Source organism: Methylorubrum sp. Q1 (genome assembly GCF_004683995.1).
In the GTDB taxonomy this organism is placed as follows: domain Bacteria; phylum Pseudomonadota; class Alphaproteobacteria; order Rhizobiales; family Beijerinckiaceae; genus Methylobacterium.
This window is the reverse complement of record NZ_SRHQ01000025.1, coordinates 1-55009: the sequence shown is the minus strand read 5'-3', so window position 1 is coordinate 55009 and position 55009 is coordinate 1. Positions and strand designations below refer to the sequence as shown.

54 protein-coding genes, 3 tRNA genes and 3 pseudogenes (1 of these 60 cut by a window edge) are annotated in these 55009 nt (G+C 66.9%); 20 read left to right on the top strand and 40 right to left on the bottom strand.

Annotated features, from left to right (window positions below; translation table 11 throughout):
* From cyoC to E4V01_RS20730, 7 genes are all read right to left on the bottom strand, one after another.
* Nucleotides 1–417, bottom strand: partial view of a cytochrome o ubiquinol oxidase subunit III gene (gene cyoC / locus E4V01_RS20760; RefSeq protein ID WP_371688535.1) — the 5' portion only. 192 nt of this gene lie to the left of the window's left edge; only the first 417 of its 609 coding nucleotides appear in the window; its start codon is at nt 415–417; the stop codon falls past the left edge of the window.
* Between the two features lie 47 nt (nt 418–464).
* The gene (gene cyoB / locus E4V01_RS20755; RefSeq protein ID WP_135299654.1) at nt 465–2468 is read right to left on the bottom strand and encodes a cytochrome o ubiquinol oxidase subunit I; all 2004 of its coding nucleotides are present in this window, start codon (nt 2466–2468) and stop codon (nt 465–467) included.
* A gap of 39 nt (nt 2469–2507) precedes the next feature.
* Nucleotides 2508–3650 carry a ubiquinol oxidase subunit II gene (cyoA, locus tag E4V01_RS20750; RefSeq protein ID WP_245517625.1) on the bottom strand — a complete coding sequence of 381 codons (1143 nt, stop codon included), beginning with the start codon at nt 3648–3650 and terminating at the stop codon, nt 2508–2510.
* A gap of 216 nt (nt 3651–3866) precedes the next feature.
* Nucleotides 3867–5201, bottom strand: a complete 1335-nt coding sequence (locus tag E4V01_RS20745; protein ID WP_135299653.1) for an MFS transporter — start codon at nt 5199–5201, stop codon at nt 3867–3869.
* Nucleotides 5202–5488: 287 nt separating this feature from the next.
* Entirely contained in the window at nt 5489–8551 is a 3063-nt protein-coding gene (locus tag E4V01_RS20740) for an efflux RND transporter permease subunit (protein ID WP_135299652.1), read from the bottom strand.
* Nucleotides 8552–8641: 90 nt separating this feature from the next.
* Entirely contained in the window at nt 8642–9781 is a 1140-nt protein-coding gene (locus E4V01_RS20735; protein WP_135299651.1) for an efflux RND transporter periplasmic adaptor subunit, read from the bottom strand.
* The gene (locus E4V01_RS20730) at nt 9778–10941 is read right to left on the bottom strand and encodes an efflux RND transporter periplasmic adaptor subunit (RefSeq protein WP_135299650.1); all 1164 of its coding nucleotides are present in this window, start codon (nt 10939–10941) and stop codon (nt 9778–9780) included. The genes E4V01_RS20735 and E4V01_RS20730 overlap by 4 nt, the downstream gene beginning before the upstream one ends.
* 219 nt (nt 10942–11160) lie before the next feature.
* Between E4V01_RS20730 and E4V01_RS20725 the strand changes: the two genes are divergently transcribed.
* Nucleotides 11161–11721 carry a TetR/AcrR family transcriptional regulator gene (locus tag E4V01_RS20725; RefSeq protein ID WP_135299649.1) on the top strand — a complete coding sequence of 187 codons (561 nt, stop codon included), beginning with the start codon at nt 11161–11163 and terminating at the stop codon, nt 11719–11721.
* Between the two features lie 448 nt (nt 11722–12169).
* Here the strand turns inward: E4V01_RS20725 and E4V01_RS20720 are convergent, their stop codons facing one another.
* Together E4V01_RS20720 and E4V01_RS20715 are read right to left on the bottom strand one after the other, a co-directional pair.
* Entirely contained in the window at nt 12170–12880 is a 711-nt protein-coding gene (locus E4V01_RS20720) for a response regulator transcription factor (protein ID WP_060771557.1), read from the bottom strand.
* A gap of 1 nt (nt 12881) precedes the next feature.
* Entirely contained in the window at nt 12882–14096 is a 1215-nt protein-coding gene (locus E4V01_RS20715) for a sensor histidine kinase (RefSeq protein ID WP_135299648.1), read from the bottom strand.
* Nucleotides 14097–14778: 682 nt separating this feature from the next.
* Between E4V01_RS20715 and E4V01_RS20710 the strand changes: the two genes are divergently transcribed.
* The 5 genes from E4V01_RS20710 to E4V01_RS20690 all read left to right on the top strand — a co-directional run bounded on the left by E4V01_RS20710 (nt 14779) and on the right by E4V01_RS20690 (nt 18957).
* A complete protein-coding gene (locus tag E4V01_RS20710; protein WP_135299647.1) occupies nt 14779–15429 on the top strand; it encodes a response regulator transcription factor in 651 nt (216 codons plus the stop codon).
* Nucleotides 15430–15622: 193 nt separating this feature from the next.
* Nucleotides 15623–16384, top strand: a complete 762-nt coding sequence (locus E4V01_RS20705) for a response regulator transcription factor (RefSeq protein WP_060771560.1) — start codon at nt 15623–15625, stop codon at nt 16382–16384.
* A gap of 93 nt (nt 16385–16477) precedes the next feature.
* Nucleotides 16478–17296 (top strand): glycosyltransferase family 2 protein, encoded by an 819-nt coding sequence (locus E4V01_RS20700; protein ID WP_003600127.1) that lies wholly within the window; start codon nt 16478–16480, stop codon nt 17294–17296.
* 181 nt (nt 17297–17477) lie between these two features.
* Complete coding sequence (locus tag E4V01_RS20695; protein WP_135299646.1) at nt 17478–18665, top strand: hypothetical protein; 1188 nt, start codon at nt 17478–17480, stop codon at nt 18663–18665.
* A gap of 218 nt (nt 18666–18883) precedes the next feature.
* Nucleotides 18884–18957 (top strand) — tRNA-Gln (locus tag E4V01_RS20690).
* Nucleotides 18958–19117: 160 nt separating this feature from the next.
* Here the strand turns inward: E4V01_RS20690 and E4V01_RS20685 are convergent.
* The 17 genes from E4V01_RS20685 to E4V01_RS20595 form a co-directional block, all read right to left on the bottom strand.
* Nucleotides 19118–19420 carry a hypothetical protein gene (locus E4V01_RS20685; RefSeq protein WP_135299645.1) on the bottom strand — a complete coding sequence of 101 codons (303 nt, stop codon included), beginning with the start codon at nt 19418–19420 and terminating at the stop codon, nt 19118–19120.
* A gap of 101 nt (nt 19421–19521) precedes the next feature.
* Nucleotides 19522–20073 (bottom strand): hypothetical protein, encoded by a 552-nt coding sequence (locus tag E4V01_RS20680; protein WP_135299644.1) that lies wholly within the window; start codon nt 20071–20073, stop codon nt 19522–19524.
* Between the two features lie 373 nt (nt 20074–20446).
* Complete coding sequence (locus E4V01_RS20670; RefSeq protein ID WP_135299642.1) at nt 20447–21484, bottom strand: hypothetical protein; 1038 nt, start codon at nt 21482–21484, stop codon at nt 20447–20449.
* Between the two features lie 207 nt (nt 21485–21691).
* A complete protein-coding gene (locus E4V01_RS20665) occupies nt 21692–22171 on the bottom strand; it encodes a hypothetical protein (protein ID WP_135299641.1) in 480 nt (159 codons plus the stop codon).
* A 684-nt stretch (nt 22172–22855) separates the two neighbouring features.
* The gene (locus E4V01_RS20660; RefSeq protein ID WP_135299640.1) at nt 22856–24919 is read right to left on the bottom strand and encodes a hypothetical protein; all 2064 of its coding nucleotides are present in this window, start codon (nt 24917–24919) and stop codon (nt 22856–22858) included.
* A 59-nt stretch (nt 24920–24978) separates the two neighbouring features.
* A complete protein-coding gene (locus E4V01_RS20655) occupies nt 24979–25371 on the bottom strand; it encodes an HK97 gp10 family phage protein (protein ID WP_135299639.1) in 393 nt (130 codons plus the stop codon).
* Nucleotides 25368–27020 (bottom strand): terminase large subunit, encoded by a 1653-nt coding sequence (locus E4V01_RS20650; protein WP_135299638.1) that lies wholly within the window; start codon nt 27018–27020, stop codon nt 25368–25370. Before E4V01_RS20650 ends, E4V01_RS20655 begins: the two co-directional genes overlap by 4 nt.
* A complete protein-coding gene (locus E4V01_RS20645) occupies nt 26992–27393 on the bottom strand; it encodes a phage terminase small subunit P27 family (protein WP_135299637.1) in 402 nt (133 codons plus the stop codon). The genes E4V01_RS20650 and E4V01_RS20645 overlap by 29 nt, the downstream gene beginning before the upstream one ends.
* A complete protein-coding gene (locus tag E4V01_RS20640) occupies nt 27390–27707 on the bottom strand; it encodes a head-tail adaptor protein (protein WP_135299636.1) in 318 nt (105 codons plus the stop codon). Before E4V01_RS20640 ends, E4V01_RS20645 begins: the two co-directional genes overlap by 4 nt.
* Nucleotides 27707–28123 carry a DUF3168 domain-containing protein gene (locus E4V01_RS20635; RefSeq protein ID WP_135299635.1) on the bottom strand — a complete coding sequence of 139 codons (417 nt, stop codon included), beginning with the start codon at nt 28121–28123 and terminating at the stop codon, nt 27707–27709. Before E4V01_RS20635 ends, E4V01_RS20640 begins: the two co-directional genes overlap by 1 nt.
* Before the next feature lie 2 nt (nt 28124–28125).
* Complete coding sequence (locus E4V01_RS20630) at nt 28126–28398, bottom strand: head-tail connector protein (protein WP_135299634.1); 273 nt, start codon at nt 28396–28398, stop codon at nt 28126–28128.
* 689 nt (nt 28399–29087) lie between these two features.
* The gene (locus E4V01_RS20620) at nt 29088–29519 is read right to left on the bottom strand and encodes a hypothetical protein (RefSeq protein WP_153227056.1); all 432 of its coding nucleotides are present in this window, start codon (nt 29517–29519) and stop codon (nt 29088–29090) included.
* 147 nt (nt 29520–29666) lie between these two features.
* Nucleotides 29667–30839 carry a phage major capsid protein gene (locus tag E4V01_RS20615; protein ID WP_135299631.1) on the bottom strand — a complete coding sequence of 391 codons (1173 nt, stop codon included), beginning with the start codon at nt 30837–30839 and terminating at the stop codon, nt 29667–29669.
* 31 nt (nt 30840–30870) lie between these two features.
* A complete protein-coding gene (locus E4V01_RS20610) occupies nt 30871–31386 on the bottom strand; it encodes an HK97 family phage prohead protease (RefSeq protein WP_135299630.1) in 516 nt (171 codons plus the stop codon).
* Nucleotides 31386–31790: a gene transfer agent family protein gene (locus E4V01_RS20605; protein WP_135299629.1), complete on the bottom strand. Its 405-nt coding sequence runs from the start codon at nt 31788–31790 to the stop codon at nt 31386–31388. Before E4V01_RS20605 ends, E4V01_RS20610 begins: the two co-directional genes overlap by 1 nt.
* Entirely contained in the window at nt 31783–33015 is a 1233-nt protein-coding gene (locus E4V01_RS20600; protein WP_135299628.1) for a phage portal protein, read from the bottom strand. Before E4V01_RS20600 ends, E4V01_RS20605 begins: the two co-directional genes overlap by 8 nt.
* A gap of 138 nt (nt 33016–33153) precedes the next feature.
* Nucleotides 33154–34983, bottom strand: a complete 1830-nt coding sequence (locus E4V01_RS20595) for a site-specific integrase (RefSeq protein WP_135299627.1) — start codon at nt 34981–34983, stop codon at nt 33154–33156.
* 258 nt (nt 34984–35241) lie between these two features.
* Here E4V01_RS20595 and E4V01_RS26715 point away from each other — a divergent pair.
* A pseudogene (locus tag E4V01_RS26715) lies at nt 35242–35373 on the top strand (DUF6538 domain-containing protein); the annotation flags it as partial.
* Nucleotides 35374–35394: 21 nt separating this feature from the next.
* Here the strand turns inward: E4V01_RS26715 and E4V01_RS25780 are convergent.
* Nucleotides 35395–35640 carry a hypothetical protein gene (locus E4V01_RS25780; RefSeq protein WP_193763255.1) on the bottom strand — a complete coding sequence of 82 codons (246 nt, stop codon included), beginning with the start codon at nt 35638–35640 and terminating at the stop codon, nt 35395–35397.
* Here E4V01_RS25780 and E4V01_RS26710 point away from each other — a divergent pair.
* The 3 genes and pseudogenes from E4V01_RS26710 to E4V01_RS20580 form a co-directional block, all read left to right on the top strand.
* A pseudogene (locus E4V01_RS26710) lies at nt 35590–35790 on the top strand (transposase); the annotation flags it as partial. The gene E4V01_RS25780 and the pseudogene E4V01_RS26710 overlap by 51 nt on opposite strands.
* Nucleotides 35756–36520 carry a transposase gene (locus tag E4V01_RS26605; RefSeq protein WP_256371272.1) on the top strand — a complete coding sequence of 255 codons (765 nt, stop codon included), beginning with the start codon at nt 35756–35758 and terminating at the stop codon, nt 36518–36520. The pseudogene E4V01_RS26710 and the gene E4V01_RS26605, both read left to right, overlap by 35 nt.
* A pseudogene (locus tag E4V01_RS20580) lies at nt 36478–36795 on the top strand (NAD(P)-dependent oxidoreductase); the annotation flags it as partial. The gene E4V01_RS26605 and the pseudogene E4V01_RS20580, both read left to right, overlap by 43 nt.
* 28 nt (nt 36796–36823) lie before the next feature.
* On the opposite strand, the gene E4V01_RS20575 reads toward E4V01_RS20580, so the two are convergent.
* Nucleotides 36824–37777 (bottom strand): LysR family transcriptional regulator, encoded by a 954-nt coding sequence (locus tag E4V01_RS20575; RefSeq protein ID WP_135299625.1) that lies wholly within the window; start codon nt 37775–37777, stop codon nt 36824–36826.
* Nucleotides 37778–37950: 173 nt separating this feature from the next.
* On the opposite strand from E4V01_RS20575, the gene E4V01_RS20570 reads away from it, so the two are divergent.
* Both E4V01_RS20570 and E4V01_RS20565 read left to right on the top strand, forming a co-directional pair.
* A complete protein-coding gene (locus E4V01_RS20570) occupies nt 37951–38199 on the top strand; it encodes a hypothetical protein (RefSeq protein ID WP_135299624.1) in 249 nt (82 codons plus the stop codon).
* Between the two features lie 44 nt (nt 38200–38243).
* The gene (locus E4V01_RS20565) at nt 38244–38996 is read left to right on the top strand and encodes a sulfite exporter TauE/SafE family protein (protein ID WP_135299623.1); all 753 of its coding nucleotides are present in this window, start codon (nt 38244–38246) and stop codon (nt 38994–38996) included.
* A gap of 69 nt (nt 38997–39065) precedes the next feature.
* Here the strand turns inward: E4V01_RS20565 and E4V01_RS20560 are convergent, their stop codons facing one another.
* Nucleotides 39066–39941 carry an AprI/Inh family metalloprotease inhibitor gene (locus E4V01_RS20560; protein WP_135299622.1) on the bottom strand — a complete coding sequence of 292 codons (876 nt, stop codon included), beginning with the start codon at nt 39939–39941 and terminating at the stop codon, nt 39066–39068.
* The gene (locus tag E4V01_RS20555) at nt 39938–40912 is read right to left on the bottom strand and encodes a 2-hydroxyacid dehydrogenase (RefSeq protein WP_135299621.1); all 975 of its coding nucleotides are present in this window, start codon (nt 40910–40912) and stop codon (nt 39938–39940) included. Before E4V01_RS20555 ends, E4V01_RS20560 begins: the two co-directional genes overlap by 4 nt.
* Before the next feature lie 275 nt (nt 40913–41187).
* Here E4V01_RS20555 and leuC point away from each other — a divergent pair, with 275 nt between their 5' ends.
* Entirely contained in the window at nt 41188–42597 is a 1410-nt protein-coding gene (gene leuC / locus E4V01_RS20550; RefSeq protein ID WP_060771593.1) for a 3-isopropylmalate dehydratase large subunit, read from the top strand.
* 151 nt (nt 42598–42748) lie between these two features.
* Nucleotides 42749–42833, top strand: a tRNA-Leu gene (locus tag E4V01_RS20545).
* 446 nt (nt 42834–43279) lie between these two features.
* Here E4V01_RS20545 and E4V01_RS20540 read toward each other — a convergent pair.
* Nucleotides 43280–43708 carry a DUF3597 domain-containing protein gene (locus tag E4V01_RS20540; RefSeq protein WP_135299620.1) on the bottom strand — a complete coding sequence of 143 codons (429 nt, stop codon included), beginning with the start codon at nt 43706–43708 and terminating at the stop codon, nt 43280–43282.
* Nucleotides 43709–43932: 224 nt separating this feature from the next.
* Here E4V01_RS20540 and E4V01_RS20535 point away from each other — a divergent pair, with 224 nt between their 5' ends.
* The 5 genes from E4V01_RS20535 (at nt 43933) to E4V01_RS20515 (ending at nt 47317) form a co-directional block, all read left to right on the top strand.
* A complete protein-coding gene (locus tag E4V01_RS20535; protein ID WP_135299619.1) occupies nt 43933–44958 on the top strand; it encodes an ABC transporter substrate-binding protein in 1026 nt (341 codons plus the stop codon).
* Between the two features lie 19 nt (nt 44959–44977).
* Entirely contained in the window at nt 44978–45730 is a 753-nt protein-coding gene (locus tag E4V01_RS20530; protein ID WP_135299618.1) for an ABC transporter permease, read from the top strand.
* Nucleotides 45727–46488, top strand: coding sequence for an ABC transporter ATP-binding protein (locus tag E4V01_RS20525; RefSeq protein WP_135299617.1), 762 nt, complete (start codon nt 45727–45729; stop codon nt 46486–46488). The genes E4V01_RS20530 and E4V01_RS20525 overlap by 4 nt, the downstream gene beginning before the upstream one ends.
* 113 nt (nt 46489–46601) lie before the next feature.
* Nucleotides 46602–47036, top strand: a complete 435-nt coding sequence (locus tag E4V01_RS20520) for a tellurite resistance TerB family protein (protein WP_060771597.1) — start codon at nt 46602–46604, stop codon at nt 47034–47036.
* An 89-nt stretch (nt 47037–47125) separates the two neighbouring features.
* Entirely contained in the window at nt 47126–47317 is a 192-nt protein-coding gene (locus tag E4V01_RS20515) for a hypothetical protein (protein WP_060771598.1), read from the top strand.
* 58 nt (nt 47318–47375) lie between these two features.
* On the opposite strand, the gene E4V01_RS20510 is transcribed toward E4V01_RS20515, so the two are convergent.
* Nucleotides 47376–48995, bottom strand: coding sequence for a peptide chain release factor 3 (locus tag E4V01_RS20510; RefSeq protein WP_135299616.1), 1620 nt, complete (start codon nt 48993–48995; stop codon nt 47376–47378).
* A gap of 106 nt (nt 48996–49101) precedes the next feature.
* The gene (locus tag E4V01_RS20505) at nt 49102–49851 is read right to left on the bottom strand and encodes an SDR family oxidoreductase (RefSeq protein ID WP_135299615.1); all 750 of its coding nucleotides are present in this window, start codon (nt 49849–49851) and stop codon (nt 49102–49104) included.
* A 200-nt stretch (nt 49852–50051) separates the two neighbouring features.
* On the opposite strand from E4V01_RS20505, the gene E4V01_RS20500 reads away from it, so the two are divergent.
* A tRNA-Gln gene (locus tag E4V01_RS20500) sits at nt 50052–50126 on the top strand.
* Between the two features lie 247 nt (nt 50127–50373).
* On the opposite strand, the gene E4V01_RS20495 is transcribed toward E4V01_RS20500, so the two are convergent.
* From E4V01_RS20495 to E4V01_RS20465, 7 genes are all read right to left on the bottom strand, one after another.
* Nucleotides 50374–50637 carry a hypothetical protein gene (locus E4V01_RS20495; protein WP_135299614.1) on the bottom strand — a complete coding sequence of 88 codons (264 nt, stop codon included), beginning with the start codon at nt 50635–50637 and terminating at the stop codon, nt 50374–50376.
* Nucleotides 50638–50823: 186 nt separating this feature from the next.
* The gene (locus E4V01_RS20490; protein ID WP_135299613.1) at nt 50824–51372 is read right to left on the bottom strand and encodes a hypothetical protein; all 549 of its coding nucleotides are present in this window, start codon (nt 51370–51372) and stop codon (nt 50824–50826) included.
* Nucleotides 51372–51668 carry a hypothetical protein gene (locus E4V01_RS20485; RefSeq protein ID WP_135299612.1) on the bottom strand — a complete coding sequence of 99 codons (297 nt, stop codon included), beginning with the start codon at nt 51666–51668 and terminating at the stop codon, nt 51372–51374. Before E4V01_RS20485 ends, E4V01_RS20490 begins: the two co-directional genes overlap by 1 nt.
* A 17-nt stretch (nt 51669–51685) precedes the next feature.
* The gene (locus E4V01_RS20480; protein WP_135299611.1) at nt 51686–52045 is read right to left on the bottom strand and encodes a hypothetical protein; all 360 of its coding nucleotides are present in this window, start codon (nt 52043–52045) and stop codon (nt 51686–51688) included.
* 3 nt (nt 52046–52048) lie between these two features.
* A complete protein-coding gene (locus tag E4V01_RS20475; protein ID WP_135299610.1) occupies nt 52049–52606 on the bottom strand; it encodes a hypothetical protein in 558 nt (185 codons plus the stop codon).
* A 3-nt stretch (nt 52607–52609) separates the two neighbouring features.
* On the bottom strand, nt 52610–53257 hold the full coding sequence (locus tag E4V01_RS20470) for a glycoside hydrolase family 108 protein (RefSeq protein ID WP_135299609.1): 648 nt from the start codon (nt 53255–53257) through the stop codon (nt 52610–52612).
* 64 nt (nt 53258–53321) lie between these two features.
* A complete protein-coding gene (locus E4V01_RS20465) occupies nt 53322–54965 on the bottom strand; it encodes a hypothetical protein (protein ID WP_135299608.1) in 1644 nt (547 codons plus the stop codon).
* Nucleotides 54966–55009: the final 44 nt, after the last annotated feature.

Genomic DNA, 55009 nt, shown 5'->3' with positions numbered 1-55009 from the left:
CAGGGTGAAGAACGCGGACAGGAAGCCGCTGCGCTGGGGCGTGGCGCCTTCGTGGATCAGGTGGGCGAACTCGTAGAGTTCGAGCCCGACGAAGGCCGCGCCGAACAGGCCGGTGATTGCGAGCCAGATCTGGGTTTTGGCGAGGTCGTCCTTCTCCATCGCCAGCATGGCGAAGCCATAGGTGATGGAGGAGAACAGCAGCATCGATGTGTTCACCGCCACGATGGGCAGGTCGAACAGATCCTTGGGCGAGGGCCCGGCCGCGTAGCTGCGGCCGAGCACGGCGTAGGTGGCGAACAGGACCGCGAAGATGAGGCAGTCGCTCATCAGATAGATCCAGAAGCCGAGCATCGTGCCCCCTTCCGGGTGATGCTCGCCCTCGAGATCGAGGAAGTCCGGCACGTCGGCGCCGGACATCCGGTCGCCGACGAGGGTGTGGGTCGCGTGCGTTGCCATGATGCTGCTCAGACCCGCGCCGCCAGCGCTTCCGTCCGCCGCTGCTCGGTCAGGCGGACCGTCTCGGCGGGGATGTAGAAGTCGCGGTTGTAGTTGAAGGTATGGGCGATCGTGATCGCCAGCATCGCCACGAAGGTGAGGGCTGCAAGCCACCAGATGTACCAGATCATCGCGAAGGAGAAGGCGATGCTGACCACGCCCAGGATCACGCCGGTGGCGGTGTTCTTGGGCATGTGGATCGGCTTGTAGCCCGAGAGCGGCCGCTGGAAGCCGCGAGCCTTCATGTCCCACCACGCGTCGAGGCTGTGCACCACGGGCGTGAAGGCGAAGTTGTAGTCCGGCGGCGGCGAGGAGGTGGCCCATTCGAGGGTCCGGCCGTTCCACGGATCGCCGGTCACGTCGCGCAACGCCTCGCGGTTTTTGATCGAGACCGCGAACTGGACGATCATCGCACCGATGCCCAGCGCGATCAGACCGGCGCCGATGGCGGCGATCACGAACCAGATCTGCAGCGACGGGTCGTCGAAGTGCTGGGCACGGCGGGTCACGCCCATGAGTCCCAGAACGTAGAGCGGCATGAAGGCGACGTAGAAGCCGATGGTCCAGAACCAGAAGCTGACCTTGCCCCAGAACTCGTCGAGCTTGAAGCCGAAGGCCTTCGGGAACCAGTAGTTCACGCCGGCGAACATGCCGAACAGCACGCCGCCGATGATCACGTTGTGGAAGTGCGCGATCAGGAACAGCGAGTTGTGCAGCACGAAGTCGGCCGGGGGCACAGCGAGCAGCACGCCGGTCATGCCTCCGATGGTGAAGGTGACCATGAAGCTCACCGTCCAGAGCATCGGCACGTCGAAGCGGATCCGGCCGCGATACATCGTGAACAGCCAGTTGAAGATCTTCGCGCCCGTCGGGATCGAGATGATCATCGTCGTGAGGCCGAAGAACGAGTTCACGTTGGCGCCCGAACCCATCGTGAAGAAGTGGTGCAGCCACACGAGGTAGGACAGGATCGTGATGACGACGGTCGCGTAGACCATCGAGGTGTAGCCGAACAGGCGCTTGCCGCTGAAGGCCGAGGTGACCTCGGAGAACACGCCGAAGGCCGGCAGGATGAGGATGTAGACCTCCGGGTGCCCCCAGATCCAGATGAGGTTGAAGTACATCATCGGGTTGCCGCCGAGGTCGTTCGTGAAGAAGTGCGTGCCGACGTAGCGGTCGAGGCTCAGCAGCGCGAGAACGGCGGCGAGGATCGGGAAGGCGGCCACGATGAGCACGTTCGTGCACAGCGAGGTCCAGGTGAAGATCGGCAGCCTCATCATCGACATGCCGGGCGCGCGCATCTTCACGATGGTCGCGACCAGATTGATGCCGGACAACGTCGTGCCGATGCCCGCGATCTGCAGGCCCCAGATGTAGTAGTCGACGCCGACCCCCGGACTCATGTCCGCGCCCGAGAGCGGCGGGTAGGCGAGCCAGCCGGTGCGGGCGAACTCACCGACGAACAGCGAGATCATGATCGTGACCGCGCCGGACACCGTCATCCAGAACGAGAAGTTGTTCAGGAACGGGAAGGCGACGTCGCGCGCGCCGATCTGCAGCGGCACGACGTAGTTCATCAGGCCGGTGACGAACGGCATCGCCACGAAGAAGATCATGATCACGCCGTGGGCGGTGAAGATCTGATCGTAGTGGTGCGGCGGCAGGTAGCCCTCGTTGGCGCCGAACGCGATCGCCTGCTGCGAGCGCATCAGCAGCGCGTCGGCAAAGCCGCGCAGCAGCATCACGAGCGCCAGGATGACGTACATGATGCCGATCTTCTTGTGATCGACCGAGGTCAACCAGTCGCGCCAGAGCGGACCCCAGAAGCGGAAATAGGTGATGGCGGCGAGCACCGCGATCCCGGCCACGGCGACGCCTGCGAAGGTCACTTGCAGGATCGGTTCGTGGAACGGGATGTCCTCCAGGGAGAGGCGCCCGAACAGCAGCTGCTGCAGGTCCGTGTTTGCGAACATGGGTTGAAACTCGTCCGTAAATCCTGAGGCGGCGACGGATCAGTTGTTGGTCTGGTCGGGAGCGGAGTGGCCTTGGCCGCTCCCCTCGTGATTCTTCCCGCCGTCGGGCGACTCGCTCTTGGGCCCGCGGTGCGAGGCCGGGGTCGTCGCCCCCGGGGCTTCGTCGCCACGCTGCGTGTGGCGGTTGTCGTACTGAAGCCGCTCGGCGTTCTCTCGGCTCTCTTTGCCGGCGCCGCCCTTGGCGTCGATGGTCATCATCTCGTGCATGCACATCTTGCCGGGCACGGCGCACATGCCGACGATCTTGCCGAAGAGTCCGTCGGCGAACGAGGCGTAGTAGATGACGGGAACGCGCTCGCTCGGGCGCTCGAGTTCGAGATAGGCATCACGGCTCAATTCCGAACCCTGCTGCTTCACTTTGGCAATCCACTGGTCGAAGCCGTCGCCGTCGAGCCCGTGGAACTTGAACGTCATGCGCGAGAAGCCGGTGCCGCTGTAGTGCGACGACAGCCCGTCATAGGCGCCCGGCTTGTTGATCACGGCGTGAAGCTGCGTCTGCATGCCGGGCATGGCGTAGATCATGCCGGCGAGCGCGGGGATGTAGAAGGCGTTCATCACCGAGGAGGCGGTGATCTTGAAGCTGATCGGCCGGTTCACCGGCGCGGCCAGCTCGTTGACCGTCGCGACATTGTATTCGGGATAGAAGAACAGCCACTTCCAATCGAGGGCGACGACCTGCACCTCCAGCGGCTTCACCTCCGCCGCGATCGGCTTGCCGGGCTCGATGCGCGAGAGCGGCCGGAACGGGTCGAGGGTGTGGGTGCTGATCCAGGTCAGCGCGCCGAGCGCGATGATGATCATCAGCGGTGCGGTCCAGATCACCACTTCGAGCCCGGTCGAGTGGTCCCAGTCGGGGTCGTGGCGGGCCGCCGTGTTCGACGCGCGGTAGCGCCACGCGAACAGCAGGGTCAGCACGATCACCGGGATGATGATGAGCAGCATCAGCCCCGTGGAGGCGAGGACGAGGTTGCGCTGCTGCATGGCGATGTCGCCGGAGGGCTGCATCACCACGAGGTTGCAGCCGGCGAGCAGGCCGAACAGCGGCAGGAGGACGAGACCCCGCAGGATCCGGCCCGCGGAGCCGGCCCCGGCACGGGCTCTCAATGAACGGTCGGCGGTCATGGCCACGAATCTTCGTTCCATCGCAAGGGCCGCGCGGGTGACTTCCCGCGTGGCGGCGGTTCGTTTCTCTCCGGAGATGCCGAGCCGGCGGTGTCGGCTCGGCATCTCCGGGACCTTGTTGTGACGCGCTTTGTCTCGCCGAACCGGCAGCCATCGTTCGTCGAAAAGCACTCCCGGTCCCGCGGCGAGACGGACGCCTCGCCCGCGGGGCCAAACTCACATCTGGCGCATCTCGGAGCGGTCGAGCGCGAGCGCGAGCAGCGTCGCCAGGGCGCCCGACAGCAGGTACACGCCGACCATCGCGAGCCCGTACTCGGTGGAGAGGTAGAGCACCACGAGGGGAGCGAAGCCCGCGCCGAACAGCCAGGCGAGGTCGGAGGTGAGCGCCGCTCCGGTGTAGCGGTAGCGCGCCCCGAGCCGCGAGGTCACGGCGCCGGCGGTCTGGCCGTAGGACAGACCGAGCAGCATGAAGCCGATATTGACGTAGATCGTCTGGCCAATGGCGTTCTCGCCGAAGATCAGCGGCGCCAGGATGCTGCCGCAGGCGAATACGGCGATGAGCCCGGCGCTGATGAGCAGCATGTTCCGGCGCCCGATCTGGTCGGCAATCAGCCCGGAGGCCGCGATCGCGCCGGCGCAAACCATGGCGCCGGAGAACTGCACCATCAGGAAGTCGCCGGCCGAGCGCTCGCTCGACAGGGCGAGCCAAGCGATCGGGAAGATCGTGACGAGGTGGAACAGGGCAAAGCTCGCCAGCGGCACGAAGGCGCCGATCCAGACGTCGAGGGCGTGGTGGCGGGCGAGATCGATGACGCTGACGGGCTCCAGCCGACCCTTGTCGAGAAGCCGGGTGAACTCGGGGGTGGCGACGAGCCGGAGCCGCGCGAAAAGGGCCACGACGTTGATGGTGAAGGCGCAGAAGAACGGGAAGCGCCAGCCCCAATCGGTGAAATCCTCAGGGGTCAGGTTGATGGAAAAGAACGCGAACAGCGCGCTCGCCACCATGAAGCCGAACGGCGCGCCGAGCTGCGGGATCATCGCGTACCAGCCGCGGCGCTCCCGCGGCGCGTTGAGGGCGAGCAGCGAGGCCATCCCGTCCCAGGCGCCGCCGAGCGCGAAGCCCTGCGCGATCCGGAGCACCGCGAGCAGCTCGATGGCGACGACGCCGATCGAATTGTAGCTCGGCAGGAAGCTGATCGCCGCGGTCGAGCCGCCGAGCAGGAACAGGGCGATGGTGAGCTTCACCCCGCGTCCGTGCCGCTTGTGGACCCACATGAAGAAGATCGACCCGAGCGGGCGGGCGATGAAGGCCAGCGCGAAGATGGCGAACGAGTAGAGCGTGCCCTTGAGCGGGTCGGCGAAGGGGAAGAACACCTTCGGGAACACCAGCACCGAGGCGATGCCGAACACGAAGAAGTCGAAATATTCCGAGGCCCGCCCGATCACCACGCCGAGCGCGATGTCGTTGGGGCTGACGTGGTGGTGGCTCATGGCCGCCTGCGCGTCGCGCTCGAGCGGGTGAGAATTGGCCGTGGCGTGGTCGGTGGTCATCGCGGGCAGCCGGCTCGCCTGAAGGTGATCGGAGCCGCCGCCTTGGCGGGGCGTTCGGGAAGTGCCTAGCGGATGGCTTGACATCCGCAAAGAGGTTTTGGCGACGCGCGATGCCGCACAGGACGGCTATGCAGCGAAGGCAGAGATCATGCGCTCAAGCGCAGAAATCGCCAATCGAAGCGCGTGAGATGCATAATAGAACTGGTTTCATCGGTCCGCGATCGTCTCCGATCCGCGGGATGCGATCGGCACCGGCGCGAGGATCGCCCCTGCCGGCCTGCCCGGCTTCAAGGGCCGGGCGCTGCCGCGTCGCGCGAGGGCGGCCTGATCCTGTACCAGCCGACATAGAGCGCGGGCAGGAACAGCAGGGTCAGGGCGGTCGCCGCCAGAATGCCGCCGATCATGGCGTAGGCCATCGGCCCCCAGAACACCTCACGGGCGATCGGGATCAGCCCGAGACTCGCCGCCGCCGCCGTGAGCAGGATCGGCCGCATCCGGTGGCGGGTGGCCTCGACCACGGCATCCCACGGCGCCATCCCCTCCGCCTCGCATTCCTCGATCTGGCTCACCAGGATCACGGCGTTGCGCACGATGATGCCGATCAGCGCCAGGATGCCGAGGATGGCGACGAAGCCCATCGGCTTGTCGAACAGCAGCAGGGCCGGGACGACGCCGATCAAGCCGAGCGGCGCGACGGAAAAGACCAGGAAGAGCTTCTGGAAGCTCTGGAGCTGGATCATCAGGAAGAAGGCCATGGCCAGCAGCATCACCGGCACGACCGCTGCGATCGGACCCTGACCCTTGCCGGCCTCCTCCACCGCGCCGCCGATCGCCAGCGTGTAGCCCTCCGGCAGCGCCTTGACGTAGGCGTCGATGGCGGGCTGCAACGCGGCGACGACGGTGGGCGGCTGGGTCGCATCGGTAATGGTGGCGCGCACCGTCAGCGTCGGCACCCGGTCGCGGCGCCAGACGATCGGCTGTTCGAGGTCGTAGTCGATCCTGGCGAAGGCCAGGATCGGCACGACCGAGCCGTTGGAGAGGGCGACCTGAAGGCTCTGAAGCGTGTCGAGCGAGGTGCGCTCCACCGTGCGCGCCCGGCCCACCACGTTCACGAGGTAGATCGAATCGCGCACCTGCGTGATCGCCTGTCCGCCGACGACGCCGTTGAGGATGCCGGCGATGTCCTGGCTGGTGACGCCGAGCTGGCGCGCCTTGTCCTGCAGGATCTCGACGCGCAGCACCTTGCCGGGCTCGTTCCAGTCGAAGGTCGGGGCCGCGAGGCGCTTGTCGGTGGCCACCACGTCGGCGAGCTTGAGAGCGAGGCGGCGCACCTCCTGCACGTCGGGCCCGGAGAGGCGGTACTGGATCGGGCGCCCGACGGGGGGGCCGAGATTGAGCGGCTGCACCAGAATGTCGGTGCCGACGAAGTCATGCCGGCCGATCTTCTGTAGCCGCGTGATGACCCGATCCCGGATCTCCAGCGACTTCGTGACGATCACGATCTGCCCGAAGAAGGCGTTGGCGAGCTGCTGGTCCAGCGGCAGGTAGAAGCGCACCGCGCCCTGGCCGACATAGGAAGACCAGCGCTCGATGTCGGGGTCGTCTTTCAGGTGCGCCTCGAAGCGGTCCATCTGCGCCCGCGTCTCGGTGATGGTGGCGTTCTGTGGCAGCGTCAGATCGACCAGCACCTCGGAGCGGTCGGAGGACGGGAAGAACTGCTGCTGCACATGGCCCATCCCGACCACGGCGAGGCCCATCAGCGCGACGCACAGGATCACCGTGATCCAGCGCAGCCGCATCGCGACCCGGAGGACCGCCATGAAGGCGCGGGTGAACAGGCCCTGCCGCTCGGAATGGTGCTTCATGGTCTTGGGCAGCATGGTGACCCCGAGAAGCGGTGCGAACAGCACCGCGACCACCCACGAGACCAGCAGCGAGGCGGCGATCACCACGAACAGCGAGTAGGTGTACTCGCCCGCCGACGAGCCGTTGAAGCCGATCGGCAGGAAGCCCGCCACCGTCACCAGCGTGCCGGTGAGCATCGGGAAGGCGGTGGAGGTGTAGGCGAAGGTCGCCGCCTTCTTCAGGTTGTCGCCGAGTTCGAGGCGGGCCACCATCATCTCGACGGTGATCATCGCGTCGTCGACGAGCAGGCCGAGCGCGATGATGAGGGCGCCGAGCGAGATGCGCTGCAGCGTCACGCCCATGATCTGCATGACCACGAAGACGATGGCGAGCACGAGCGGGATCGAGACCGCGACCACGAGCCCGGCGCGAAGCCCCAGGCTGACGAAGCTCACCACCAGCACGATGACGACCGCCTCGACCAAGGCCTTGGTGAAGCCGCCGACCGCTTCCTCGACGATCTTGGGCTGATCGGAGACGAGGTGGATGCCGACGCCGATGGGCAGCTTGCCCTCGACGACGTGCATGCGTTCCTTCAGATCCTCGCCGAACTTGAGCAGGTTGGCGTTGGGGCGCATGGCGATGGCCAGCCCGATCGCCGGCTTGCCGCCGACGCGGAACAGGGCGGCCGGCGGGTCCTCGTAGCCGCGGGAGATCTCGGCGACGTCCGCGAGGCGGAAGAAGCGGTCGTTGAAGCGGAGATTCACGTTGCGCAGCGAGGCTTCGGAGGAGAACTGTCCGCTCACGCGCAGGGAGACCCGCTCCGGTCCCGCCTGAACCACGCCGGAGGCGGCCACGGCGTTCTGCGATTGCAGGGCCTTGATCAGCGCCTGGATGTCGATGCCGTAGCCCGCGAGCTTGCGGGTGGAGAAGTCGAGATAGATCGTCTCGCCCTGCACGCCCATCAGCAGCGTCTTGCCGATATTGGGCACCTTGAGGATCTCGGTGCGCACGCCCTCGACGTAGTCACGCAATTGCCGGTGGGTCAGCCCGTCGGCGGTGAAGGCGTAGACGTTGCCGTAGACGTCGCCGAACTCGTCGTTGAAGCTCGGCCCCTGCACGCCTTGCGGGAAGGTGTGCTGGATGTCGCCCAGCCGCTTGCGCACCTGGTAGAAGGCGGGCTGGATCTCTTCCTTCTTCGTCGTGTCGCGGAACTGCACGAACACCGTCGCCTGACCCGGCGTGGTGTAGCTGCGGACGTAATCGAGCGCGTTGATCTGCTGGAGTTCCTTCTCGATCCGGTCCGTGACCTGATCGAGGGTGTCCTTGATCGTGGCGCCGGGCCAGCTCGCCTGGACCACCATGGTCTTGATGGCGAAGGGCGGGTCCTCCTCCCGGCCGAGGCGCGAATAGGCCATCACGCCCGCCACGAGGCAGACGAGCATCAGGAACCAGACCAGCGAACGGTGGCCGAGCGCCCAATCCGAAAGGTTGAAGTCCTTCACGCGCGGAAACCTTTGCAGAATTTCTTGCCGGGTCGAATCCCTTGCCGGGTCGAATCCCTTGCCTGGTCGAATCCCTTGCCGGGGTCCGGCTCAGTTCCGGTCGTCGGCCAGCCGGACGGCCTGGCCGTCCCGCAGGGAATGGGCGCCCGCGACCACCACCCGCTCGCCGGGCTTCAGCCCCGTGCGCACGGCGATGCGCCCGTTTCCGTCCGGCCGGTCTCCGTCGAGGGTCACGTCTCGGCGTTCGACGTGCCGGTCGCCTGATTCGCCACCTTGCCCGCCCGCCTTATCGTCTCCGCGCTTGTCGGCTTCCGGCACGATCCAGACCGAGCGGCGCCCATCGGCGTCGAGGAGCGCGGTGGCCGGCAGGACGAAGCGGCGCTCGATGCGGCGCTCCAGTGCGACGGTGATGGTCGCGCCGAGCCGGAAGGCGGGGCCGGGCTCCTCCAGGGTCAGGCGGACGCGGCGGGTGCGGGTGCCGGATTCGGCAAAGGGGGCGACCTCGCGCACCCGGCCGCGGGCGGTGATCTCCGGCGCGCTCTGGAGCACCACCGTGAACAGCTCGTCCTTCGGCATGGCGCCGGCCAGCGTCTCGGGGATGTCGACCACGGCCTCGCGGGTCTCGGGCCGGGCCAGCGTCACGATCCCCTGCCCCGGGCTCACGACCTGCCCGATCTCGGCGAGCCGCTGGGTGACGACGCCGTCGAAATCGGCATGCAGTTCGGTGTAGCCGATCTGGTCGCGGGCCTTCTGAAGGCTGGCCCCGGCCTGGGCGAGGCGGGCCTGGGCGGTGTCGCGCCGGGCCACCGCCGCGTCGAGCTGGGCCTGGGTGACGTTTCCGCCCTCCATCAGGCGCCGCGTGCGCGCCTCGGTGGCCGTCGCGTTCTCGGCCTGGGCCTTGGCATCGGACAGTTCCGCCTCGGCGCGGCTGAGGTCGAACCGCGAGACGATCGGGTCGAGGGCCGCGAGGCGCTGGCCCTTCTTCACGACGTCGCCGACGGTGACGTCGCGCGCCACCACCCGGCCGCCGATCTGGAAACCGAGTTGCGACTGGTAGCGCGGCTCGACCGTGCCGGCGAAGGGGCCGAAGATCACGCTGTCGGTGGGCTGTGCCAGGGTGGTCAGAACCGGCCGCACGGGCGGCGGCGCGGGCGCCTCCTGCGACGGCTGGCAGGCGGTGAGCGGAACGGCGCCGGCAATGACGGCGCAGACCAGGAGCCTACGCCTCATCGTCCGCCCTCCCCCGCCGCGGATTTCGTGGAGTCCTGCGCGGCGTCCTGCGTCGCCACCGCGACGTGCTGGCCGGGGCGCAGGAACGGGATGCCGGCGACCACCACCGTTTCGCCGGGCCTGACGCCGCCCTTCAGGACGATGTCGTCGAAGCCGTAGCGGTCGATCTCGACGCCGCGGATCGAGACCGTGCGGGCGGTGGAATCGTAGATCCACACCGCCGGCCGGTCGTCGGAGCGGTAGAGCGCCGACCAGGGCAGCACCACGGCCTCGCGCGAGGCGAAGCGGCCCCGGCCGATCACCACGGAGCCGAGCGACATCGCGGGCGGGGTCGAGTCCAGCCCGACCTTGACGCGGACCGTACCGCTCGCCGCATCCACCGTCGGCGAGATTTCGCGCACGTGACCCGTCGCCGCCGCCTTGGGATCGGACTGGAGCGTGACGTGGATCGTCTTGTCGCTGGGCGGGTTGGCCGTCAGCGCCTCGTAGACGTTGAACACCGCGTCGCGCGGGCCGTCCTGGGCCAGCACCATCACGGCTTGGCCCGCCTGCACCACCTGCCCGACCTCGAAGGTACGGCTCAGGACGATGCCGGATACGCCTGCGCGCAGTTCGGTGTAGGAGAGCTGTTCCTCGGCGGTGCCGAGCGCCGCCCTGGCCGAATCGACCGCGGCTTGGGACGTGCGCAACTGCTGCTCGGCGTTGTCGTAGGACGGGCGCGTGGTGTAGCCGCCGCTGATGAGCTGCTTCTGACGCTCGAAGGTCACCTTGGCCTGGGTGAACTGTGCCTCCGCCGAGACCAGGGCGGCGCGGGCGTTGTCGAGGTTCGCCCTCTGCGTCAGCGGCTCCAGCACCGCGAGCACCTGATCGGCGGTGACGTGATCGCCGACCTCGACACGGCGTTCGGCGACCTTGCCGTTGGTGCGGAAGGCGACGTTGGTCTGGGCCTGGGCCTGGATGTCGCCGGTGAGCACCACATCCGAAGTGACAGGACCCATTTTCGCCGTCACGACCCGCACCAGCACGACGGACGGGTTCTCCGCGTCCGGGATGGCGGAGGTCGCGGGCGCATCCGCCGGAAAGGCCGCCGTCACGAGGAGGGCCGACAAGGCCGCCGTGCGGGCGGTGGCGGTCAGGAGGGGGAGGAGCCGGGGGGACATCGGCCGAGTTTCCGGACGGCGGGGACGGGGCATACGGCCGATTCGTGGGAGGACGGCTTTCGCGGCGCAGGCTTATCGCCTATCTTACCGACCGTCCAGACGGTTTTTAAGCGGACCGGTTCGGGGGACGCCCGCGGCTTCTCTCGAAACATCAGCGACGGCAGTGGTTTCGTCTGGCACGCTGGATGTCGCGTGCAGGGGCGGGGATCGGGGGCGATCATGTCGCAGAAGACGCGCAGCCGGCGCGACGACCGTGCCGGAGTGATTCTCGACGCGGCAGGCGCGGTGCTGCGCCGGGGCGGCGCGCGAGCGCTCACCATCGACGCCGTGGCGACCGAGGCGGGCCTCAGCAAGGGCGGCGTGCTGCACCATTACGCCTCCAAGGATGCGCTGATCCTTGCCCTCGTCGGCCGCAAACTGGAGGAGCTGCGCACTGGCATCGCCGCCTGCGAGGCCGAGCGGATCCCGGGTGCGACGGGGCTCGCGCTCGGCATGATCGAGCATCTGCGCCGCAGCTACTGTGAGGAGGACGAGTTCAGTCGCGCCCTGCTCCTCGCCTCTGTCGAGAATCCGGATGCGCTCGCCGGCTACCGCGCGTTCGTGGCCGAGCGGCTCGCCCGGTTCGAGGTTGCTGAGGGGCCGACCGGTGTCGGGGCCGCCCTGTTCTTCGCGCTGCTCGGCGTCGTGATGGGCCGCACCCTCGGCTTCCACGATCTGAGCGCCGCGCAGATCGAACCGCTTCTGGGCGCGCTGGAACGCGCGGCGCAGGAACTTGGCTGAGCAGAACTTGGGTGAGCAGGAACTTGGCTGAGCCGGCTCCGTGAGACGGGGGCGGGCTTGTCGCGGGCCGTTCGGCTGGATGGGATGATCGGAAGGCTCCAGCCTCAGCCGCCCCTTTCGCCTGAACCCTGATGCGTGTCGCTCGTCGAGGAATGTCCGCTGAGGCGATGCATCGCCTTCGATCAAACAGGCGGCTTGGGCCGATGGGCCCTGCCTGCAAGAAGAATAGCCCTGACAATAAGCAAGTGGGCGCCATGCAGGAAAGCGCCCGCCCCGTTCATGCGGAGCAGCAGGATCTCGATGATCAATGACCCATCGGGTGCATTCCGTCGCCGGCCGAATTTCGGCTGCCCGCTTCGGGCCGAGTGAGACGCACAGGACGATCGGGTGTGCCGGTCATGAAATGGTCTCAACGCCACTCAATCGAAATGCTGGTTCTCGAGAAGACTCACATCAGTGACGGTGGCCGATCCGACGACAATCGCCTGTTCTCGGTCTCGAGCCAGCCTTGCCCGAGCGCGAAGCGGACGATGCTGGCGCGCGACCGGAGGCCGAGCTTCTTGCAGCCGCGGATCTTGTAGGTGTCGACCGAGGCCGCCGAGATCGACATGGCGAGACTGACCTCCTTCATCGTCATGCCGAGGGCGATGAGCCGGAGCACCTCGCGCTCCCGTGCGGTGAGGCCGCCCTCCTGGCCGGGATGCGGAGCGGGCGGGCCGGCTTCCGTACGGTCGGGCGGCGCTGGCGGCGCGCGCATTTCGGCATCGACGTACTGGCCGCCCAACACGACCGCTTCGATGGCCTCCAGCAGGCTGGTGCCGGCGGAACGCTTCAGGACATAGCCCTGGGCCCCCGCGGTCAGCGCCTCGTCGACGAAGGCGAGGTCTTCGTTGACCGTCAGGAAGACGATGTGCACCGCGGAGCCCACTTCCCGGAGCGCACGCGCCACCGCGAGGCCGCTCATGCCGGTCATGGTGATATCCATGATGACGACGTCGGGCTTGGTTCTGCCGACAAGATCCAGGGCGTGCCGGCCGTCGCTCGCCTCTCCGACGACCTCGATGCCGGCCGTCTCACCGAGCAGGCCGCGGACGCCGCTTCTGAAGATCGGGTGGTCGTCGATCAGGGCGACCCTGACCCGTTCTTTCGCCGTTCGCATATCATCCCCCTGTCAGCGGCAATCGCGCCAGAATCGTCGTCCCACCGCCGGGAGGCGATTCGATCATGAGAGTTCCTCCGAGCAGGGTCAGCCGCTCGCGCATGCCCGCAAGGCCGAAGCCGCCCCCCGCCCGCCGCGCCTCGGGCGCCTGCTCGCAGGCGAGCCCGGGCCCGTCGTCCTCGATCGCCAGGGTGACGCCCGTGCTGGCGTATTGCAGGGTCACGGAGACGTGGCGCGCGCCCGGCGCGTGCTTGACGACGTTGGTGAGAGCTTCCTGCACCAGCCGAAAGATCGTCACCTCGATCTCCGGCGTGAGGCGGACCGCGGCTCCCGAAAGCTGGAAGTCGATGGGGATCGCGCTTTGGTCGGACCATTCGCGCACGAGGCCGCCCAGGGCGAGGATGAGGCCGAGTTCGATCAGGGTGACCGGGCGCAGCTCGCGAACGACCTGCCGCAGGCTGGCCGAGATCGCATCGACCTGCTTCAGCATCGCCTCGACATGCGTCGGCGAGGGCGCGCGCCGCAGGCGGTCGAGCTGAAGCTTCAGCCATGCGAGCTGCTGGCCGGCCTCGTCGTGGAGTTCCCGGGCGAGCCGCTCCCGCTCGGCCTGATGCGCTCGGTAGAGTTGGGCGAGGACCGCGTCCCGGTCGCGTTCGGCGCGCAGACGCGCCTGCACGGTGCTGCGCAAGTCGGCCAGCAGGAGGTCACGCTCGTGCAGCAGCGCCTGCTGGCTGCGCTGATGGCGCTCGCGCGCGGCGAGTTCACGCCGCAGCATCGCCGCCTCGGTCGCCTGCAGGCTGAAGCGCATCTCCGGCGTCGGCAGGAGCCGCAGGAGGACCAGGGGGTCGATCCCCTCCCGGTTCAGGCGGAAGCCGTGGCAGCGGTAGCGGCGTATCCCGCTTCCCCGCTTGATCGCGATCACACCGGGAAGCGGTGTCCGAGTCGCCCTGGCCCGGGCCAGAAACACCGTCGAGACCCTGCCTATGAGCGAGGTCTTGCCGGTCGGCGATGACGTGCTGTTGCGTGAGGTTTTGCCGCTCCCAGGGTTCCGGGGCGGATCGTCCCGCGTCAGCAGCCAGCGGGCGGGATCGTTGGCGTAGGCGATGCGGCCTGAACGGGCGACGATCAGGACGGGGTCATCGATCGAATCGAGGACGCGCGCCGCTTCCGCGCCGAGCGGCTCCGAGCCGGACGCCGTCGCCACACACGGATCCATCGACGAGGCCCCCCTCGACACGTCACCGACTCCGTGCATCCACGCGTGTTGTTCCGTGGTGCCGGCGAGGGCGCGATAAAGGTGTCGAGAACGTTCGGCATCGACACTCGTACATCAGCGGCGTGATCGAGCCGCCATCACCCGCCGCGATTACTGACATCGCCGGAATCCCCCGTTACCCACCGTTGCCATGATCCATCCGGGTTATGATCGACACACCGGATTAAGTCTGCCCAGGCGACCGTGAGGTTGTACGATATGATTCTGCTGCGGCGCGGTATATAACAAAAGTGTTTCTCGGATACCTCATTGTTGATAGCTCGAAAGGCGTATTCAATTCACAATTGATGTCGCGTCGCGGATTTTCTGGATTGAACTCACGATAGAATCGGTGATTCAAAATAATATTTGCCAATATCGGGTAATCTCTTGAGAGAAACTTGCTGGTTGCGGCCTGCATGCTAAGCATTGGAATGGAAAAGCTCTGCTGCGAGGCGGGAGAGTCTGTAAATTCGTCTATAATTCAGAATTTTTTTCGAGTTGACGTTGCCATGATTGCGGCGCAATCGAAAACTGTAATTTTTAATGCATGTAAATAAATTCACGCGTTCAGAGCGAATTCATTGCAAATATAACAATTTTCTTAGTGATGATCGACAATCTAAGGAGTCAACTCTCAGTTATGTTGCGGATCATCATCGCAGATGACCAAAGAAATTTCCGCATCGCCTTGCGGAGAAGTCTGGAATTGAATTTGAGCGGTATCATCGTCGTCGATGTTTCCAATTCATCAGAATTGATCAATAGCCTCCGGTCGCCGCTGAAGACGGACCTCGTGATCGTCGGATCGCGCCTCCTGCCGGCCGGTGATCCGACCTATCTCGGAGCCCTGAAGCGAGCGGCCGGCACCGCACGCCTCCTGCTCGTCGTCCCCCATGCCTCGGCCGACCTGTTCCAGGATGCCCTGAGCCTCGGCTTTCATGGATTGATCGTTCGGCGCCAGCGCCACGAGGAAATGCTCGAGGCGGTCCGAACCACCCTCGACGGCCGGCTCTACGCCCCCAGTGCCATCCTGGCCGTGAAGCCGCCGGATGCCGGGGCGGCGCTGCGGCAACCGGAGCGCAGCGTGCGAACGTTCGGGTTGACCCTGCGCCAGCGCGAAGTTCTGGCGCTGATCGGCAAGGGGTTATCCAATCGAGAGATCGCGATCGCGCTGAGTATCGCCGAGGCGACCGTAAAAATTCACGTTTCCGCCGTGATCAGGATGCTCGGCGTCAGAAATCGAACCGAGGCTGCGCTGCTCGCGCCGACCATTCTCAAGGGAAAAGCCTAGTACGAACTGGATACGCCTTGTTGAGATGTCCAAGTTTTTTCCGACATGACAGGACACCTCCCATTCGGTCTAGTTAATTTGTGCCTAACCATTCTGCGACGCACAATAAGTGCGTTTGAACGGTCGGAACAGAATCTGACGGTCAGGGTGATCCGGCGCGGGAGGTTTTCAGGAGATCAGGGGAGTAGCTCCGATGGAACACATCGATACGCTCATTGTCAGTGACAACCGCATGGTCCGGGAAAGTTTGATTGCGCTTCTCTCCGGCACCCGCTTCATGGTGCGGCAGGTCGCGGCCAGCCCGGCGCTTCACCTGTCCGGCCTCAAGGCGGCGCATCTGGCGCTCGTCGTCATCGATGAGGAGGCCGCGGGCATTGTCGGGCAGGTCGCCGAGGCGCTGCCCGAGGTCAAGATCGTGGCGCTCGCGCTGCGCGATACCGAAGGGCTGATGCTGCGCAGCCTTCAACTCGGCGCTTCGGCCTATCTGACCGAGGACGTCTCTCCAGCCGACCTCCTCAAGACCCTGGAAGTGGTGATCGCCGATTGCGCGGTGCTGCCGGTGAGTTTCCTCGGGCGTTTGTGCCTGGCCTTCGAACCGGTGCGCGCACCCGGCCCGGTCGCCGCCCTGACCGGCCTGCAGCGGGCAGACGGCACCTCGCTCTCCAGCCTCTCGAGCCGGGAGGTCAACATCCTCGAAGGGCTGGCTCTGGGAGAGTCCAACAAGGTCATCGCCCGCAACCTCGATATCGCGGAGGCGACCGTCAAGGTTCACGTCAAGGCGATCCTGCGCAAGGTCCGGGTGAAGAATCGGACGCAGGCGGCGGTCTGGGCGATGAACAAGGGTATCGTCACCAACGGCTGTGCCCCTACCGAGCGGTTCGGCAGCCTCGTACCAGCCCTCCCCCTCGTCGCCGGCCGTGACGGCTTCTCCAGCGCCCTGGCGGCCGTCGCCTGACGATCGTGCGGCGCCGCGAGGGTCCGGCGCCGCCCCTCCCCGACGCGCGTGATCCCGAACGCGATCGCCAGCCAAAAGACGAGGAAGTCGGCCATGAAAGTGTCCGTGGTCACCCCGACGCTGAACGGTGTCGAATACTTACGTGAATGCATCGAATCCTCGCGGGCCAGCGCCCGCAACGGTATCGAAGTCGAGCACGTGATCGTCGATGCGGGCAGCACCGACGGTACCGTCGAACTGGCGCAAAGCCTTGGCGCCACCGTGCTCCAGGGCAAGGATCGCGGCATCTTCGACGCGATCAACAAGGGGTCCTTCGCTGCCTCGGGCGAGCTGCTCGGCTTCCTGGGCGCCGACGACGTGCTGCTCGAAGGCGGCCTGGAGGCCGTGGTCGAGGCCTACAAGGGCAGTCATCGGCGCTGGGTCGTCGGCGGGATCCGCTGGATCGACGGGCGCGGCCGGGGCCTGGGCGGGTTGGCCGCCCCACCCAACTGGATGACGCCGCGCATGCTCGTGTGCCTCGGGTGGAACCCGGTCATGCACATGGCGACCTATATCGCGCGGGACTTCTACGCCGAACTCGGCGGGTTCAACTACGCGTTCAGGGATTGCGGCGACTACGAGATGTTCTGCCGTGCCCTGGCGCAGGAGCCCTATGCCCGCGTCGGCCGGCCGGTCGCCTGCTTCCGCCGCACGGGGCAGAACAACAGCGCCAACCTCGCTCACAAGGCCCGGGCGCTGGGCGAGGTCGCCCAGGTGAAGGGGGTGCACGGGCCGTCCTCCCGCGCGGAAGAGCTGTTCTGGCGCTACGCGCTGAAGGGTTACTTCAACGCCCGCAACCCGGACTGGCTCGTCAGCAAGCAGCTCGATCTCGGACGCAGCCGGCTGAAGCTTCAGCCCCACGCCCATTTCTGATGTCCGAGGCGATGCCCTCGCGATCCCGTCGCTATGACGGAGTGCGCCGGCTCGGACATCGCCCGGGCGTCATGAGGTGGAGGCCGCTCGGTTCGCGCGGATCCGGTGGCACGGTCCCGGCGCGGGGCGGGCGCCGCAATGCCGACCCCGAAGCCGCCATGGAGCCGCCCAGGGAATCGCCATGGAGACGCTGATCGACTGCGCCCGCCTAGCGGCGTCGGATGGCCTCCCCGGCCCTCCGCGGATTCTCGAATTCGGGCTGATGCCGCTCGTGACCGCCGCCTTCCCCGAGCGCACGACCTTCCTCGACACGCGTCTGCGCTGGGCCGACGTGCGGACCCGCGCGCCGCGTTCCGGCAGCTTGCCGCTGCGCCTGGTGAAGCTGGCGCAGCGGGTGGCCGGCATCGGCCGGGCCTGCCTCGTCCAGGACTACGACATCGTCGTCGCCCGTTGTGTCGGCCCGGTCAACAGCGCCGGGCACGCCTACCCCGTCCATGCAGCCCTGAGCCTGATCGGGCTCGCCTTCCGCGGGCTCGTCCTGTTCGCCGCCCGCGGCCCCCGCGTCCGGCTCGCGGTCCTCGACGTGACCGACCATCTCACGATCCACCCGCGCGACCGCGCCTTCCTCCGGCGTTGCGACCTGTTCTTCAAGCGCGAGTTGGCCGCCAATCCGTGGAACACCCTCGAAACGGTGCTGCCCCGCGGGGCCTGCGCCGGCCATGCCCGCCAGGATCCCGCCTGCCTCGCCCTGCGGGCCAAGCTGCGCCCCTTCGCCCTCGGGATCGAGGCGTCGGCGCTGAAAGCCCCGATCCCGGCCTCCGCGCGCAGCTACGATCTGTTCTACGCCGGCTCGGCGCAGGGGATCGCCTTCCGCGAGGCCGTCGGCGGCGTCCTGCCGCGATTGGCGGCCCGCGGCTGGCGCATCCACGCGCCGACGCACCGCCTGAGCCCGGAAGCCTTCGCCGAGGCGATCACCCGGAGCCGGTTCTGTCTGTCGCCGGGCGGCGTCGGCTGGGATTGCTACCGGCACTACGAGGTCGCGTCGCTGGGCAGCGTGCCGATTTTCGATACCCGCCCGCTGACGGGCATCGAACCCTTCCTGCACGGCCGCGAGGGGTTCTATCTCGACCCGCAAGAGGATCTGGAACGCGCCCTCGACCACCTGCTGCGCACGGACGACGCGGGGGTCGATCGGATGACGTCGGCCGCTCAGGCTCTGGTCGAACGGGTCTACACCTTCGACGCGCTGGCCCGCTACGTGATCGCCGAGACGCTGGCGCTGGGCCCGTCTCCTCGAACGGCGGCGCCGTCGCCGAAGAAGGCGCTCGTCGCGGCGAAGGCCGGTCACCGGCAGCCCTCCCTGAACTGAGCGGGGGGGGCTTCTGAGCGCGCTGGCACCGCCACCGCCCGAGACCCGGCAGCCTCCGACACCGTGGCCGTCGAGCCTTACCCACATGATCACGCCTGCATCCATGTTGACGCGACGCTCGTCACAGCCTATCTGACCCGAGCACCGAGCGCGGGATGGCGGCCAACGCGATCCTCCCTGCATCCGGCCTCCCTCGACGGGGCCGGAGACGGCTCCGGTGGGGGATAGTTTAACGGTAGAACCGCGGACTCTGACTCCGCTAGTCCTGGTTCGAATCCAGGTCCCCCAGCCATCCATCTCCAATCCCTGCAAATTCAACGACTTAGCCCGATATCGGGTCGTCCGCATCGCTTCCAGACGTAACAGTTCGCAGGGTGCCACGGCCGGACATGGAATCGCCCCAGCGATGGGCTGCTGGGGCGATGCGAGTCACTCTGATTCGCGGAAGGCGTTCATGCGGGTTCGCTTCCGTCTTCGAGGAAGTAGGCTTCAGGCTGCTCCTGTTCGGCAGTTAACAGGTCGGCCTGCGACGCATCGGTGTTGAAATCCGCGATCCTTTCGAGATGGTCCCTCAACGGCAGCGGTAAGCTGTCGCGACCATGAGTGCGGTCGAGGGCTTCGAGGTCGCCCTGAAGTTCGCACAGGTCGCACAGAGCCTGCTCTGCAAGGTTGGTCGCAGTGACCCACCGTGCAGTAAGCGCGCGATAGGATGCTTCCCGCTCAGCGAGAGACGGGTTGTTGGGGTTCGTGGTCACACTGTATCCTTTAGGTCTGTCGGCAGCGTTGCAGCGCTGCCGGTGGGTTGAGGTCGTGATGGGCTTCCGAGCGGCGCGGCATTGGTCGCGCCGTTCGTCGTTCAAACGGTCGCGACGTCCCCGCTCGTGATGACGGTGGGCGGCAGTGACCGGCGAACCTCTTTGCGGAGGAACTTCTTCATCTCCTCCAGTGCGACCGCTTCCTTCAGCGCCTTGGCCTTGGCTTCGGCGTCCTGATGGTTGGCCTGCGCGATCCGGTCGAGGGCCTGTTCGATCTCGGCGAGCTTGAACCGGTTGATGATGCCCGCAAGCGCGGTCGCGCTGTCGAGCAAGGCGGCGACCGCCCTCTCCGCTCGTCCGAGCGAGCCACGGTTCGCGGCAGAGCCCGCGAGACCGTCGTCGCACTCCGGGTCTTCGTCCTTCGAGAAATCGAGGCTGAGACCGATGCTGGCGAGAGTTTCGTTGAGGAACGCTACCTCCTGCCGCTCGGCCGCGCCGGACCAATGCGGCGAGAAGGACGACGTGACGACGGCGGAAAGCTTGTCGTCGCCTGCCTTCGCAGCCTCGCGGGTCCGCTCCTTCTGCCGTTCTCGATATGCTCGCTGCTTCTCGGCCGGTGACAAGGCCATGACTACCTCCTTGGTAACGGTCACGGTGTATACCGTTACCAAGCCGGGCGTCAAGCGAGCTGTTGCGACAGGGCTTCTGGGATCGGTCGCGCCGTCCACCACTCGACGCGATCCTCAAAGCCGTAATGGCTGACGATGGCGAGGCCGTAGTCAACGTGTTCGCCCACGCTGACATCTTCCCGGCCGTCTACATGCCGGTTGTGAATGGTGAATCCCGCCCATAGGTCGGCGTGAAGGTCGCCAGCCTCAGTCACTCGCAAGTGCATGGTAAAACCCCGACAGCCCGACTGTTCGCTTCATGCGACTGCTTCGCCGGACAGCGGTTTAATGACGAATCCACCTGCTATCGTCAATATGAATTTCGTGAACGACAAGTAATGGCTAAGTCAGTGCTGACTTATCTTCTGCCAATCGCCTTCCGCTCTTCCGCCAGCAAGCGCTTCGCATCCGCTACAAGGGACCGTGACCAGCACGCGAGGCGCACCGGAGCGTCTTCCTCCAGCCCCGACGCCTCGCGGACATGCTGTCGCGTGCGGGCCTCTCGCTTGAACGGATAGGACGCCCAGGCGTCCGGGTGCCGCTGCGGCTCAAGGTCGAGCTGGTATTCCCGGCCGGGACCAATCCAGAGCCCTCCCGCCTTCACAAGCGCCTCGTAGATCGCCGGAAGCAGCGCGGCGTCGGTGATGGTGATCGCACCGTGAAGGTGCTGCCGGCCCTCATCCGTCGTCTCCAGCACGATCCAGCGCGGCAGGTCGCAGTCCGGCAAGGCGCGATCCAGATGCCGGCCGATGGTGCGCCAGTAGTCGTCCAGGGGACCGCGCGCGTTGTCGTTCGCGGTCTGGATGGTCTCCGGCGCGAGATTGAGCGTGAAGGCGTAGCGCTCGCCCCGAAGCGTGATGGCGTCGTTGACGTAGGCGAGCCGTCCAAGGTCGCCCGCTTCGTCCCAGCTCGCCACGTATCGCGCCCGTGAGATCTTCGGTCGCCCGCGCTTCTTCGTCCCCTTGGGCTTCTTCGTAGCGTTCTCTGACGGGGAAGGCGTGGATGCGGTGGTAGAGTGGTTAGGGCTTGTAGGAGGGATTAGGTGTTCTGCTGAAGGGGAAGCGGCAGGGTAGGCGTTCGGGCCATGCTGCGCGCGTCGATAAGCCCTTCGTGCGGCGGCGTCTTTTCGGTCGCGGCTCACTGACTTTCGCAGGCGCCCGCGCGGCTTCGGCGTGACCAAATCGTGCGATAAGGGATCGGTCGGCGGCGCGCTGTTGTCGTTCGCCGGGGCGGGTGCAGGCTCATCATCGGGGCCGGCGTCGAGCCAGTCGAGCGGACGGCCGCGCACCATCACGGGCTCATCCGATGGGATCGCGTCGTCCAGGCTATCAAGCAGGGCGTCGAGTTCCGGGTCGGCCGGAAGCTCCTCGCGCAGATCGCGCAGAAGCGCGCTCAAGCCGTAGGGGTCAGGTAAGCGCGGGCGAACACTAGCGAAGTTAACGATGGGCGCTGAGCATCCCATCTCACAAGGAAACTTGAGATTTCGCGTGTCTATATATTGCGCCGCAAGCGGCATTGGCCTAAATATCCTTTGTGACGTCGTTAGTAGCGGTTGTCATTTCTCGTTCTCCAAAAGACCGCCCGTGCCATCGGGCGGTCTTTTTTATGCGAGCTGCGCCCTGGCAGCCGCCTTGCCGATCTGCCGCGAGAGATCGCGAGCCATGCCGGTAGTCATGCTGAAGGAATGGCTGATCTTCAGCGCCTCGCATGAAACGCGACCGACGATGCCGCGCCCCTTGCGGCCTACGGTGAGCTGATAGGGAGCATCGTCCCCAAGCGTCAGGGCGTTGCCCCTGCCGGCAGGCATGCCGCTCGCAGCGTGCTGGAAGAGGCTGGCGACGACACGGGCGTGAGCCGGGTGCATCGGGGGAAGGTCAACCTCGCCGATCCCGAAGCGGACGCTTCCGCCAATGGTGCTGACTTCGAAACCGGGGAGCACGTCGGCAAGGCGTCCCGCCCTAACCTCTTCACGGAGCAGATGCTCGACGGCTTCGCAGATGGTGCATTCGCGCGCGTCGGCAATCGACTTGAGCTGGAGCGCGCGGGCGACGGGGAGCTTAACGAGGGTAGTGGCAGCGGACACGATGGATGGCCTCACGAAACGGGATTCGTGAAGGGTATACCCTAACCGCCTATGAGGAACAATATGGAAACATGAAGGGTGGCGTCTCCTTTTGCACGGCTATCAGTCCTAGCCTATTGCTGGCAAGCAGCTTAAGATAAATTCGTAAGGCGATTCCCGAATTTTCGGAGAATAAAGTGATTAGGAAGAGATATTCTGACAAGGAATCGGCAGAAAAGGCAAATGATGCTATTCAAAGACGTGTTAGAAAGATTTGGATACTTTTTTTCATTGCTCTCATTACAGAGGCGCTTCAAGTTCGACCCAGCAAGATAACAGTTTCATCCGTAGAAATAGATTTACAAAACGCAGCTCAAATACCTGGGCTATTTTATTTCGCGACAGTTGTTTATTCATTTTATGTCATAAGCCAGCTTGTATTTATTGGTATACAGCCTCCCGCTAGTCGTATCGAATCGCTAAGAAACCTAATTTTCATATTCAGCGGAAAGAAAAAGTCTCTGCATCACAATAAGCGCCATGATGTGTTGGCAATCAAGATGCAAATCAAATTCATACTCACATTGTTATATAGTTATCTATTTCTAGTTTTATTGTTTCCAATCTCAACTACAATATTATTCAAGATGCCTCAAGTGATAAAGGCGTTTAAGCTTGTAGTGTGGGGCACGTAGACTTAGTGTCTTACGTGCCCAGCATGTTGCCGGGCCTACGCTGTGTCATAATCTCATCAACGATGATCGCGCGAATCGCGCCCTCTGCCGCCTTCGCAGTCTGAGCGGCCAAATCGGCATTCTGAGCAGGATTTCCACCGTTCGCATTGACCGTGATGGCCGGCGCGATGGTGAAGACCTGAGACCCGCCCGGCGAGCTGGCGCCCTTCGGCATCGCCACGCCGGAGCCGACGATGCCGCCTTCCGCGAAGGCCGGGAGCTTGCCCGCGTTGATGGCCTCCAGCCACGGCCGAAACTGCGCCGTCGAGGCGGCGTTCACGACGAACTCGCCCGTGGAGACCGCCGCGAGGATGCTGTCGGACGTGCCGGTGCCCGGCCCCTGGATAACGCCGCCTTCGGCGAAGCCGCCCGCGAAGCCCTTCATCAGCATCCCGACGATGCCGCCGACTGCGCTCGATCCCTCGCTTGCGGCTGGAGCCATCCCGAACAGGCCGGCGAGCGGTCCCTGTCCGGTGAAGGCGGCCTGAAGCGCCATCCGGGCAATCTGCTTCGCCAAGTTGCTGAGCACGTCGCTCAGGCTCTCGCCTTCGAGGATGGCGTCGGCGAACGAATCGGACAGGGCATTGCCGAGCGTCCGCGCCAGCTCGGCCGTCTGGTTCTGCTGCTGCTGGAGGTTGGCGAGCTTATCCTTGTAGTCCGATGCCGCCGTGGCCGCCTCGCGGATGCGACGGGTCTCCTCCTCGGTAAGCGTCTTATTGTTCTGCTTCGCCAACTCATGCGCACGGGCGAGCTGGAGCGCGACGGCCTGCTCTGAGTTCGACAGGTGGAAGGCGTCCACCTGCGCCTTCAGGCTGACGGTGCTCTTGTCGAGCGTGTTGATGAAGCGCTCGATCTCGTCCAGCTCGCTCGCCGAACTGCCGCTACCGCCGCCGGACTTCGCCGGGCTGGCAACGGCGGCACGTTCCGCGAGCACCATGTCGAGCGGCCGGCGCGGCGGCAGCGGCACGTTTTCGATGAAGCCCTTCGCGGGTGCCGGCCCGGCCGGGCTGTCATAGATCGTCCGGCCCCGTGCGCCCCGCCCCGCATCCGCGCCGAGATCGGCCGCGATGTTGCCGCGCCCCTCGCTCGGCACCTTGTTCGCCAGCGGCGACTGGAGCGCGGACGGCGGCTGGGCGTCGCGTGCGGCCTTCGCCGCTGCGAGCATCTTGTCGAGGTAGCTGCCGGCAACCGTGGATGCCTTGGCCGTGGCTTCCGCGATGCTGAGCCAGATGTCGTTGATGGCTCGGCCGGCTTCAGCCAGGGCGAGGGAGACGTGCAGCGCCTCGTCAATCGTCGCATACGCCTCCGCGAGGCGTTCCTTGAACTCGGCGGCCCGATCAACCTCTTCCTGCTTCACGAGGTCGTCGCGCTGCCGGTTCAGGCTGTCGATGATGGACTCGATCTCCAGCCGCCCGGAACGGATGCGCTCGGCGACATCCGCGCCGAACAGCCGTTCGGCAAGATCGATGGCGGCCAAGCCTTCACCGAGGTTGCGCAGCTCGCGCATCGCCTGAACGGCGGCACGGATGCGGTCCTCGTTGTTGCCGGCGGCGCGGTAGCTCGCCATCGCCTGCGACTGGTAGTTGCCGAGATAGCCGCTCTCAAACAGGTCGCGCATCCGCTCGCGGATGCCGTCTACCTGTTCGAACTTCGGCGTGACGGCATCGCCCGCCCGCTTCAAGGCGGCCTCGATCCCGGCGACTTCGATCTTGGCTTCCTTCGCGGCCTCGGAGAAGCGCTGGAAGAAGCCGACGCCAACGCCCGCCCGCTCGGCGTTCTCGCCGATCTTCACGAAGCGGTCGATCTGCTCGTTCGCCTGCTTGATCGACCCAGACATTAGGGCGAATGCCGCGACGATGCCGGCGCCGGTTGCCGCCAAGCCGAGCGCGGCTGAGCGTGCCGCACTGAACTGACCGGGCAGATTTGCCAGTCCGCGCGCGCCGCTGAAGGCGGTGTTGATGTTGGCCGCCGCGTTGACGAAGTTCTTCGAGATATCCATCGCCTGCCGCGCGGCGATCTCGCCCGCGCGTGACATCGCCTTCTCATAGGCGGTGATGTCTGCGCCAACGCTTACAGCAAGGGGACCGGCCACAACTATTCCTCCAGCGCGCCTTCCATGGCGCCGTCAATGTTCGCCTTGATTGTATCACGCATGTTCTCGACTGTGGGCCAGAAGAACGGCTGGGCCGCGCTGCGAGACGTGCCATATTCGCTCATCAATGCTTCATCGAACTGCACGCCGTCCGCGTTTGTCTCAATGGTTCCGGGCGTGCCGCCGGCCGTCACGATGACGCGAAGCGGGTCGTCGGTCGGCTCGACGCGCACGGACTCCTTCAGGTCGCCCTTGTCGGACGGTGCCGCCTCGCGGATCGCGTCGGCGAGCTGTTCGGCCTGCTCTGCGACGGCGTGATGAGCCGCCGCCTTCAGGCGTTCGGGGCGCGACAGCGCGGCGAACACGTCGAGGCCGGTGAACTTCACCGAGATCATGCGGCAATCCCCAGGTGGAAGCTGGCAGGGTCGAAGTTCGGATCGGCGTAGACTGACCGGCCGCTCTCGCCCGTCTGGGCGCAGGCGACGGCCATCCCAGCGGCTACGGCGCCATCGATAGAAAGCTTGCGCTTGCCCTTCTTCAGCCGGACGCTGTGACCGTGGCTGTTCGTCTCGACTTCGGCGTGCTCGAAACACATACGCAGGATCGGATGCGCCCCGTGCTGGAAGCGGCGGCCGGTGATGGAGCGCTCAAGCTCGTGGAGCGCCGGCATCATGTTCGACATGATCTGCCGGAACTCGGTCACGGGCAGGCCCTCATCGCCCAGTGTGTTCAGGCTGTTCCGGGCAAGGAAGGGGTCGAACGCGATCTGCTGAACATCGAACTCGGCGCACAGCTCGCGGATTTTCTGCTCCACTGCCCGGAAGTCCACCACATTGCCGGTCGTGGCGGTGATGAGGCCGGCATCCTTCCAGGCGACGTAGGGCTGGCCTGTTCGGTTCTGCCGCTCGCCCAGGTTCTCTTCCGGGCAAAAGAACCACGGGTGGACGATGTAGCCTTCACCGATGCGCCAGCACGCCACGATGACGGTTAGGTCGAAGTTCGATGAGAGGTCCACCGCGAGCCAGCACGGCTCGCGCTTCAGCGCTTCGAGGTCGAGCGGTGCCCTCCCCTCATCGTAGACTTCGAGGTCCACGAAGGGATCGGCGGCGCCCTCGGTCCAGATATTCAGGTGGAGCTGCTTGAACGAGGTCCGATCCGCCGGCCGGGTCTCGGCCTCGCGGGCGAGCTGGCGCAGGCCGCCCAGCGCCGGATAGCCGTAGATGAGACCGGGGTTCACGCGGCGCCACGCGGCCTCATCGCGCCAATCGACGGTCTTCTCCATCTCGAACAGCACGGGGAGGCAAGCCGGGTCGTCCTTCTCGCCGAGCGCCACGCTGCGAGCATACTCATACTGCTCGGCGGCGATGCCGTCCGTGCCGCGTCCGGCCGTGGTGATGATGATGCGGAGGGAGGCCGGCACCTTGGCGAGGCCCGTGACCATGGCTTCCCAAAGCGAACGCCCCTTCCAGGCGTGAAGCTCGTCCATCAGCACGAAGTCGGGCGTGCGCCCGTGCTGCGTGGCGCCGTCCGCGCTGATGGCCTCGATCCACGTTCCGCCGCGCCCGTCGCGCCGGATGTTCGTGATGCGGTTCTTGTGCGGCTCGATCTTCACCGTGCGCTCAAGAGGCCGGTCTGCGCGCAGGATGTTGGCCGCTTCGTCCAGGGCGATGCGCGCCTGCTTCTGGTCCGCTGCCGCGCAGATCACCTGTCCGTGCGGCCGGCGCTCCGGGCCGATGGTATGCAAGAGCGTGAGCGCGGCGCCCAGCGAGGTCTTCCGATTCCCACGCGGGATCATGATGAAGGCATTGGTGACGATGCGGTCGCCGCGCCGAATCTGGTTCGCGGGATCGTCGGTCAGGTGCCGGGGACCATAGATGCGCATGATGATGCGCTCCATCCACGGGTCGAGCTGGAAGGCGCGGCCGGGTAGGTCGGACTTCGGGTGCTTCAGTTTACGCAGGAAGTTGATGTTGCGTGCGCCGTAGCCGAGCGGATCGGGGATCGGCGAGGCGTCATCAATCCAGGTGGGAAAGGTCGTCGGCATCGGATTCCAGGGTGGTCACGCGGGACCGCGAAACAGGGGACAGGCCGAGTTCGGCGCCGAAGCGGGCGCAGGCATCGAGCGCGCTCTTCAGGATGCCGACTGCGGGATGCTGCTTAATGAGGGCGCCGGCCGTGTAGGTCATGCCGCCAAAGGCCTTGAGCGTCTGCCGGGCGTCGTCGCGCATCCCGATAGCCACGCAGTAGCTTTCCAGCGCGCCGAGATCGGCGGTGGTCAGGTGCCGACGCGCCACGAGGATGCGGGCCGCGAGCTTCCACTCCTTCCGGGCCGTGCCGGTGAGGCTCGACGGCGGCGACGGCACACGCTGAAGCGCATCGGCGCCGGCCGTGATCGTGCCGGGCTTGCGACCCTTCATGCCCGATCCCCCGTGCAACGAAGCTCCAGCACGCGCCGGGCGACGATCTCCTTCAGCTCGGAGATGGTGAAATCGCGTTCGTCCATGGTCACGAAGTCGCCGGGCTCGATCCCAGGCCGGAAACGGACGCGGAAGACGACGGCGGCCTCTGTCTGCTCCCCGGCCTCGGCGATGAAGGCGCGGGCGTCGCGAGACATGATCTCGGCGCGGAGGCGCGCAATCGGCGTGAAGGTGTCCGATGCGATGCCGCCCTCGCCGATGGTCTCGACGCGGCGCGTGATGGCGATGACGTGCTTCAGGCGGCCGGCGCGCATCAGGCGTCCTCCAGCTCGATCATGAAGGCGTCGAGCGTCAGCACGCCATGCGTGATGTCGGTCGCCCCGGGATCGGGCAGGTAGCGGGCGCCCTCGAACCGGAGATCCAGCACGGCATGACCGTCCGCCTCCCACGGGGCGTCACGGAGCGCGCGGCGTGCGGCGTCCACGATGAGCTTCGCGTCGCGGGTGCCGGGCGTATCGGTCCAGACATGGAGATCGAACGACACGCGCGCGCTGTCGCGCTTCACGCCACCCAGGGGATACTCCCGGCCCTCGCCGAAGGTGATCGACGGGAAGCGGGCCGGACGCCCGTGACGGTCGGTGATGTCGCGAGCGGGCACGAGCGCGGTCACGGCCGGGGCGGCGGACAGACGCTCGTGGATGAGAACCTGAAGGGCGAAAGAAGGCGACATGGCTACCACGCCCGATAAGGACCGAGCATGTCCATCACGCCGAACGGAAGCTCCTGCGCCGTGATGCCGACAAGCGTGGCCTCGCGGCTCTCATAGAGATGCGCGGCGAGCATCCGAGCCGCCTCGTGGATCGGAGCCGGATCGTTCGCGGTGATCGGGCCGCCGACGATGCGCCCAACCCACGCGCTCGCCACGTCGAGCTTCTGCGCGAGGATCGCGTCATCCGCGTCGTCGGTGATGTTCATGTGAATCTTGAAAGCTTCGAGCGTCGTCATCTTCGTTTCGATCTGCGGTCTGGAAAAAGTTTCCAATTTCGGTTTGTTCGGGCGGGAGGAAGCAGGTCCGGTATTCAGCGGTTTTCCAAAGTATTCGACCTGCCCCTCCCCTAGTGAGCGGACACGGGAATGCGCGGGCCATTCAGTCTATTGTGGCCTGTCTGTTTGTCGCGAGATAATGCTTCGGCGAGCGGCCACGCCTTCAGCCGATTGTAGAGGCGAGAACGGCTAATCCCGATGTGCTCGGCCCATTCGAGGGCCGTCATCGTGAGACCATCGTGCGTGATGAGCTTAGGGTTATAGTTCTTACGCCTCGCCATTGTTTCTCTCCTGTCGTTGAATGGGTCCGTCATGGCAGGGCTGGCAGACGGGAAGCCAGTTCTTACGGTCCCAGAACCTCTTGAGGGCGGCGCGGCGCTCATCCTCGGTGCGGGCCTGCGCGAACCGGTGCGGCTGGATGTGGTGGACAATGGTTGCGAGCCTGCCGCACCGGGCGCACCGGGGATTGGCCGCGAGGAAATCCTTGCGGGCACCCGCCCACTTGCTGCCGTATCCACGGGCGGCGGCGTTCGGGCGGCGAGTGTCGGCGATAGCCTTGGACGCCTGCCGCTGACGGGCACGGCAGGGACAGAGCGTCCCGGCCGGAGAGATGACGCCGCACGGGCAGCGAGAGGGCGCGCGGGACGGCATCAGGCGGTCATCGCCTTCAGAGCAGCGAGGCCCGCGCGATCCAGCTCGGCGTCGAGCTGAGATTCTGGCTCTACGTCCGGCTTGCCGCCGAAGATCGTGCGGAGCAGATCGTTGACGAAGCGCGTGCGGCCACGGTTGGCTTCGATGATCTCGGCCGGGCTCGCGGCGTAGGCGGTCTCCGGGGACCATCCCAGCACGCCCGTCGCGATGGAGAACAGCTCGGCGAAGGGATCGCTCAGCTTCGCCTTCGTAGGCACCTTGGGCGTTGCCGGGCGATGATCGGGGTCGATCCCATAGAGGGCGAAGACGTGCCGGAGCATCGGTCCCTGCAACTGCCCAAGGGTGGTGCCGAGCCCGTCCGGCCCGATCTCAAACAAGAGGTTCGGGTCGAACTCGGATGGGTCAGCGCTCTCCCGGAGGATGTCGGACATCACGGACAGCGAACCGTCCGTGATGCCGCGCACGAGGCCCTGGAGCCCGTGCGCCCTGTCGAGGCGGATCGCGGCCCAGAGGGTCGGCCGGAGCGACATGCGCACCCGGCCGAACTCGATTACGTTGTCAGCCGCGAGCTGCATCGGTCAGGCCGCGACCTTGAGCTTCAGGAAGCGGTCGGGATGGGTGACATCCGCGCCGACGCGCTTGTGACCGACGATGCGGATGAGGCCCCGGCCGGCGAGCGTGAACGGGTCGCGCAGGAAGGTCGGCTGGATGCGGTCCACGATCCGGTAGCCGGACAGGTCGCCGAACACGAGCGGCGTGGAGCCGGCGGCCACGTCGGGCATGTCCACCGCTTCCACGACAGGGCGGCCGTAGAGGGTCGTCGGCGCGTCGGCGGTGATCGGGTCGGCGAGCAGGTAGCGCCCGTTGCCGTCCTTCCACGTCCGCATCATGCCGAGCGTCTTGCGGTTCGCCAGCCACACGCCGTTCTGGGCGTGGATGGTCGGCAGCGCGTGGAACATGTTCACGATCACGTCGGCCGGGTTCGCGGCCGGGAAGCCGGAGGCGGCGCCCGTCTTGAACTCGGCGATGCCCGCGACCTTGAGCAGGCCCTTCGGCTGACCGATGCCGGTGCCGTTCACGAATGCGGTGCCCTCGGCCTTGCCGAACGCCTCGGCGAACTCCAGAGCCAGTTCGCCTTCGAGGTTGTAGGCGTTGTCTTCGAGAAGCTGCCGCGAGAACGGAATCGAGAGCGCCAGCTCGTAGGGCGTGAGCGTGACCTGCTCATAGGTCGGCTCGTCCTGCGTGCGCTCGGCGGTCTCGTCCGTCCACGTCGCGGTGACGCCGGAGACGCGGCGCGGATACTTGGTCGCCTGCGAGCCGGTCGTGACGACGCGGGCATACTGACGGATCGGAGAGAACTCGGTGGTGAGCTTCAGAAGCTCGCTGGAAATCTCGACGGGTGCGAGATAGCCGCCGTCCGCATCCACCGACACGGTGAGGGCCTTGGTCTCGTCGGCGGACAGCCTCTCGACGCCGCGACGGATGAAGACGCTGAACGCCTTGCGCTCGATGGCACCGGGAGCCTCGCTCGGGCTCGTGATGAGGCCGGGACGGGAGAGACGGCGGTCGGTCGCCTCGGCCTTGGTCTCCAGCTTCTCCAGCCGCGTGACCAACTCCTCACGAATCTTGTCGAGCGCGTCGGTCACGATCTCGGCGACGCCGGTCGCACCTTCGGTCTCGGTCTCGGCCGGGTCGCCCTCGGCCTTGGTTTCGAGCGGCGTGCCTTCGTGGGCGGGGTTGTGAAAGGTCATGGTCTCAGTTCACCCTTTGTTCGGAGAATGGTTAGGCCCGGATCGAAGCCCGGAACCGGCTCAGAGCCTTCGCGATGGCGGTGGCGTCGGCGGCTGATTTCGTGGACGTGACACGCGCGCCGGGATGGCTCGGGAAGGTCACGATGGAGATTTCTGCGAGCCGAAGCCCGTGCTCGCGACGGATGTCGCGACCGATCCCGTAGGCGCGGGGAGCTGCCTTCTTCTCCAGCCGGAAGCCGATGGAGAGCCCGTCAACGATGCCGTCGCGCAGGAAGGCGTGCGCCTCGCGGGCACGAGGCGAATGCTCGATGGCGAGGCGGCCGGCGACATGAAGCCCGTCCGCCTTTTCCTCGATCATGTCCCAGGTGCCGATGGGCTCATCCTGCCGATGCTGCCAGAGCATCTTTACGGGGCCGGTGACGCGGCCGAAGGTGCCGGGGTGGATCACGTCGCCGGCCGCATCGGGGCCGGTGCCCCAGGCGATGCCGGTGATCTCGCCCGTGTCGGCGACGGTGAGAGACTTCGTGATGAGGCGGTGCTTGAGCATCAGGCGGCCTCTCCGCTGACGATCTCCACGCGCCCATCGGGGAAGCGGATTTCGAAGCCGCCCGGAAGCTCATCCTCCGGCACCTTGGCCTCAGCTACCTTCGGCACGCCGTTCCACAGCGCCAGCGCGATCAAGGTCGCGAGCTGATGGGTTTCGGCGAGGGGTCGGCCGGTCACGTAAGCGGCCACGAGCGCGGCAGCGTCCTTCGGCTTCTCCCCGCCGCCGATGAGGCCAAGGCGAACGATCTCGGGCATGTCGGTCGCGTGGAAGTCGCCCGCGATCACGCGGCGGATCAAAGCACCGATACCGGTGCCGGTGACGCGCTCCAGCTCGATCACCTGCGGGGTAAGATCGAAGGCGCGATCCCGGTCGCCCAGGAAGGCGGTGACGGTCGTGTCAGACATCGGCGATGGGCTCCGGGGCCGGGGTGGTGCTGGGCGTCGCGACGTGCGGGCTGTCGAGCTTGTTGCCGTCGGGATGCGCCGGAAGGTTTTCGCGGGCGCGTGCCTCGTTCGCCGTCATGATCCCGGCTGAGCGAAGGCTGGCGTAGAAGGCGGCGCGCTGCGCGCTGTCGGCCTGGAGCAGGCCGTCGAGCACGAAGTCGATTTCGAAGGTGCGACGGTCTTCCTTGCGGATGAGCGTGCGGCGGAAGGCGGCGCGCAAGGCGCTGATCCAGGGCATCAGCGTGAGCGTGAGGAACTGGCGCCCCATCGTCTCGGAGTTGCTGAGCGTGGCCTTCGCCAGTTCACCCACGAGCGTCGGCGGCACGGAGAACGCCTTGGCGATCTCGGCCACCTGAAAGGCGCGCTGCTCCATGAACTGCTGATCGACAGACTTGAACTCGATGGGCGTGAAGGTGACGCCGCCGTAGACCGTGGCGACGCCGCCGGAGTTCTCATCGGCGTTCTGGATGCCGAAACTCGCCTGGAGGTTCTGAGCCTCAGGCCGGTTGCGGACGCCCGGTGCGTTGAGCAGGCCACTCGGTCGGGCGCCGTTCTTCATGATGCGCGCGGCGTGATGCTCCAGCGCCAGGGCGAGCGAGATCGCGTTGCGGGCGCGCTGGATCGTAGCCGTGCCGGTGATGCCGTCGAGACTGCCGGGCGCCTTCAGGTGGATCATATCGGCGTGACCGACGATCTCCTGTCCGCCTGCCACGGTGACCCGAAACCAAGGCTCGCCCGTGATCTGGTCAACGACGGTGGAAACGGCTTCCGGCCGGAGATGGAGGATTTCAAAGGGTTCGCCGTTGGTATCGCGGCGGATGAGGCCGTAGCCGTTGCCGCGCAACAGGGCGTCGGTCACGAGCTGGGCGCGAAGTTCGCCAGCGCTCATCCACTCGCAGGCGTCATCATGAACGAGGGCGTAGGCGGGATGCTCCGATGCCTCGGTGCGGCCCTCGCCCTTGCCCTGGTAGACCTTGACCGGCAGCGAGCCGATGGCGCCGGAAATCAGCTCCACGCACGCTTTCACGGCAGGCACGCTCATAGCCGTCTCAGGTGTGACGGCCGGGCCGGCGATGGCCGGCAGAGCGCCCCACTCGGTAGGCCAGGGCTGACCTAAACCGACGACGGCAGGCGTGCTTGCAGCCTTTGTCTCGATCAAGTCGCCATACTGGTTGAGCAGTATCATGAACTTCCAGCGTGAAACCGCGCGAGCACAGTCGGCGGAACACGCCTTGCGTCTGGCTCTAATGCTGAAATACTAGCACAGGGTCAGATGGCTGGAAGAACAATATCTTGGATTATTTCCGGTGCGGGATCTTGAAATTCAATGCGAACTCGACTGGATTACCGTTGTATGAAGATGCGATAGGTCGAGGCCAGGAAAGTTCACCGCATCGATCATTTTGCGTCGCTGAGTGAGATCCCCCTCAGACAAGATTCCATAACGGCCCGTTGTGGTGGCCTGCGTGTGTCCGAGCAGAAACCCGAACTCCTCGTCACGGTAGCCCGCGCGGCGCAGAGCATCCGCCATCCCGTGACGGAACGAATGGAAATTCACGCTCGTGTCGTTCTTCACGCCGATCCGCTCGACGTAGCGACCCCACCAACGCGAGACATTGCCGGTGAGTTGGCCGCGAGCGTCGGGGACGATTTCTGGGAACAGGCGCTTATTGCCCGTTGCGGCCTGCTGCGCGTGGAAGATGAGGAAGCCGAGGCGTTCTAGCTCTGAGTGCAACGGGATGACGCGCTGCGAACCCGCAGTCTTCGTCGATTTCGTGTGGTCGCCCTCACGGGTAATGTGAATGATCCACTGACCTCGGTCCTGGCGCACATCGTTGATGAGCAGTTGAGCGAGCTCGCCCATCCGTGCGCCCGTATACAGGGAGAGGAGCGGAAGCCAGTAGCGGTGATCTCGTGGGCGGACATCACCGGGCTTGTGCTCTCGTTCGTCCGACAGGCATCCCGTGAACAAAGGGGATCGGAAGATCGCTGTGAGTTGGTCTGAAGTATAGGGTCGGACCTTGGACGGGCCACGGTCCTTCTCGATCAACATGCCGTTGACCGGATGGTCGCCCATCTTGCCGTTCTTCTGCGCCCAAGTGCAGAAGCCGCCGAGTGCGGACAGGTAACGGTTGACGGTCTTGTCTGAGAGGGTCGGACGTTTTAGCCGTTCGTTTTCGGCGATGATCTTTTTGAAAGCCATTCCTTGAAACGCGCCGATTTCGGCGGCACGGGTTGGATAGCGACGCAAAGCCGACTTCCATGCGAAAACATGGTCCTTCGTGATCGCCCGCGCCGGGAGGGTCGCGCCCGCGAACTCGACGAACATCTCGATCACCTGCCGGTTCACGCGGATCGTGTCAGCCGTCAGCCGCTTGCGGTTGTCGGCCTCGTAGGCGTCGAGAAGGTCACGGATGCCCTCCCCCGGAGCGGCGACCGGCGCGGCGATCTTTCCTGCCGGTGGCTTGATGAACTCGTCGGTCGGGCGCCCAGCGAAGTTGCCGCGGTCTTGTTCCTCGGCACGGGTTAGTGCTTCGATCTCGGCCCGCAATAGATTTCCACAAAGCGCCTTGAAAGCTTCGGTGTTGGGCTCGATTGCCCAATTCTCGCGAGCGATCAGCGCGTGAGCGGCATCGCGCACAAGCACCGGCTCATTCTTCCCCAGATGTTTTTCGAGTATCTGCTTACGAATCGCGCGGGAGCGCCCCTGTCGCTCTGCCGCGTTACGAAGACCCGTGAGTTCGGCAGCCGCACTCACTTGGCTGAGTGGATCATCGCCCCAAGGTAGGCGCCCCTCTTCGACATCTTTGATGATGCGTCTGGTTTCAACTTCAATCTCTTGTTCGTTGAGTCGCCCCTGGCGCTCTCGCTGATGATGCTCCAGCTCGCTCTGGTAGTGCTCCCAAGTCGCGGCTTGGATGTCTTCCGGCGTCGGCTCCTTCGACGCGAGACCACGGCGAAGGGCGTCGAACTCATCATTCCAGCGCTTGAGCACGTCGAGCACGCGCACCTTTGCCTCGCGGGCGTCCTTCGTGCGCAGCGACTCCCATTTCTCCTTTGCCCCGACGACGGCCTGAAGGTCCTTCGGCACGCCGAGGCGGGCGTAGTAGACCGCCGAGCCGTTGCGACGGGCGATATTGGACGCGAGGCACAAAGCAGGAACTCCGGCGCCGCCGTGGCAGGCTGACGTAACAGTCAGTCGTAACAATTGGCGCCGAAAACGCAAGAAAAACAGGATGTTGATGGTTTAGCAATGGCTTAGTCAATGGGTGCTGATAATCCAGGTCCCCCAGCCACGCAAGACCTAGTCCACTGAAGAGACTGACGATTTTGCTGGGCCGCCCTGCGGTCTGAGCACCTTGCTACACATCGCTGCTACACAGGCCGTCCGCGCGGACGGCGGGAGCGCGGTTTGGGTTTCGTCGCCAACGTCGTCCAGCGCGGACGCACCTTCCAGTGCCGACGCCGCATCCCGGCCGACCTTCGGCAGCGTCTCGGCCGACACGAACTCGTGCGCAGCCTCGGAACGGGCGATATCCGCGCTGCCAAGCTCAGGGCCAGTCGGCTATACGTGGCGGCGGAAGAGCTGTTCTCGACCCTGCGCGCGACGCCGATGCTGACCGACGACCAGATCGCCCGCCTCGTCCGCGACTTCTACGACACGATGCTGACCGACGAGAACGCCATGGTTCAGGCGCCCGCCTCGCATCGCCCAATCGCCCGCGGGCGGGCCGGAGCCGGTCTGCTGGCCCATATCGCGGTGGCGAAGTTCGATGACCACCTGCCGCTGTACCGCCAGGCCGAGATCCATGCCCGGGACGGCGTGGACCTGGCCATCTCGACCCTGTCGGGCTGGGTGGGTGCGACGGCCGCCGCCCTCTCGCCGCTGGTCGACCTGCTCCGCCAGGACGTGCTGGCGGGCTCGGATGTCCTCTGCGGCGACGACACCCCCGTCCCGGGACTGGCGCCGGGTCTGGGCCGGACGAAGACCGGACGGCTCTGGGTCTTCTGTGCGCGACGAGCGGCCCCACGGCGGCGTGCGTCCGCCGGCCGCCGTGTTCCTGGCCTCCCCCGACTGCAGAGGCGAACGGCCGCTGGCGCATCTGGCCGGGTTCCAGGGCGTGCTGCACGCCGACGGCTATGCCGGCTTCCAGAGGCTCTACGAGGGCGGGCGCACCGGCGGTGCGCTGATCGAGGCGGCCTGCTGGGCCCATACCCGGCGCAAGTTCTTCGACGTGCACGCCAAGACCGGCTCCGCCATCGCCGGGGAGGCGCTGGAGCGCATCGGCGCCCTCTACGCGGTCGAACGCGAGATCGCCGGCCAGCCGCCCGATGAGCGACCGCGACGGCGGCAGGATCGATCCCGACCGCTGGCCGATGTCTTGAGAGCCCGGGCCGAGACGATCCTGCCGCAGCTCTCCGGCCCTTCGGATCTGGCCAAGGCGTTCCGCTACATGCTGAGCCGCTGGCGCGCCCTGACCCGGGTGTTCGACGACGGCCGGATCGGGCTCGACAACAACCCGGCCGAGCGGGCGGCCGCCTTCTCCACCCTGATCGAGACGGCCAAGCTGAACGGCCGCGATGCCGAGGTCTCCTTGCGGGACGTCCTCACCCGCATCGCCGACCATCCGGCCCGACGCTTGGGCGACTCAATACGGGGCGCGGGGCGCTCGTCGATACCGCCGCGCTGATCGAGGGTTTGAAATCAGGGGTGATCGGCGAACTCGGCCTCGACGTCTATGAGGAGGAAGGCGGCCTCTTCTTCGAGGATCTGTCGAACCAGATCATCCGGGACGACGTTTTCTCGCGCCTGCTGACCTTCCCGAACGTGATCGTGACGGGGCATCAGGCCGTCTTCACCGCCGAGGCGCTGGCGGCGATTGCGGCGACCACCATCGAGAACCTGTCCCGCTTCGAGAAGCAGGGCGTTCCGCGGCATCCCGTATCGGTCGAGCGCCGCGCCTGATCGCGACCACTGACGTCGATCACGGATGTCAGCCAGGGCTCTGCCCTGGACCCGCGAAAGGACTTGTCCTTTCGAAACCCGGACTCTCGCTCGCGCCGAGATGCGCGACCAAGTGCTCGGCGAGTTGACGGGCGTGCGGTGGAAGCGCTGCGAAGCTGCGGGCGCAGAGCCTGAGCTGACGCACGGCCCAGGGCTCGTCGATCGGGATGGCGCGGATCGCCAGCGTCTCGGCCGCGCGCCGCGCCGCCGCCTCCGGCACGATCGCCACGCCGACGCCCCGCTCGACCATGCGGCAGACGGCATCGAGCCCGTTCAGGCGCACCCTGAGCTTGAACGGACGGCCGGCGCGGGCGGCGTGGGTCGCCAGATGCGCCTGCAGCGCCCGGCCGTGGCTGAGGCCGACCAGAGGCTCGTCCAGCACCTCCCGGAACGCGACGCCGCTCCGCTGCGCCAGGGCATGGCCCGCCGGCACGGCGAGCACGATCCGGTCGAGATGGAGTGGCCGGGTTTCGAGCGCGCCGAGATCGGTCGTGTCGGCGACGATGCCGATATCGGCAAGCCCGCCGGCCAGGGCATCGACGGTCTCGCGGCTGGTGCGCTCCTCGAGATCGATATCGACGCTGGGATAGGCCGCAAGGAAACCGGACAGCGCATCGGGGAGGAAGGCGGCGACTGCCGCGGTGATCGACAGCAGCCGGACATGGCCGCGCAGGCCCCTCGCGTACTGGCCGAGTTCGCCGCGCATCTGTTCGAGCTGGCCGAGCACGAGCCGGGCGTGATGCACCACGGCAAGGCCCGCTGGCGTTGGCCGTACCCCGCGGGGATGGCGCTCCAGCAGCGACACGCCGCCATCCGCCTCCATGCCGCGGATGCGCTCGCTCGCCGAGGCAAGCGCCAGCCCGGCCCGCTCGGCGCCACGGGTGATGCTCTCCGCCTCGACGACGTGAAGGAACAGGCGCAGGTCGGTCAGGTCGAAGCGCATGGAGCATCGTCGCGAAAGGTGGCCGCCGGCTTTCGGAAAAAGACGATGCAAAATCAAAAAGCCAGAGCATCGTCGGCGAGCCCGCATCCCGCGGCAAGGGCTTCGGCTCAGCCGAAGGCTGACGCGGGCCACTTCCGCATTGTCGCGCGCCGTCGCGCTGCGAAACTCAGGCCATGCCACGCGACGCACAGACCACGCTCCGCCCGGGCGACGCCCGGCTCGAAACGGCAGCCCTTCTCCTCGCGGGTTTCACCGCGCTGGTTGCCATCGCCCGCTCCGATGCCGGCCCGCGCACCTGTAGCAGCGCGCCGCCGGTCGCGGTCGCCCGGCCCGTGCCGGCCGCCGCGCCGCTCTCCACGAAGGAGGCCGAGGCGGAAGCCGCGCGTCAGGCGATCCTGCGCGACATGCGGCTCCACGACTGACCCTGCCCGACCCTCTTGCCCCCTCCCCCGATCAGAACGTGCTCATGACTTTTTCCACGGACCCCCTCCCCCTCGCCGTGGCGGCGTCGGCCTTCCTGCTCGCCGGCTTCGTCAAGGGCATGGTCGGGCTCGGCCTGCCGCCCGTCGCCATGGGCCTGCTGAGCCTCGTCATGGCGCCGGTCCAGGCCGCGGCTCTGCTCGTGGTGCCCGCCTTCGTCACCAATGTCTGGCAACTCGCCGCGGGCCCGCGCTTCGGCACGCTGCTGCGCCGGCTCTGGCCGATGCTGGCAGCGAGCGTGGTCGCCACCCTGGTCGCCGCGGGGATCCTTCACGGACATTACGGCGCGGAAGCCACGGTCTTCCTCGGCCTCGCTTTGATCGCCTACGCCGTGATCGGCCTTGCCGCCCTGCGGCTCCATGTGCCGCCGGGCATGGAGCGCTGGCTCGGGCCCCTCGTCGGTGCGGCGACGGGGCTGGTGACGGCGGCCACCGCCGTGTCCTCGTTCCCCTCCGCGCCCTATCTCGGGGCGCTGGGCCTGACCAAGGACGACCTGATCCAGGCGCTGGGGCTCTCCTTCACGGTCTCGACCGTCGCGCTCGCCATCGCCCTTGCCGGCGGCGGCGCCCTCTCGCTCAGTGTTGCGGGAACCTCCCTCATCGCCCTGGTGCCGGCCCTCTTCGGCATGGCACTCGGCGGCTGGGTGCGGGGGCGCGTCAGCGAGCGCGTGTTCCGCCGCTGCTTCTTCGTCGGCCTGCTGGGCCTCGGGCTCCATCTCGCCCTGCGGCCACTGTTCTGAAGCATCGTCCCAAAAGGCGGTTGCCGGCTTTCGGGCAAAGATGATGCAGAACGATCAGCCCGCCGCGCCCTACGGTTCGACCTTCCGTAGCACGAGGGGCACGCCGATCTCGGGGTCGCGGCGCCAGCGCCCCTCCCCGATCGCCACGAGGCTCACCGCGTGGCCGCGCCGCGCCTTCAGTGTCAGATGCCCGTTGGCGAAGCGCCAGCTCACCGGATCGAAAACCGTGATCCCGCTGTCGCGGCAATCCGGCATCACCCGCACGGGGGCCGTGTCCTTGCCGGCCTCGACGGGCCGCGTGAATTCGAGGCGGCAGACATCCTTCTGCTCGGCGCGATCGAGGGCGTAGAGGCCCGGAGCCGGACCCTCCGCCGGCTTCTCCGGCACGGCGGCCGAGGCGGGCGCGTCGCTCTCCACCGCATTCGCCGTGGGCGTGACGGTGGCCGCGCCGGGGGCGGCGGGCGGCAGCATCGCCGCGATCTGCAATGGCACGAGGTTGTAGCGCTCGCCGCTCTCGGCGGAGGCCCCGAGGCTCATCCCGTCGGGGTTCTTGGCGAAGGCCAGCACCGGCCGCAGGTTCCGGTCCACGAGGCGCAGGCCCTCGCCGGTGAACAGCCAGCCGCCGATGCCGGCCATGAGCGGCAGGGCCCGGCGGCAGCCGGCGGGAAAGCGCGCCGCGCGCCCGCTCGGACCGGTCTCCATGGCGAGGGTCAGCACGCAGCGCCGCCGCCCGCCCTCCAGGGAGAGGTCCCAGGTGCCTGCAGCCCCTGCAAGGGTCGTCGGCAGGGTCGCGAGGCCGGTCGGCCCGCCAACCCCGTTCTCCGCCGGAACCGTGGCAGGTGCCGGCTCCGGCGCGGGCGGACTCTCCTGGGCGTGGGCCGCACTCAGAGCCAGCGCGGCGAGCGCCCCGGCAACCGCCATGCGCGTCATCGTCGGGCCTCTCATCGCGAGCCCTTCCAGGGCGTTTCCGGCACCGGCGTGAGCGGGCCCTTGCCGTCGAACCAGGAAAACAGGTTGTCGATGAGCAACCGGCCCATGGCCGCGCGGGTGTGGTGCGACCCGGAGCCGATATGCGGGAGCAGCACGGTCCGGTCGAGATCGATCAGCGCCTGCGGCACCTGAGGCTCGTTCTCGAACACGTCGAGCCCCGCCCCGAGGATCGTCCCCGCCTGCAGCGCGGCGATCAAGGCCGCCTCGTCGATGACGCTGCCGCGGGCGATGTTGACGACGATGCCGTCAGGCCCGAGCGCCGCCAGCACCCCGGCATCGACGATCCCGTTCGTGCCCGGCCCGCCGGGTGCGGCCACGACCAGCGTATCGACCGCCTGCGCCAGCCCGAGCAGGCTGTCGTGGTAGGCGTAGGCGATGTCGGCCTGCGGCCTGCGCCCGTGATAGGCGATTCTCACGCCGAACCCTTCGAGCCGCTGGGCGATCGCCCGCCCGATCCGGCCGAGCCCGAGGATGCCGACCCGGCGCTCCCGCAGGCTCGTGGTGAGCGGGAAGCTGCCCTCCCGCCAGCGCCCGGCGCGCAGGTAGCGATCGGCCTGCGGGATCTGGCGGAGGGTGGCGAGCAGGAGGCCCAGCGCGAGGTCGGCCACCTCGTCGGAGAGCACGTCGGGCGTATGGGTGACGACGATGCCGCGGCGATCCGCCTCAACCGCATCGATCGTGTCGTAGCCGACGCCGAAGCTCGCCACGATCTCGAGCTGCGGCAGCCGGTCGAACAGCCTCGCATCGATCGGGCACATCGCGCCGACCGCGAGCGCTCGAATGCGCGGTCCCACCGCGTCGAGGAACGCCTCGCGGTCGGGCGCCTCCTCCAGGCGGTGCAGGCGGAAGCGCTCGGCAAGCCGCTCGGCCACATCGGGGCGGGTCTGCCGGATGAGCAGGATGTCGGGCGTCTCGGCTGGTGGCACCGGCTCACGGCCTCCCAGTGGTCGGCAAAGAAGGGGTCAACAAAGGATAGGGCCGGGAGTACCGCCGCGCCGCGCGCCGGTCCAGCCGCTGGGGCGGGCGGGCCGCAAAAGTATCTTGCGCGCCGCATATGCGCGGCCGCCCTTCCGAAATCGCCCGAGGAGCATTACACAAGAGGTCTTCCGGATACTCCCCACGATCCGGCCGCGTGGTTTCCCGCGGCCCGGTCGAGGCGTTTTCCGCGATGGAGCCTTCAACCCGTCAGAATAGCTGCACCATGACCGCGCCGCGCACCCTCTACGACAAGATCTGGGACGACCACGTCGTCGATGTCGAGCCGGATGGCTCCGCCCTCCTCTACATCGACCGTCACCTCGTTCACGAGGTGACGAGCCCCCAGGCGTTCGAGGGGCTTCGCGTGGCCGGCCGCACGGTGCGCGCGCCGCACAAGACGCTGGCCGTCGTCGATCACAACGTCCAGACCTCGGACCGCTCCAAGGGCATCGAGGATCCCGAGAGCCGCACGCAGCTCGAAGCGCTCGCCGAGAACGTGCGCGACTTCGGCATCGAGTTCTACGATGCCCTCGACCGGCGCCAGGGCATCGTCCACATCATCGGGCCGGAGCAGGGCTTCACCCTGCCGGGCCAGACGATCGTGTGCGGCGATTCCCACACCTCGACCCACGGCGCCTTCGGCGCGCTGGCCCACGGCATCGGCACGTCCGAGGTCGAGCACGTGCTCGCCACGCAGACGCTGATCCAGCGCAAGGCCAAGAACATGCGGGTGACGGTCGACGGCACCTTGCCGCGGGGCGTCAGCGCCAAGGACATCGTGCTCGCCATTATCGGCGAGATCGGCACCGCTGGCGGCACCGGCCACGTCATCGAATATGCCGGCGAGGCGATCCGCGCCCTCTCGATGGAGGGCCGGATGACGATCTGCAACATGTCGATCGAGGGCGGTGCCCGCGCCGGCATGGTCGCGCCCGACGAGACCACCTACGCCTACGTCAAGGACCGCCCGAAGGCCCCGAAGGGCGCAGCGTTCGACGCGGCCCGCCGCTACTGGCAGCGTCTGGCCACGGACGAAGGCGCGCATTTCGATCGCGAAATCCGTCTCGACGCCGCCAACCTCCCCCCGCTGGTCTCCTGGGGCACCAGCCCTGAAGACATCGTCTCGATCCTCGGCACGGTGCCTGATCCGGCCCAGATCGCGGACGAGAACAAGCGTCAGTCCAAGGAGAAGGCCCTGGCCTATATGGGCCTGACGCCGGGCACGCGGATGACCGACGTCACCCTCGACCGGGTGTTCATCGGCTCCTGCACCAATGGCCGCATCGAGGATCTGCGGATCGTCGCCAAGATGGTCGAGGGCCGCAAGGTGCATGACAGCGTCTCGGCGATGGTGGTGCCGGGCTCCGGCCTGGTGAAGGCGCAGGCCGAGGCCGAGGGGATCGACCGCATCCTCAAGGACGCCGGCTTCGATTGGCGCGAGCCCGGCTGCTCGATGTGCCTCGGCATGAACCCGGACAAGCTGCGGCCGGGCGAGCGCTGCGCCTCGACCTCCAACCGCAACTTCGAGGGCCGCCAGGGCCCGCGCGGCCGCACTCACCTCGTCTCCCCGGCGATGGCCGCCGCCGCAGCGGTGGCTGGCCGCTTCGTCGATATCCGCGAGTGGCGCGGCTGAGCCTCGTCCCGACGCAGGGCGCGGGCGTGTTGCCCTCGCGCTGCGCGAATCCCCCGCTTCGGGGTTTTTGACCGGCGGCGGCGAAACAGCGATTGACGCCTTCGCCGCCGCCGCCTAAACGAACCCCATCGCCGACCGGCAACGGTCCGGCGCCCAGGTGGCGGAATTGGTAGACGCGCTGGTTTCAGGTACCAGTCTTGCAAGAGGTGAAGGTTCGAGTCCTTTCCTGGGCACCAATTTTCTGAGAACAGCCACTAGCTCAGAAACCTAAATCCAGACAGAGTGTTGTGCTAGGCCGACCGTGCTACAACGGCGTGCTAAAGATGCGGTTTCAGCTCGTTCGTCCGGTGAAGCGCAGCGACTCCTCCTATCCACAATTCACCCAGCGTATTCCTGCCGATGTGCGCCACCTCGCCATCGGTCGCACGCTCGTGGTGCCGCTCGGTTCTGAGACCGTCCGCGTCGCCATAACGCCCACCATGGGCAGCATCCGGTTCTCCCTGCGGACGCTGGACCCTCGCACGGCGCACTCGGTTCAGCGCCCGCCGTCTGCGGCAACCCGCCGGCCTCCGGAAAACCCGCCCTCACCCGGCCTCGAAAACGAAGCGGGTGGCGGGAGTTCATTCCCACCACCCGCTTTCTTATGTCGGCGAGGGCACCGATGTGACCGCTATCGGTCTTCTCAGTCCTTGAGGTCGGCCGGGACCTTGCCGCCGTTCTCTTCGAGTTTTTTGATGACCTGCTTGTGCAGCCAGATGTTCATCGAGGCCGAGTCGTTCTTGTCGCCGGTGTAATGCAGCTCGTCGGCAAGCTGCTGGCGGGCGTGCAGGCTCGAATCGAGGTCAAGCAGCTTCATCAGATCGACGATGGAGCTGCGCCAGTTCAGCTTCTGCGAATTTTTCGAGGCGAGGTCGTTGAGCACGGCCTCGACATCGACGGATCCGCCCGACGACGTTCCGCCGCTGGTGGGCGTGGAGGCCGGGGCGCTGCCGCCGCCGGAGGACGGCTGTGCCTGCGTCTCGGAGGGCTTGGCGGACGACTCGCCGGCCTTCGCCTCCGATGAGCCGAATGGATTGAGGATCTTGCTGACGATGCTGCCGAGGAGGCTCATGGCGTAGGGTGTCCTGTCGTCTGTCCCGCGGCGTGGATACCGCTTTCGGCTGGGTAAACGGTACGAGGAACAGGGCCGTTCCGTCGCAGGCCGGCAAAGCTTCGTCGCCCGGCTTGCCCCTGCCCCGTGCCGCCGCGTCTGAACGCCCATGGGTAAGCGCGATTGGAAGATCGCGTCCGCTGTGCCATGGGGAACGCCGTCCGGCTCCCCTGGAACCCGTCTCGATGCGCAATCTGTTCAAGGCCTTCGCCCTGATCGCGGGGCTTCTCGCCCTTCCCGTGCCCTTCGTGGTGCCACTCGCCGCCCAGACCGTGCCCGTGCGCATCGGCGTCATTCCCGTGATCGGCGCCGCGCCCGTCTTCGTCGCCAACGGCGAGGGCTGGCTCAAGGAAGCCGGGCTGGCGCCGGCCTTCACCACTTTCGAGTCCGGCCCCAACATGATCCAGGCGCTCGCGTCCGGCACCATCGACGTCTACGTCGCCGGCATCGCGCCGCTCGCGGTGGCCCGCACCAAGGGCATCGACGTGCGGGTCGTGGCCGCCACCGCCATCGAGGAGATGGTGTTCGTGGCAGCCCCCAAGCTCGCGCCCTACTTCGCGACCGCCCCGAGCAAGGCCGAGGCCTTCAAGCAGTTCAAGGCCAAGGAGGGCCGCCCCGCCCGGCTCGCCACGCAGCCGCCGGGCTCGGTGCCGAACACCACCCTCCAGCACTGGCTCTGGCAGGTGGCGAAGGCCGACAAGGCCGATGTCGAGATCGTCGCCATGGGCATCGATGCGACCCAGCAGGCGCTGCTGGCCGGCGCCGTCGATGGCGCCTCGATCCGCGAGCCGGCGCTCACCATCGTCCAGGGCCGCAACCCGAAGATCACGTTGATCGCCACCGGCGGGGAGATGTTTCCCGATCAGCCGGGCACCGTGGTTGCCGTCTACGGCAAGTTCGCCGACGCCAATCCGAAGGCAGTGGAGGGCCTCGTCTCGGCACTGGTCAGGGCGACCGACCTCTTGAAGACCGATCCGGCGCGCGCCGCCCCGCCGGTCGAGGCGGCGCTCGGCAAGGGCATCACGGACGTCGCCACGATCCAGAAGGCGCTTTCTTCGCCTGCCGCGAAGTTCGTTGCCGACCCGCGCACGATCATCGAGGCGACGAAGAAGATGCAGGCCTATCAGGTCTCGATCGGCACCCTCGACAAGGAGGCGCCGACCGACGGCCTGTTCGACGCCAAGCCGTTCGACGCGATCAAGAAGCCCTGATTTCCACGATCCTGACGCCATGACCTCGTTCCGCTCGGCCGCCTTGGCGGTCGTCGGGCTTGCCGCCTTCCTCGCCCTTTGGGAGGCCGCACCCCGGCTCGACCTCATCAACCCGGCCTTCCTGCCGCCGCCCTCCTCCATCCCGGCAGCCTTCGCCCGGGAGATCTCCAACGGTGCCTGGCCGATCGCGGTCGTCGAGAGTCTGAGCCACTACATGGTCGGGCTCGGCGCGGGCGCGCTCGCGGGCGTGGCTCTCGGGCTGGCCACGGGCATGTCCGCTTGGTTCGACAGCCTGACCGCGGGGATCGTGCGGCTGCTGCGCCCCATTCCCGGCCTCGCCTGGGTGCCCTTCGCCATCATCTGGTTCGGCGTCCAGCCCTCGGCCGCCGTGTTCATCATCGCCATCGGCGTGTTCTGGATCGTGTTCTTTGCCACGCAAGGCGCCGTGCGCGGCGTCGATCGCGACCTGATCGAGGTGGCCCAGGCCTTCGGCTTCCGCGGGCCTCTCGCGCGCCTCACCAAGATTCTCCTGCCGGCCGCCACGCCGGGTATTCTCGTCGGCCTGCGCACGGCGCTGGGCCAAGCCTGGATGGCGGTGGTCGCCGCCGAGATCTTCGGCGTGCCCGGCATCGGCGCGCGGATGATGCAGGCTTCCTCGCTCCTCTCCACCGACATCGTCGTGGTCTACATGCTCACCATGGCCGGGCTGTACGGCCTGTTCGATACCGGCTTCGTCGCCCTGCAGGGCTGGCTGCTGCGGTGGCGCGCATGAGTGGCCCCATCATCGACATCCGGGGCTTGAGCCTCGCCTACGAGCGTGACGGGCGGCGCACCGAGATCCTGTCCGCCCTCGATCTCGCGGTGCCGCGGGGGCAGTTCCTCGTCATCGTCGGCGAATCGGGCGTCGGCAAATCGACGCTCCTGCGCGTGCTGATCGATCTGGCCAAACCCAGCGGCGGCACGGTCCATCTCGACACCGATCCACAGAAAACCCGCACGCCGATGGCACTGGTGTTCCAGGACGCGCGGCTGCTGCCCTGGCGGCGGGTGATCGACAACGTCGCCTTCGGCCTGGAGCGGCACGGCCTGTCGAAGCCCGAGCGCCGCGAGCGGGCGGCGGCGATGCTCAAGCTCGTCGGGCTGTCCGACCTCGCCGGCCGCTGGCCGCACCAGCTCTCCGGCGGGCAGCGTCAGCGCATCGCCATCGCCCGCGCCCTCGCGGTCGAGCCCGAGGTGCTGCTGATGGACGAGCCGTTCTCGGCGCTGGACAGCTTCACCCGCGAGGGTCTTCAGGACGAGATCCAGCGCATCAAGGCGCAGACGGGCAAGACGGTGCTGTTCGTCACCCACGACATCGACGAGGCGGTCTATCTCGCCGACCGGGTCGTGGTGCTGGCGGGCAGCCCCGGCCGGATCGCGGCGGATGTCACCCTCGCTCCGCCCCGCCCGCGCCAGCGCCGGGACGCGGCCCTGGTCGAGCCGGCGCGCCACCTGCGGGCGGAACTATCGCGGCGCTCGGCGGAACTGTGAGGGATCCGTCAAGCTTGCCATCTTGACGGTTGGCTGCCTGCGTTGGAACCATCGTGGCTGGCGCCGTGGGTCGGGTGGCGCGCTAGGGGCCGGGCGCCTGGGGGGATTGCAAGATGGGGTTTTTTCAGGACGCCCTCGTCCGTTTGAACCGGGTGGTGATGTCCTACGCTGGCGATTCCGTTTTTATGCAGGCGGCGGTCTCCGCCGCGGCCAACGTGATCGTTGCCGACGGCGACACCGATGACGAGGAGATCGAGGCGGCCCTCGTCAGTATGCGGGCCAACCCGATCCTTCAGAAATCCTACGACACGCTCACCCTGGAAAAGGCGCTGTTCGAGGCGCTCGCCCGCGCGGAGCTGCGCGCCGGACGCCTGGAGAACAGCCAGCACGTCGCGGCCATCGCCGACCGTCCCCTCGAACAGCGCCAGCACGTCTTCCTGATCGCGGCGGACGTGGCCGACAAGGGCGGCATCACCGAGAGCGAGCACGCGGTGCTCGACGAGCTGGCCCGGGCGCTCGACGTGGACAAGGCGGCGCTGCTCGGCTGAGGCTGACGGCCCTGCCGCACGGAACGCGCTCCGCCCCTTCTCCCCGACGGCGCCGAGCATATCTTCACGGCTCGGACAGGAGCGCGGCCATGTACAAGGTGACGGGAACGGATCCGGCGGGCCGCACGCTGGCCTTTGCCTGCGGCACGGACGAGCAGGCGCTCGAGAAGACCTGGGAACTGGCGGGACGCGGCTTTCGCGACATCTCCGTCGCCGATCCGAAGGGACGCGAGATGAGCGCCATCGCCTTCGAGCGCTCGCTCGATTTCGATTACGAGTGAGCGCCGCCGGCGCGGAAAGAGCGCTGCCGGCGCCGGGCCGGGACTCGGGCCCCGCCGCTCACGCCGCCCGCTTTTGATAGTCCTTCACGTCCGTGAACCGGATCTTCTCCCAGCGCTCCTCCTCGTAGCGGAGCGAGAAGGCGGTGGTGGCCATGAAGACCGGCGCGCCGTCGAGGTCGCTCGCCATGGCCGAGCCGTGGGCGTTCACGAACCGGTCGATCTCGACCTCCGATTCCGCCTCGATCCAGCGGCAAACGGAGAACCGCGTCGTCTCGTAGTCGATCGGCAGGCCGTACTCCGCCTGTAGCCGCTCCTTCAGCACGTCGAGCTGCAGCGCGCCGACCACGCCGACGATGGCCGGTGAGCCATCCTGCGGGATGAAGACCTGCACGACGCCCTCCTCGCCCATCTGCTGGAGTGCTTCTCGGAGCTTCTTGGCCTTCATCGCGTCGGTGAGCTTGATCCGCCGCATGATCTCGGGGGCGAAGCTCGGCACGCCGCGGAAGACGAGCTCTTCGCCCTCGGTCAGCGTGTCGCCGATGCGAAGCGTCCCGTGGTTGGGAATGCCGACGACATCGCCGGCAAAGGCCTCATCGGCGATGGCCCGGTCCTGGGCGAAGAAGAATTGCGGCGCCGAGAGCGACATCGGCTTGCCCGTGCGCACCAGCTTGGCCTTCATCCCGCGCCGGAGCTGGCCCGAACAGACGCGCATGAAGGCGATGCGGTCGCGGTGGTTCGGGTCCATGTTCGCCTGGATCTTGAACACGAAGCCGGTCATCTTCGGCTCGGACGGCTGTACGGCGCGCTTGTCCGCCTCCTGGCCGCGCGGGGGCGGGGCGAAGCGGGCGAGCCCGTCGATGAGGTCGCGCACGCCGAAATTGCGCAGGGCCGAGCCGAAGAAGACCGGGGTCAGGTGCCCCTCGCGGAACGCTTCGAGATCGAAGGTCTTGAGGCCGCCCTCGGCGAGCTCCACCTCCTCGCGCCACGCATCGGCTGCGCCGTTCTCCGTCAGCAGCGTGTCGAAGAGCGGGTCGCCAAAGCCCGAGACCGGGATCGTGCCGGCATCGTCCGCCGCGTCGAGCCGGCGCACGCGGTTGCCGCCGAGTTCGTAGGTGCCGGCGAAGTTGCGGCCCAGCCCGATCGGCCAGGTCACGGGCGCCACGTCGAGGGCGAGCGTCTTCTCGATCTCGTCGAGCGTCTCGAACGGGTCGCGCGCCTCGCGGTCGAGCTTGTTCACGAAGGTGACGATCGGGATGTCCCGCAGCCGGCACACCTCGAACAGCTTTCGCGTCCGGGCCTCGATGCCCTTGGCGGCGTCGATGACCATCACGGCGGAATCGACCGCCGTCAGCGTGCGGTAGGTATCCTCCGAGAAGTCCTCGTGGCCCGGCGTGTCGAGCAGGTTGAAGACGCAATCGCCGTACTCGAAGGTCATCACCGAGGTGACGACCGAGATGCCGCGCTCCTTCTCGATGCCCATCCAGTCGGACCGGGTGGAGACGCGGTTGCGCTTGGCCTTGACCTCGCCCGCGAGCTGGATCGCGCCGCCGAACAGCAGCAGCTTTTCCGTCAGCGTGGTCTTGCCCGCATCCGGGTGCGAGATGATGGCGAAGGTGCGCCGCCGCGCGACCGGATCGGTCTTCGCATCGGCGGATTTGGCGTCTGTTTGCATCAGCATGGCGGGCACCGGCCGCCGCGGGGCGGTCGGCCGCTCGTCTCGAAGGGGGACCGGGCGGTGTTCCGCTCTCTACGCGTTCCGCGCCGCCTACGCAAAGCCGACTCCCCTACCCCCGCCCGACGAAGGGCATGTTCGTCGCCATCACGGTCATGAACAGCACGTTGGCCGAGAGCGGCAGCCCGGCCATGTAGACGACGGCCTCGGCGACCTGCGTCGCCTCCATGGTGGGCTCGGGCCGGATCGAACCGTCGGCCTGCCGCGCGCCCTGCCCGAAGCTTTGCGTCATCTCGGTCTCGGCATTGCCGACATCGATCTGCCCGCAGGCGATGTCGAACGGGCGCCCGTCCAGCGCGGTGGCGCGGGTGAGGCCGGTGATGGCGTGTTTGGTGGCGCTGTAGGGCGCCGACATCGGCCGTGGGGCGTAGGCCGCGATCGAGCCGTTGTTGATGATGCGCCCGCCCCTGGGGGCCTGCTTGCGCATCATCCCGAAGGCGGCGCGGGTGCAGAGGAAGGTGCCCGTGAGGTTGACGTTGACGCTGGCGAGCCAATCCTTGACCGCGACCTCGTCCACCGTCGCGGCGGGGGTGAAGATCCCGGCATTGTTGAACAGCAGGTCGAGCCGCCCGAAGCGCTCGCCCACCGCGGCGAACAGGGCCTCGACGGCGCGCGGATCGGACACGTCGGTCGGCACGCACAACGACGGGCCCGGCAGTTCTGCCGCGACCCGCTCCAGCGCCTCGCCCCGCCGCCCGGCGAGCACCAGCCGCCACCCGGCCTGCGCCAATCCCAACGCCACCGCCCGTCCGATACCGGAGCCTGCCCCAGTCACGACCGCCACTCGATCCCTCATCGCCATATTCCTCTGTCGTCCCGCTCCTGCCATCCGGCCCCAGAATAAGCCGTCGCATCGATCCGGTGCAGGAGCGCTGAGCCTGCTCGGCCGATCGGGGGGCCCAAGCGATCCCGTCACAAACGCGCATCGGTGCAAGGCAGAGGCGTCCAACCCAGTTGCCAGTCCCGCCCGGCCCGTCTAGAGATCCGGCGGCTTGAAGCCGATGGGGCGTCGCCAAGTGGTAAGGCAGCGGTTTTTGGTACCGCCATTCCCAGGTTCGAATCCTGGCGCCCCAGCCAATTACTTCAGGCAAATCAACTCCCAAGCAACACCGACATATCGGACGCGCCGGAACAAACGGTGTCCTGTCGGCGCACAAGAGTCGGCACAGTCGCGATGAGAGCCGCAGTGGTTGCTGTTGGCGAGTGCGAGATCGCGGTCCGGTAGGCCAGAAACGAAAAGCCCCGCCGCGGCTGAGCCGGGCGGGGATGGGAGCGATCGGCAATGGCAGCGAGCACCGGCTCGCCTCGACGTCACCCGCACGGATCACGACGGATGCACCTGCCCGCTCATAATCTCAGCGACGCGATCAAGAGCATCCTGCGCAGTCTGGGCGCGTTCGTAGGACGCCGAGTCAAAGGCCCACGCCTCGTGCGCCTCGGCGCTCGCATGCGTGGGGTAGACAGGTTCGGCGGACGGACCTTCGTCTCGGATCTCCTTCAGGCCGTCGGTGGCTTCGGTCACGGCGCGTTCAAGCAGCCCACCGGAACCCTTGCCGTCCTGTTCCGTGGTCGGATTGGTGATGACCATGCTGCGCCTCCAACGGCGGGGATTCGCCGAAGGATCGAGGCTGCATAAACAATCATATGCTGTACAGATCTCGCTGCCACGTCCTCTGCGCGCCGCCTGCATGGCGCGGCAGCCTCGCGGACATGGGAAACCCCGCGCGGCTGGTGCCGGCGGGGCTGGGTCATACTCGGGAATGGTGGGCGGCGATCAATCGGGGTCGCGGTAATCGTGCCCCATGTCGATGTAGGGGCGGATCGCTTCCGCGAACGGCCGAAGGTCCGGCTGCGCAAGAACGAGGTAGGCGACGAGGCCCGCCATCCCAATCCATGCCGATCCGAGCCGGATCCGCTCGCGCGGCGGCACATCCTTCCCGAACAGGTCCGGCACCGTCACGCCGATCGCCATCGCGCAGATGCCAAGCACGATCCAGAAATCGAACACCGCGTTGTTGATGATGTAGGCCGGCTGGCCCGAGAGCCGCCACACCGTCGCGACGGCCATGTTGAACACGTAGGACGCGCAGCCGAGCCAGACCATTAGCGCGTAAAGCAACTCGCCCGGCGGCCAGCCGCGCGAGAGGATCGCCCGCCGCGCCGGACGCCAGTAGGCGCCCATCCCCCAGCACGCCAGGACCAAGAACACAGCCCGCAGGCCCGTCCCGCGAGGGTGGAACGGCGTCGTGAACACCAGGACGACATACCAGACGACGACGGCGACGAGCGCCCACGCCGCACGGAACTCGAACACGCGACGCATCAGGTGCTGCCCCTCTTAACCCGGCCGGTCTCGGCCCGCAGTCGCTCGAAATAGTCCATCATCCTACCCTCTGCGGCCGTCGTCGCACGGGCTTGGCGGCGGGTCTCCTGCGCCTGGATGCGGCGCCGCGAGCCTTCCTCGATCTGGCGGGCGGATTCTCGCGTCCGGTCGGTCGAGGCGCGCAGATCTCGCGCGGCCCGAGCGGTCTCGCGACTAGCATCAAGGGCTCCGCTCACCGCGGCATCGAGCCGGCGCTGGGCGGAGGTGGGATCGACGTGCGGCAACAGCCACGACATGAGGCGCCTCCATCCGGTCATGCGACCCCCCGGAGCCGATCTTTGATCGCTTCCGCCACAGCGTTGACGGACGTCTGAAGTCCGGCAATGCCGTGGCGGACCTCACGCGCCTCACCTTCGGTCTCGCGCGCAAGGGTCTGGATGGCCGTCGAGAGCGAGGCGACGGCGTGCTCGTTGTCCTTCAGCGCCTCGGCGCTATCGGACGCCGCTGCCTTGTTCGCCTCAATGACGGCGACGACACGTTCGAGCAGCGTGACGTAACGCTCCGTCGCCTTGCGCAGCTCGTTGAAGAGGAACGCAATGACGATGCCGGCCACCGCGAGCGCGCCTTGAAGGCCGTGGTCGCGGAGCAGGCTCGCGAGGTCGAAACTCGTCACTGATCAGCGCCGGGCCGGCATGGCGTTGCCGTTGGCGACCGCGGCGTTGAGCGCCTGCCCGATCTGCGCATCCTTGGTCACCGAGGACCGGGACGAGCCGAGATAGTAGGCGATGGCGATGCCGAAGGCGGTCGAGGACGTGCCATAGGCCGCCGTCAGCAACTGGAACATCCGGTCGGGGATCTCGCCGGGGATAAGGAAGATCCCGGCATTCATGGCGGTGTGGACCGCGATGATGATGAGCACGACGATCGCCGGCATGTTGCCGGTCCAGTGCTTTGCCTCCACGAGGCCGAGCCCCATGGCGCGGGCGTTTGCGACGTCGGCCATCTCGATGCGGAGGGTCTCGACCTGCGCATTGAGGCGCGCGGACAGCGCCTCGCCGAGCGACGGGTCGGCCGCGATCTTCGCTTGCGCCTCGGCGGGATCGGCGGTCCCAAGCACGTCCTTGACGGTCGAGATGACCTTGCCGGCCGCGCTGCCGGCGGTGTCACCCGCCAGGATGCCGAGCAACGCGGGTGCAAACTGGATCGCGAGGCTGATGAGGGGCAGGATCGGCATGGGTCAGGCTTTCCCGTTGAAGCGCGAGAGGATGCGGCCGAGTAGGCTCGTGGATGGCGAGGGCTGCGGAGCGGTCGGGATCGGGGCGACCACCGGACCCGTCGCCACGGGCGGCAGCGCCGGAACAGGTGGCGCAACGCGCGCCATCGCCAGCGCGTCGGCGCGCACGCCCTCGACGCGCCGCGACCAGCCCTTGCCGAAGGTGCCCCATGTCGAGAGCTGCCGCAGGAAGGCCAGCCGGTCCGCGCAGATGCGCTCGACCGTCTGCACGGCGGGTTTTTCACGGGCTGCCCCGAGCGTGAGGGGTCCGATTTTGCCGTCGTCCGCCACGCCGATCGCGCGCTGGAACGCGGGGATCGCCCGGCCCACACCCGAGTTCACCGCGAAGTCGAAGACGCAGTAATCGACGCCGGCCGGCAGTTCGTCGCCGCGCACGCGGTCCCAGTAGTTTTTCCGGTAGATCGGCGCGACCGTGGCGCGGGTCAGGGCCTTCACCTCGGCCTTGCTCGCGGGGCGGCCGAGCCAATCCGACAGCGTGCCGATGGTGACGCCGAGGTTGGTCGCGCCGCCGGGGTCGGCCGGGTGATCGACGTATCCACCTTCATGGGCGAGGACGAGCGCAAGCGCCCGCTCGAAACTGGCGGCAGCCATGGTCTTCTCCGATGTGAAGGGGTCGTCTCAGGCTCGGGCCGGGTGGTGCGGCGAGCGGGGAGGCTTAGAAGCGCGAGAACGTGGTGCTGTCGAACTGGATCAATGTTGTATTCGGAGCGCTCTGCACGAACACGCCGCCCGTCTCGTCAACGATAAAGATGGCTCGTCCCCATGTGCTCGGGCTACCGGGGATCAGCATATCGGCCCCGATGCGGATGGCCTTCGCTGGACGGTAAGCCTGCGGCAGGGTGGTCACGGGCGCGCCAGGGCTCTGCGTCGCGCTGGATGCGATCGTGCCGCGGAAGATGACGTCGCCGTCTGGCTTCAGGCTCACCGCCAGGCCTTGGTAGAACGCGGGATCGGAGCCGGGCAGCCAACTCGCATCCAACGTCAGCGGCTGGAACGCGCCCAGCGTAGGATAGGAGCCCGCGTTGATCGACAGCAGGTGACGGACCCGCGGGGTGAAAGTCAGCCTGTCCTCGGATTGGCCTGCCAAGGGCGGTTGACGCAGGCAGTCATTGTCCGAGCGCTGGCGACCGATCGTATTGTTCGGGGCATTCACCAGACGGGCCAGAACTTTTCCTGTCGCCGAGCCATAGGTCACGACGTTGTCGGCGACGGTGTTGCCGCTCGAGCCGTTCTTAAGCGAGACCACATCGACTCGATCGTAGGCGTTGGCGTTGTTCTCCCGAACCTCACTATCGTGAGTTCCGTCCAGCACAATCAGGGCACCATCGGGCCCCGTCTGAGGATGATAGCTCTCGGTCTGGTTTCGGACGATTTTCGCCTGGATCGTGTTACGGACGATGATGCCTCCGGCCGTCGAAGTGATGTTATTGCCTTCGATGACGTGCGTGGCAGCACCCTCGATGCCCTCGTATTCAATGCCGGGGTTCGACCCGGTCATGATATTGCGGAGGATGTTGTTGCTGTCCCCCGTTTTGTAAAATTTGACTCCACCCCATAAATCACTGTTCTGAAAGGTGCCTCCAAACAATCCTCCGTTGTAATTACCCGTTGCCGCATTGGGATTGTTGATGTGATGGATTGCATACTTCCCAGCGCCGGCATCGGCGATGCCGACATTCTCGACGAGCGGCTTCGCGATGAAACCGTTGAGGTTGGTCGTATCGAAGCGGATACCATCCCCGCCCGCTCGGGTGGTGCCGAGTTCGCCGATCGCGAAATCCCGCATGATCAGGCCGCGGATGCCGCCGGCAGCGACCAGTGGCTTCACGAGGATCACGGAGCGGTTGCCTGCGGCGGGGCACGGCTCGATGCGGGTGCCGCGCCCTGCCCCTTGCAGTTCCATGATCGATGTGATGCGGACCAATGCCTCGGGATCAGAGGTGTCGCACACGTTGATCGTGCCGCCCGGTAGGATCAGACGGCCCTTGCTGGTCTGAGTGACGTTGATGGCTGTCTGTAGGGCGAGCGTGTCGTCCTTACCGTCGTTCGCCGTCACACCGTAATCGGCAGCGTAGATTTCGTTTGAGAAGAGAGCCGACAGCGCGCGAGCAATGCCGCCCCCTGCCGGCACCACGCGCATGGTCGAGATATCGCACGAGGCGCCAGGGCGGCAGGTGATCCCGCCCTTGGTGACGTCGATCGACGTGAAGTCGCCCCGGTACTGGGCATGAGCCGGGGCTGCCGCGAGCATGAGGGCAGAGGACGCTAAGAGAGCGTACCTGATATTGGAGGCGGTCATAGGGTAGGCTCCAGTGGCGGAGAGATGTCAGTATTGGTCCGGGC

Excerpts from the sequence above, each read along its gene's own strand:
- cyoB (WP_135299654.1), bottom strand. The coding sequence starts at position 2,468 with ATGTTCGCAAACACGGACCTGCAGCAGCTGCTGTTCGGGCGCCTCTCC.
- cyoA (WP_245517625.1), bottom strand. The coding sequence starts at position 3,650 with ATGACCGCCGACCGTTCATTGAGAGCCCGTGCCGGGGCCGGCTCCGCG.
- E4V01_RS20745 (WP_135299653.1), bottom strand. The coding sequence starts at position 5,201 with ATGACCACCGACCACGCCACGGCCAATTCTCACCCGCTCGAGCGCGAC.
- E4V01_RS20735 (WP_135299651.1), bottom strand. The coding sequence starts at position 9,781 with ATGAGGCGTAGGCTCCTGGTCTGCGCCGTCATTGCCGGCGCCGTTCCG.
- E4V01_RS20730 (WP_135299650.1), bottom strand. The coding sequence starts at position 10,941 with ATGTCCCCCCGGCTCCTCCCCCTCCTGACCGCCACCGCCCGCACGGCG.
- E4V01_RS20725 (WP_135299649.1), top strand. The coding sequence starts at position 11,161 with ATGTCGCAGAAGACGCGCAGCCGGCGCGACGACCGTGCCGGAGTGATT.
- E4V01_RS20720 (WP_060771557.1), bottom strand. The coding sequence starts at position 12,880 with ATGCGAACGGCGAAAGAACGGGTCAGGGTCGCCCTGATCGACGACCAC.
- E4V01_RS20715 (WP_135299648.1), bottom strand. The coding sequence starts at position 14,096 with ATGGATCCGTGTGTGGCGACGGCGTCCGGCTCGGAGCCGCTCGGCGCG.
- E4V01_RS20710 (WP_135299647.1), top strand. The coding sequence starts at position 14,779 with ATGTTGCGGATCATCATCGCAGATGACCAAAGAAATTTCCGCATCGCC.
- E4V01_RS20705 (WP_060771560.1), top strand. The coding sequence starts at position 15,623 with ATGGAACACATCGATACGCTCATTGTCAGTGACAACCGCATGGTCCGG.
- E4V01_RS20700 (WP_003600127.1), top strand. The coding sequence starts at position 16,478 with ATGAAAGTGTCCGTGGTCACCCCGACGCTGAACGGTGTCGAATACTTA.
- E4V01_RS20695 (WP_135299646.1), top strand. The coding sequence starts at position 17,478 with ATGGAGACGCTGATCGACTGCGCCCGCCTAGCGGCGTCGGATGGCCTC.
- E4V01_RS20660 (WP_135299640.1), bottom strand. The coding sequence starts at position 24,919 with ATGTCACGCGCGGGCGAGATCGCCGCGCGGCAGGCGATGGATATCTCG.
- E4V01_RS20655 (WP_135299639.1), bottom strand. The coding sequence starts at position 25,371 with ATGATCTCGGTGAAGTTCACCGGCCTCGACGTGTTCGCCGCGCTGTCG.
- E4V01_RS20650 (WP_135299638.1), bottom strand. The coding sequence starts at position 27,020 with ATGCCGACGACCTTTCCCACCTGGATTGATGACGCCTCGCCGATCCCC.
- E4V01_RS20645 (WP_135299637.1), bottom strand. The coding sequence starts at position 27,393 with ATGAAGGGTCGCAAGCCCGGCACGATCACGGCCGGCGCCGATGCGCTT.
- E4V01_RS20640 (WP_135299636.1), bottom strand. The coding sequence starts at position 27,707 with ATGCGCGCCGGCCGCCTGAAGCACGTCATCGCCATCACGCGCCGCGTC.
- E4V01_RS20635 (WP_135299635.1), bottom strand. The coding sequence starts at position 28,123 with ATGTCGCCTTCTTTCGCCCTTCAGGTTCTCATCCACGAGCGTCTGTCC.
- E4V01_RS20630 (WP_135299634.1), bottom strand. The coding sequence starts at position 28,398 with ATGACGACGCTCGAAGCTTTCAAGATTCACATGAACATCACCGACGAC.
- E4V01_RS20620 (WP_153227056.1), bottom strand. The coding sequence starts at position 29,519 with ATGTCCGACATCCTCCGGGAGAGCGCTGACCCATCCGAGTTCGACCCG.
- E4V01_RS20615 (WP_135299631.1), bottom strand. The coding sequence starts at position 30,839 with ATGACCTTTCACAACCCCGCCCACGAAGGCACGCCGCTCGAAACCAAG.
- E4V01_RS20610 (WP_135299630.1), bottom strand. The coding sequence starts at position 31,386 with ATGCTCAAGCACCGCCTCATCACGAAGTCTCTCACCGTCGCCGACACG.
- E4V01_RS20605 (WP_135299629.1), bottom strand. The coding sequence starts at position 31,790 with ATGTCTGACACGACCGTCACCGCCTTCCTGGGCGACCGGGATCGCGCC.
- E4V01_RS20600 (WP_135299628.1), bottom strand. The coding sequence starts at position 33,015 with ATGATACTGCTCAACCAGTATGGCGACTTGATCGAGACAAAGGCTGCA.
- E4V01_RS25780 (WP_193763255.1), bottom strand. The coding sequence starts at position 35,640 with ATGGATCTCGGCCTGGCGGTACAGCGGCAGGTGGTCATCGAACTTCGC.
- E4V01_RS26605 (WP_256371272.1), top strand. The coding sequence starts at position 35,756 with ATGTCCTCTGCGGCGACGACACCCCCGTCCCGGGACTGGCGCCGGGTC.
- E4V01_RS20575 (WP_135299625.1), bottom strand. The coding sequence starts at position 37,777 with ATGCGCTTCGACCTGACCGACCTGCGCCTGTTCCTTCACGTCGTCGAG.
- E4V01_RS20570 (WP_135299624.1), top strand. The coding sequence starts at position 37,951 with ATGCCACGCGACGCACAGACCACGCTCCGCCCGGGCGACGCCCGGCTC.
- E4V01_RS20565 (WP_135299623.1), top strand. The coding sequence starts at position 38,244 with ATGACTTTTTCCACGGACCCCCTCCCCCTCGCCGTGGCGGCGTCGGCC.
- E4V01_RS20560 (WP_135299622.1), bottom strand. The coding sequence starts at position 39,941 with ATGAGAGGCCCGACGATGACGCGCATGGCGGTTGCCGGGGCGCTCGCC.
- leuC (WP_060771593.1), top strand. The coding sequence starts at position 41,188 with ATGACCGCGCCGCGCACCCTCTACGACAAGATCTGGGACGACCACGTC.
- E4V01_RS20540 (WP_135299620.1), bottom strand. The coding sequence starts at position 43,708 with ATGAGCCTCCTCGGCAGCATCGTCAGCAAGATCCTCAATCCATTCGGC.
- E4V01_RS20535 (WP_135299619.1), top strand. The coding sequence starts at position 43,933 with ATGCGCAATCTGTTCAAGGCCTTCGCCCTGATCGCGGGGCTTCTCGCC.
- E4V01_RS20530 (WP_135299618.1), top strand. The coding sequence starts at position 44,978 with ATGACCTCGTTCCGCTCGGCCGCCTTGGCGGTCGTCGGGCTTGCCGCC.
- E4V01_RS20525 (WP_135299617.1), top strand. The coding sequence starts at position 45,727 with ATGAGTGGCCCCATCATCGACATCCGGGGCTTGAGCCTCGCCTACGAG.
- E4V01_RS20520 (WP_060771597.1), top strand. The coding sequence starts at position 46,602 with ATGGGGTTTTTTCAGGACGCCCTCGTCCGTTTGAACCGGGTGGTGATG.
- E4V01_RS20515 (WP_060771598.1), top strand. The coding sequence starts at position 47,126 with ATGTACAAGGTGACGGGAACGGATCCGGCGGGCCGCACGCTGGCCTTT.
- E4V01_RS20510 (WP_135299616.1), bottom strand. The coding sequence starts at position 48,995 with ATGCTGATGCAAACAGACGCCAAATCCGCCGATGCGAAGACCGATCCG.
- E4V01_RS20505 (WP_135299615.1), bottom strand. The coding sequence starts at position 49,851 with ATGGCGATGAGGGATCGAGTGGCGGTCGTGACTGGGGCAGGCTCCGGT.
- E4V01_RS20495 (WP_135299614.1), bottom strand. The coding sequence starts at position 50,637 with ATGGTCATCACCAATCCGACCACGGAACAGGACGGCAAGGGTTCCGGT.
- E4V01_RS20490 (WP_135299613.1), bottom strand. The coding sequence starts at position 51,372 with ATGCGTCGCGTGTTCGAGTTCCGTGCGGCGTGGGCGCTCGTCGCCGTC.
- E4V01_RS20485 (WP_135299612.1), bottom strand. The coding sequence starts at position 51,668 with ATGTCGTGGCTGTTGCCGCACGTCGATCCCACCTCCGCCCAGCGCCGG.
- E4V01_RS20475 (WP_135299610.1), bottom strand. The coding sequence starts at position 52,606 with ATGCCGATCCTGCCCCTCATCAGCCTCGCGATCCAGTTTGCACCCGCG.
- E4V01_RS20470 (WP_135299609.1), bottom strand. The coding sequence starts at position 53,257 with ATGGCTGCCGCCAGTTTCGAGCGGGCGCTTGCGCTCGTCCTCGCCCAT.
- E4V01_RS20465 (WP_135299608.1), bottom strand. The coding sequence starts at position 54,965 with ATGACCGCCTCCAATATCAGGTACGCTCTCTTAGCGTCCTCTGCCCTC.